Here is a 55,235-nt window from a genome sequence, read left to right on the forward strand (position 1 = left end):
CCCGCAGCGGTTGGCGCGTCAACGAACAGTCAGTCGGCGTGAGACCCCATCGCGCCGTTCCGAGGACGGACACCCCCCGACGCGGCCCCGACCCACCACCCGGCGTCACGCGCAGGCGCGAGGGCCAAGCGCCGGCACATCACCCGCACACCACCCGAACAGACCCACCCCCAGGCAAAGAAATGGCCCCACCCGAGCCCGGGCGGGGCCACCTCACACCGGTGTCGGTGTCGGCGTCAGCGCCGGGCCACACCCTCGGCCCGAGCAGCCGCCGCGACCGCGGCCGTGACAGCCGGAGCGACCCGCTCGTCGAACGGCGACGGGATGACGTAGTCGGCGGCGAGATCGTCCCCGACCACGGCGGCCAGCGCCTCCGCGGCGGCCAGCTTCATCCCCTCCGTGATCCGCGAGGCCCGCACCTGCAGCGCCCCGGCGAAGATCCCCGGGAAGGCCAGCACGTTGTTGATCTGGTTCGGGAAGTCGGACCGCCCGGTCGCCACGACCGCCGCGTACTTGTGCGCGACCTCCGGGTGCACCTCGGGGTTCGGGTTCGCCATGGCGAAGACGAACGCGCCCTTGGCCATCGTCGCCACCGCGGACTCTGCGACCGTGCCGCCGGAGACGCCGATGAACACATCGGCCCCTTCCAGCGCCGCTTCCAGCGACCCGGTGATCCCGGCCTTGTTCGTGAACCCGGCCAGCTCCCGCTTGACCGCCGTGAGGTCGTCCCGGTCCGCCGACACGACACCCTTGCGGTCGGCCACCGCGACATCGCCGATCCCGGCCTCGACCAGCATCTTGGCGATGGCGACACCCGCCGCGCCGGCGCCGGAGATGACGGCCCGCAGCTCTCCCAGCGCCCGCCCGCTCAGCCGCGCGGCGTTCCGCAGGGCGGCCAGCGTCACGACCGCCGTACCGTGCTGGTCGTCGTGGAAGACCGGGATGTCCAGCCGCTCCTGGAGCTTGCGCTCGACCTCGAAGCACCGGGGTGCCGAGATGTCCTCCAGGTTGACGCCGCCGAACGACGGCGCGAGCCGCACCACGGTCTCGACGATCTCGTCGACGTCCGTGCAGTTCAGGGCGATCGGAACCGCGTCCACGCCGCCGAACTGCTTGAACAGAATCGCCTTGCCCTCCATCACCGGGAGGGAGGCCTCGGGCCCGATGTCGCCGAGGCCCAGCACGGCCGTACCGTCGGTCACGACGGCCACGACCGACGACTTCCACGTGTAGTCGTGCACGAGCTCCGGCTGCTCCGCGATCGCGCTGCACACCTTCGCGACGCCGGGCGTGTACGCCAGGGACAGGTCGTCCTTGTCGCGGACCGGCACGGTGGCCTGCACAGCCATCTTGCCGCCGCGGTGCAGCGCGAACGCCGGGTCGAAGGAGTCGAGGGGCTCCGCACTGCCCTCGTGATCCGTATCGCCGGTCTTGCTCTCGCTGCGAGGATTGACGATCTCCGCTGCCACTTCGTTTTACCCCTTAAATCTTCATTGTTTTGAGGGTGGCCACTCCTGGTGAGGGGTGGGCGGGCACCGCGCAGGCCCATGTCGTGCTTGTACGTGTATACGTACGGGCGCGTACGCGACGGGCGCGCCGCACACGCGCCCTGAGCCCCGGATGAGGGGTGTAAAGACCCTTCTTACCGGACGGATGGCGTCGACGACGAGTCCATAACGCGAAGGTCACATGACGGCGCCCTGACGCTTCGTCCAAAATCGGGACAAGACCTGGACAACGTAGCCACACCCACTCAACCATCCGTGAAGCCCTCGGCCCCCGTATTGAAATCTCGGGATTTACCGAAGATCTTCCCGCCGGAACGGTTCATTCCTGCAGAAGGTCCGGCCGTGATGTACCGGAGTGGTGCGGTTCGGGGGTCGCCCGTTATCCGATTTTGACATGGCTGGCCCCCAGAATCGCGCAGTCCGAATGGCAAGATGCCGTAATCACACGAGGTCGCGACACTCGAAGAGGTGTGCTCTCGTCGACCCACGGCACTGCCGAAACCTTCGGCATGCCACGGCCGCGCCGACCCCATCGGCGACGGCCCGCCCCATCGGCAACTCCACCCATCCGCCGGAGGAACCCACCATGACCGCAAGCTCCACCCGTCGTACCACCGCCGCGCACTCCCGGCTAGCAGCGGTCGGTGCGATCGCGGTCGCAGGCGCGCTGATGCTCACCGGATGCGGTGACCAGACCAAGGACACCGGCTCGAGCGACACCTCGGCCTCGGCCCCGCTCGCCGACAAGCTGCCGCAGGCCATCCGCGACAAGGGCGTCATCAAGGTCGGCTCCGACATCGCCTACGCCCCGGTCGAGTTCAAGGACAGCTCCGGCAAGGTCGTCGGCATCGACCCCGACCTCGCCGCCGCCATGGGCAAGCAGCTCGGGGTCGACTTCCAGTTCGAGAACGGCACCTTCGACACGCTGATCACGGGTCTGCGTTCCAAGCGGTACGACATCGCCATGTCCGCGATGACCGACACCAAGGACCGCCAGGAGGGCATCGACTCCGACACCGGAAAGAAGGTCGGTGAGGGCGTCGACTTCGTCGACTACTTCACGGCCGGTGTCTCGATCTACACCAAGAAGGGCGACGACCAGGGCATCAAGACCTGGTCCGACCTGTGCGGCAAGAAGATCGTGCTGCAGCGCGGCACCGTCTCCGAGGACCTCGCCAAGGCCGAGTCGAAGAAGTGCCCGGCCGGCAAGAAGATCGCCATCGAGGCCTTCGACAACGACCAGCAGGCCCAGACCCGTCTGCGCGCGGGCGGCGCCGACGCCGGCTCGTCCGACTTCCCGGTCGCCGCGTACGCGGTGAAGACCTCCGGCGGCGGCAAGGACTTCCAGCTGGTCGGCGAGCAGGTCGAGGCCGCCCCGTACGGCATCGCGGTCGCCAAGAACCAGACCCAGCTGCGTGACGCCCTCAAGGACGCGCTGGACGCCGTCATCAAGAGCGGTGAGTACGAGAAGATCATGAAGAAGTGGGGCGTCACGGACGGGTCCATCGACGCGGCCACCATCAACGGCGGCAAGTGACCGCAGCGCAGCGGCACTGAAAGGCAACACCCGTGACTGTTGACATCGACAAGACGCCGGCCGACACGCCCCCGGCCGGACCGGAGGCCATCAAGGCCATCCCGGTCCGGCACTACGGGCGGTACGTCTCCGCCGTCGTCGCCATCGCCCTGCTGGGCGGGGTCGTCTACGCGTTCTCCCAGGGCAAGATCAACTGGGGTGCGATCCCGGACTACTTCTTCGACGACCGCATCCTGGACGGCGTCGGCAAGACCCTCCTGCTGACGATCCTGTCCATGGCGATCGGCGTCATCGGCGGCGTCCTGCTCGCCGTGATGCGCCTGTCGAAGAACCCTGTGACCTCGTCGATCGCGTGGTTCTACATCTGGTTCTTCCGCGGCACGCCGGTCCTGGTCCAGCTGATCGTCTGGTTCAACCTCGGCCTGGTCTTCGAGTACATCAACCTCGGGCCGTTCTACAAGGACGAGTGGTCGGACTTCATGACCCCGTTCCTGACGGCGCTGCTGGGCCTCGGCCTGAACGAGGCCGCGTACATGGCGGAGATCTGCCGTGCCGGTCTGCTCTCCGTCGACGAGGGCCAGACCGAGGCGTCGCACGCCCTGGGCATGAGCCACGCCAAGACGCTGCGCCGGATCGTCATCCCGCAGGCGATGCGCGTGATCGTGCCGCCGACGGGCAACGAGGTCATCAACATGCTGAAGACGACCTCGCTGGTCTCGGTCGTCCAGTATCCCGAGCTGCTGCGCGCGGCCCAGGACATCGGCCAGACGTCCGGCGCCCCGGCCGAGATGCTGTTCCTGGCGGCCGCCTGGTACCTGCTGCTGACCTCGATCTTCAGCGTGGGCCAGTACTACCTGGAGCGGTACTACGCGCGTGGTTCGAGCCGGTCCCTGCCGGCCACTCCGTTCCAGAAGATCAAGGCGAATCTGCTGTCCCTGTCCAACCGCTCGGCGTCGACGGGAGGCACCGCATGACCGTCATGGTCAAGGCCGAGGGCGTTCACAAGTCCTTCGGCCCCGTAGAAGTCCTCACGGGCATCGACCTGGAGGTGAAGCAGGGTGAGGTGTTCTGCCTCATCGGCCCCTCCGGCTCCGGCAAGTCGACCTTCCTGAGGTGCATCAACCACCTGGAGAAGATCAACGCGGGCCGTCTGTACGTCGACGGCGAGCTGGTCGGCTACCGGCAGAAGGGCGACAAGCTCTACGAGCTGAAGGACAGCGAGGTCGCGGTCAAGCGCCGGGACATCGGCATGGTCTTCCAGCGCTTCAACCTGTTCCCGCACATGACGGCCGTGGAGAACGTCATGGAGGCGCCCATCCAGGTCAAGGGCGTGGGCAAGGGCAAGGCCCGGGAGCGCGCCCTGGAACTGCTGGACCGGGTGGGCCTGGCCGACAAGGCGGGCAACTACCCCTCCCAGCTCTCCGGCGGCCAGCAGCAGCGCGTCGCCATCGCCCGGGCCCTGGCCATGGACCCGAAGCTGATGCTGTTCGACGAGCCGACCTCGGCACTCGACCCGGAGCTGGTCGGTGACGTCCTGGACGTCATGCGCGACCTCGCCGAGTCCGGCATGACGATGATCGTCGTCACCCACGAGATGGGCTTCGCCCGCGAGGTGGGCGACAGCCTGGTCTTCATGGACGGCGGCGTGGTGGTCGAATCCGGTCACCCGCGCGAGGTGCTGACGAACCCGCAGCACGAGCGGACGAAGTCGTTCCTGTCCAAGGTGCTCTGACGGTACGCACGGCGAGGGGGCGGTACGGGATCTCCGTGCCGCCCCCTTCGCGTGCCCTACCTCAGAGCCAGCAGGAGGGTGTCGGACGGCGAGCACCACACCGGCCTGGCCTCAGCGAAGCCCTTCTCGCGCAGGACGCGCGCGTGCCAGGCCGCGGACGGCATGTCGCCGTCGGCGTGTTCGCCGTAGATCTCGTAGCGCCGGGCGGTGGGCCCGGCGAGGGCCGGGTCCTGCGCCGCGAGCTGCCACCACTCGGCCCAGTCGGGGGTGCCGTCCCGCTTGGCCTGATCCATGCGGGCGTGCCGCTGGGCGCGCTCCGCCGCGTTGATCCGGGGCGTGGTCTCGTCGATCATGTGGTCCGCGTTCATGAAGACACCGCCGGCGCGGACGAGTCCCGCGACCTGGCCGTAGAGGTCCGCGAGGGGTTCCTTGTGCAGCCAGTGCAGGGCCGTCGCGGTGAGGACGGCGTCGTAGGAGTCGTACGGCAGCTTCGACGGCCAGTCCGGGTCCTTGAGGTCGGCGGTGACCAGACCGACCCGCTCGTCACCGGCGAAGGTGCCCTCGGCGATGGCGAGGAGGGCCGGGTCGAGGTCGACGCCGGTGCTGGTGGCGTCCGGGAACCGGGCGAGCAGCCGGGCGGTGATGCTGCCCGTGCCGCAGGCGAGGTCGAGGACGCGGGGGGCGGTGCCCACGAGGGCCTCCACCATGTCGAGCATGATCCGGAACCGCTCCTCGCGGTCGGGCATGTACCACTCCTGCTGGCGGTCCCAGCTCTCCTGCCAGGCCTGCCAGTCGGTGGTGGCCGTGGTGGTGTCCGCGTCCGTCATCGAGCCCCTCCCTCGTAATACCCTGGAAGCACCATCAGCTGTTACCAGTGCGCGCTCACGACCATAAAGCCCCTCCGTAAGGACTACAAGTGGAACTGGCCTATTACTCGGACTATGCCGTGCGCCTCGTCAACACCGAGGAGCCGGCCCGGGGCAAGGACGCGCTGACGTCGGTCGAGGCCGTCCGTGATCTGTTCGGACCCAGCCAGTCGGCGGCCCGTCGCGCCACCGACGCGGACGTGACCCGCTTCCGCTCGGTCCGGGCCCGGCTGCGCGCGGTCTTCGAGGCGGCCGACACCGGTGACGAGAGGCTCGCCGTCGACCTGCTGAACTCGCTGCTGCTGGAGTTCCCGGTGAGCCCGCAGATCTCCGGGCACGACTTCCGCGACGACGACGGCCGCCCCCTGTGGCACATGCACCTGGCGGACCACCCGTCGAACGCGACCGCGGGCTACGCGGCGATCGCGGCGATGGGCCTGGCGTTCCACCTGACCGAGTACGGCGTGGACCGCCTCGGCCTGTGCGAGGCCGCGCCCTGCCGCAACGCCTACCTCGACACCTCCACCAACCGCTCGCGGCGCTACTGCTCCGACCGCTGCGCCACCCGCGCCAACGTGGCGGCCTACCGCGCCCGCAAGCGCCTGGAGGCCACCCGGCCCGAGGTGCCCGAGAGCACGGGCCTGGCCGCCGACAGCGCCCAGCCGAGCAGCGCCCAGGGGGAGCGCCGGTCCGGCCTGCGCGGCCGGTAGCGGAACCGGACCCGCCCCAGCACGAGGTCGTCGGGCACGACGCCGTAGTCGGTGCTGTCGCCGCCGGCGTACGCGTTGTCCCCGAGCACCCACCAGCCGCTGTCGCGCCGCTCGGCGATCCGCTTGACGACCAGCAGGTCCTGCTGGAAGGGGTGCCGCAGCACGACGACGTCGCCGGGCCTGACCCGGGCCCCGTAGTGCACCAGGAGCCGGTCCCCGTGGTACAGCGTGGGCACCATGGACGGCCCGGTGACCTCGGCCACCCCGAAGGGAGGGGCCGGCCTCCCCCGCTCGGACTCCTGCGACAGCTCCGGCATCACCCGGCACCTCCCCGGTTCTTCCTCCACCAGTCTCAGTCTCACCCCGGACTTTTGTCCTAAGCCCATGGGGGCACCCGCGAAAAGCCGTCCCTCACGGAGTAATGTCCCCTGTGAGAAGACGATCACGAGGAAGGAATGCTCCATGCTTTCCCGCCTGTTTGCCCCCAAGGTCAAGGTCAGTGCGCACTGCGACCTTCCCTGCGGTGTGTACGACCCTGCCCAGGCCCGCATCGAGGCGGAGTCGGTCAAGGCTGTCCAGGAGAAGATGGCCGGCAACGACGACCCGCACTTCCAGGCGCGTGCCACCGTCATCAAGGAGCAGCGCGCCGAGCTCGCCAAGCACCACGTGTCGGTGCTCTGGAGCGACTACTTCAAGCCCCCGCACTTCGAGAAGTACCCGGAGCTGCACCAGCTGGTCAACGACACCCTGAAGGCCCTCTCCGCCGCCAAGGGTTCGACCGACCCGGCCACCGGCCAGAAGGCGCTGGACTACATCGCCCAGATCGACAAGATCTTCTGGGAGACCAAGAAGGCTTGATCCTTCTCCTGGTCACCCGGCTCGCCACGCGGGCCGGGTGACAGGGGGCGGTGGGCCCCGTACCCGGTCACCGGGTACGGGGCCCACTGTCGTCCGCGGGGCGGAACTCTCGCGGCGGCCAGGCGGAAATCCGCACCGCCGCACCCCTTCCCGCTACCGGAGAGCAGGCCCGAGCGGACTGTCCGGTCTGCTCTCGCCGGTCAGGCCGCCGCCCCGACCTCGGTGGGCTGCTCACCGTCGAGGGCGGCTTCGCAGGTGTCGTTGACGTTGCGCGCGTGCACCGGGTCACGGCGTGAGACGAGGACGATGCCGGCGGCGAGGGCCGCGCCGGCCAGGGCGACGGCGGCCGTGCCGAGGTCGCCGCCGTGGTGCACGACCGCGGCGGCCAGTGCGCCGACCAGCGCGGCGGCGGGCAGCGTGACCGCCCAGGCGACCACCATCCGTCCCGCGACACCCCAGCGGACCTCCGCGAGCCTGCGGCCGAGGCCCGCCCCGAGGATGCCGCCCGCGGCCACCTGCGTGGTGGACAGGGCGAAACCGAGGTGCGCGGACGCCAGGATGACGGTCGTGGAAGCGGTCTCGGCGGCGAAGCCCTGCGGCGACCGGATCTCCGTCAGGCCCTTGCCCATGGTGCGGATGATCCGCCAGCCGCCGAGGTACGTGCCGAGGCCGATGGCCAGGCCCGCGGAGGCGACCACCCACAGGGGCGGTCCGGCGTGGTGGCCGAGCGCACCGGCCGAGATCAGGGTGAGGGTGATGACACCCATGGTCTTCTGCGCGTCGTTCGTGCCGTGCGCGAGGGAGACCAGCGAGGCGGAGGCGATCTGGCCGGCGCGGAATCCCCGGGCCACGCGGTCCCCGTCGGCCCGGCGGGTGAGCCGGTAGGCGAGGTGGGTGGCGAGCAGCGCGGCGACACCGGCCACGACGGGCGAGGCGACCGCCGGCACCAAGACCTTCTCGACGACCTTGGCGAAGTCGACGCCGTGGCTGCCCGCACCGGCCCACACGGCCCCGATCAGCCCGCCGAACAGGGCGTGCGAGGAGCTGGAGGGCAGACCGACCAGCCAGGTCAGCAGGTTCCACAGGATCGCGCCGACCAGCCCCGCGAAGATCATGGCCGGGGTGACGAGGGCGTCGTGCACGATGCCGTCCGAGACGGTCCTGGCGACCTCCGTGGACAGGAACGCGCCGGCGACGTTGAGGACACCGCTGATCAGGACCGCCGTCCGGGGTGCGAGCGCGCCGGTGGCGATGGACGTGGCCATCGCGTTCGCCGTGTCGTGGAAACCGTTGGTGAAGTCGAAGGCCAGTGCCGTGAGGATGACGGCCGCCACGAGGAACGTGATGTGGTCCATTCCTGCATGCAAACAGCGCGGGCCGGCCGATCGGCACCGGTGCGGCGCGGGCCGGTCGAGGTTCACGCAGGTGGCGGGGGCGCGTGCCTCTACGATCGCGCCCATGAGGATCAGCTGGACGTACGCCTTCATCGACCGCCCGCGTGCGGCCTTCGGCGCCGCCTGCGACTTCTGGACGGCGGTCACCGGCACGCACCTGTCCGAACCGCGCGGGGAGCACGACGAGTTCGTCACGCTGCTCCCCGAAGGCGCCGACGCGTGCGTGAAGGCGCAGGCGGTCGGCCCGGGGCCCGGAGGCGCGCACCTCGACTTCTGCGTGGACGACGTACCGGAGTTCGCCGCCGCGGCGGTGCGGCTCGGGGCGCGTACGGTGACCGACCTGGGGTCGCTCGCCGTCCTGCGCTCACCCGGCGGTCAGTTGTTCTGCGCGGACCCCTGGCGCGGCCAGTCGGCGCGGCCCGGGGTGGTGCGGGGCAGCCGTCTCGACCAGGTGTGCATGGACGTCCCGCCCTCGGCCTACGACGCCGAGGTCGCCTTCTGGAGCGCGCTGCTCGACGGCTGGGAGTCGCGCCCGGGCGCGCTGCCGGAGTTCCACGTGGTCGAGCCGCCGCCCGGCCTCCCGGTCCGTCTGCTGCTGCAACGCCTCGGGCAGGAGGGCACGACCTCGGCCCACCTCGACCTCGCCTGCTCCGACATCCCGGCGACGCGGGCGCACCACGAGCGACTCGGAGCCGGTTTCGTGGCCGAGTTCTCCGGCTGGACGGTGATGCGCGACCCGTCGGGCGGCACGTACTGCCTGACGAGCCGGGATCCGGTGACGGGGGGACGGCGGCAGGACTGAAGTGCCCGTACCGTCCGACCAGCGCGCCGAGGACCCGCGGCGCGTCGCCGCGCGGCGGGTCCTCGTTCTCGGGCCTGTTCCTCACGGCCGTGTCCGTCGGTGCCGGCCCGTCGTCCGTCGGTGCCGGCCCGTCCGTCAGAGGTCGCCGGAGCCGTCCATGATCGGGCGGATCACGACCGGGTGGTGGGGGGCACCGGCGGGCTGGGGGCAGCGGGAGACACGGTCGGCGATCTCCGTGACCCGCTCCAGGCTCTCGCACTCCAGGACCCAGTAGCCGGCCGGCAGCTCCTCGGTCTCGCCGTACGGCCCGTCGGTGATCACGGCCTTGCCATCGTCGCCGAGGGTGACATGCCGGGTCTGGGCCGGCTCGGCCAGGCCCTGCGCGTCGACGAGCTCACCGCTCTCGGAGAGGTCGTCGTTGATGGCGCCCATGTAGGCGAACATGGTCTGCACGTCCTCCTCGCTCCAGGCCGGGGAGTCCGCCGACGCCTTGCCCCGCATGGCCTCGTAGTCCGCCTGCGTGCCCTGCACCATGACCAGGTACTTCATCAGTCCGCTCCTTGGCTCGCACCGCCCCGCCGGGCGGCTCTTCACAGGGGACGTCGGAGCCGGGTGGCGTATCGGGACACGGGTTCAGGAATTCTTCGCGGCGGTTCCCCCGGGGCCCGGAGCGGGCCCTGACCGGGCCCCGCCGACCGGGCCGGAGCCCGCTTCGGGCCGGGCCGTCGTCGTGGGTGGGGTCTTCTCCTCGGCGGCCGGGTGGGCCTCACCGGGGCGCGTGCCCTCGACGGGGTGCCCGCTGTCCACGGCATCCGCGCTGTAGGCCCCGCACTCCGGATTGCGGCACGGGCCCGCCACCCATCGGGGGACCCAGGCGCCCAGCGTCTTGTGACGCCGGACCACCGTCTCCACTGGCTGTCCGCAGCTGGGACAGACGTGTTCGTCGCTGCCCATGTCCTCAGAGTAGGTCGGTCGTGGGTTCAGCGCTTCCTGCTGTACGTGCGCACCAGGGCGCCGTTGCCGAACGTGCGCACCGACCCCAGGTTCTTTTGTAGTGGTCGCAGAATGGCGATGCATCACCGAAAGTGAGAGAACGGACTCCGTATGCAGCCCTGGGCACCGCCGTTCGCCCGTGGCAGGCGGGCGGCACGCGCGCCGGTAGGTCTAGGAAGGTCGGCCGTGCGCCCTGGGCTCGCGCCACATGGGCCACATCGCCGGGCCGTCCGGCAGGTCGAGGGCCGGGCCGGCGTCCGCGAAGCCCAGGCGCTCGTACAGCGCGCGGCTGCGGGCGCTGCTGGCCTCCAGATAGGCGGGCAGACCCTCACGGTCGCAACGGTCGAGGACGGCCTCGATGAGCGCGGTGCCCAGACCCTCACCCTGGCGGCGGGGCGAGACACCGATCATCCACAGGTACTCGTGAGCCCGGCCGGTGGGATGAATGGCTGCCGTCAGCCGGCCGATCGCCTCGATGCGCTCGTTGCCGGGGTCGACGGCCTCCCGCACCTGGGCCGGCCCTTCGTCGTCGGAGACGTCGTCGTGATCCCGTCCGGCTTCACCTTGGCCGGCGTGCCCGTCGTCCGCGGGTATGGAGAGCCACAAGGCGCAGGCCGAGCCGTCCTCGGTGACATCTATGCGGCCGGCCGCGAGCACGATGTCGGTGAAGGCGGCCATGAGTCCGGGGTGCTTGGCACGGCGCTCCTCCGTCCCGGGGAAGACCCAACCGCTCACGGGATCGTCCTGGAACGCCTCGTCCAGGAGCCGGACGATCAGCTCCCTGTCCCCTGCGTCCGCCGTCCGGATGGCCACACCCATGCCCCGCCCCTTCGCTCGTCCCGACGGGCGTCGATCGTAGGGGGACCGGCTCCGGCAGAACGCCGCGCACAGGATCTTGGCGGGATCAGGCTGAACATGCGCTCAATTCCGACCGATACGGGAGCGGTGCACGCGCCGCGCGGGAGCAGATGCAGGGGTGGGTCCGGACGCCGCTCATACGGGAGTTGACCCGGGAGCTGTCCGGAGGTTGACCGATAGTTGCCCCGGGGGCCGTCCGGGCATTGCCCTGGGGGCCATCCGGAGGCCGTCCGGGAATTACCCCGGGGCCATCCGGAGGCTGTCCAGGAATTGCCCGGGGGCCATCCGGAGGCCGTCCCGGAGTTGATCCGGGGGCCATCCGGAGGCCGTCCCGGAGTTGACCCGGGGGCCATCCGGAGGCCGCCGTCCCGGAGTTGGTCCGGGGTCCTTCCAGGAAAAGAAGCGGGCCCCGCACACCGTGGGGCAGTGCGGGGCCCGCCGACCGGAGGCCGGTGGCTGTGCGGGGTCAGGAGCCGCACGGCCACCGGCGCTCCGGAGTTTTACCCTTCGGTGGCCCGAAGGGGCATCGCATCGCCCACGTGGTCGGTGTGGTCGTTTGTGGCGGTTCGTGGCGAGGACGGGGCCCTGCACCGATGTGAGCCCCCGGCTGCCGCTGGCCGCCGCCCCCACGCCGCGCCGGGATGCGGGCGCCGGCCTCCGCAGGCTCTCAACCGGCTTGCCGCGTCACGAACTCGGCGAGCGCCAGCAGACCTCCCGCCGCCTCCGGATCCGGCACCGCTCGGGCCAGGTGCTGCATCGCCCGGGCCATCCGGTCGGCCGCCTGGCCCTGGGCCCAGTCGCGCCCGCCCGCGCGCTCCACCGCCACGGCGATGCGCTCCAGGTCCTCCATCCCGCCTGATCGTGCGTAGAGTTCGGCGAGTTCGCCCGCGGCCGGATGGCCGGAGGCGAGGGCCGCGGCCACCGGCAGGGACTTCTTGCGGGCGGCCAGGTCGGCACCTACGGGTTTGCCGGTGCGACGCGGATCGCCCCAGATGCCGATGACGTCGTCGATGAGCTGGAAGGCGAGCCCGGCCTCCCGTCCGAACGCGTTCAGCGCCGCCACTTCCGCCTCCGAGGCTCCCCCGTACAGTCCGCCGATCGCGCAGGCACTTCCGATCAGGGCACCCGTCTTGGCCTGCGCCATGGCGAGCACCTCGTCGAGCGTGACCTCCGCGGGGGCGCACCGCTCCAGGGACGTGTCCGCGTGCTGCCCCGCGCACAGTTCGACCACGCAGTCCGCGAGCCGGACGGCGGCGGCCGGTGCGGCCGGGTGCGGATCCTGCGCGAGCAGCCGCATGGCCAGCGCCTGCAGGGCGTCCCCGGCGAGGATGGCGTCGGCGTCACCGAACACCGTCCACGCGGTAGGGCGATGACGACGGGTGGTGTCCCGGTCCATCAGGTCGTCGTGCAGCAGGGTGAAGTTGTGGACCAGCTCCACCGCCGCAGCTGCCCGAGCCGCCCCCGCCCGCGCCTCGGACCCGCCACACGCCGCCGCGGCGGCGAGGACCAGCGCGGGCCGGATCGCCTTGCCGGAACCCCCCTCCGCCGCCGTGCCGTCGGTTTCTTCCCAGCCGAAGTGGTGGAGCGCGATCCGGCGCATCGGCCCGGGCATTGAGCCGAGCGCGGCCCGCAGCACCGGATCGACCACGGCCCGGGCCCGCTCCAGCAGCATGCCCGCCTCGTGCCCCTCGGCCGTCGCCGGCCGGCCGTCCCGCTGTGCCCCGATGGTCCCCCGCCCCTCCGGTGTCCCGGCCGTCCGCCGGTGCTCGGCGTGGCGCTGCCCGCCCGGGGCGGGCAGCGTCGTCTCCGTCCTGGACTCCGTGAGGGACTCACCCATGGCACCGCCTCGGAGAATGAGCGGAGGGTGGCGCTTCCGCTGTCGCTGGGCGCGTACCCCGAGGATGTACCCGCCCTGGCGGGCGGGGACACAGCGAGCATGCCGCAGGCGTCACCGCCAGCGGCCGATCTCGACGTTCTCCAGGACGCCGAGCGCGTCCGGTACCAGGACCGCGGCCGAGTAGTAGGCCGTGACCAGGTACTTGATGATGGCCTGTTCGTTGATTCCCATGAAGCGCACCGAGAGGCTCGGCTCGATCTCGTCCGGGATGCCGGAGGCGCGCAGGCCGATGACGCCCTGGTCGGCCTCGCCGGTACGCAAGGCGATGATGGACGTCGTACGGGCGTCCGAGACCGGGATCTTGTTGCACGGGAAGATCGGCACACCGCGCCAGGTCGGGATGCGGTTGCCGGCCATGTCGATGGTCTCGGGCACCAGCCCGCGCTTGTTGAGTTCGCGGCCGAACGCGGCGATGGCACGCGGGTGGGCGAGGAGCAGCTTGGTGCCGCGGCGCCTGCTGAGCAGCTCGTCCATGTCGTCCGGGCTGGGCACGCCGTCGTGCGGCTGGATCCGCTGGTCGTATTCGCAGTTGTGCAGGAGCCCGAAGTCGCGGTTGTTGATGAGCTCGTGCTCCTGGCGCTCCTTGAGCGCCTCGACCGTCAGCCGGATCTGCTGCTCGGTCTGGTTCATGGGCTGGTTGTAGAGGTCGGCCACGCGGGTGTGGATGCGCAGCACGGTCTGGGCGACGCTCAGTTCGTACTCACGGGGCCGGGCCTCGTAGTCGACGAAGGTGTGCGGGATGTCCGGCTCGCCGGAGTGGCCGGAGGAGAGGTCGATCTCCTTCTCGCCGTACTTGTTGGAGCGCTGGGAGGGGATCGAGCGGCGCTGCTGGAGGTGTTCGCGCAGGGTGTCCGAGCGCTCCGCGATCTGCTGGAACTCCTGGCGGGGCAGCACCAGCACGGTGCACGCGGTGAGGGTGCGCGCCGTGAACTCCCAGATGGCGTCCTCGTCGAGCAGCGCCTCGTCGCCGAAGTAGGCGCCGTCGGCGAGGATTCCGAGGGACTCGTCGTCGCCGTAGGGTCCCGTGCCGACCTTCTCCACCCTGCCGTGCGCCAGCAGGTACACCTCGTCGGACGGGCTGCCGAAGGAGGCGATCACCTCGCCCGCCGGGATCTCCCTCTGCTCGCAGCGGCGGGAGAGCTCGAAGAGCACCTCCTCGTCCTCGTACGACCGCAGCGCCGGCAGCTCCCCCAGCTCGGCGGGGATGACCTCGACACGGTCGCCGGTCTTCACGAACGTCACCCGGCCGTCGCCCACGGCGAACGTCAGCCGTCGGTTCACCCGGTACGTGCCGCCTTGGATGTCGACCCAGGGCAGCATCCGCAGCAGCCAGCGCGAGCTGATCTCCTGCATCTGCGGCACGGACTTGGTCGTGGTGGCCAGGTTCCGCGCGGCCGCCGTGCCGAGACTCTGCTGCGGCTTGGTCTGCTCCGTGCGGACCTCTTCGCCTACCGACATAGAGAACTGCCCTCCCGGTTGTGACCGACGCCCATATGCCTCGGGCATCGATGTGCACCGGCAAGCCTTCCGCACCCGCCGTCATGGTGCTATTACCCGAAAGAGGGGGAATGGATCTTCGCACTGCTGGGCAAAGGGGGCCGTCGCGGCGTTCGAAAAACGCCTGGGCCGGGGGCGGAGAGCGGGGGCGGGGCGGGGAGCGGCGGGACTGGGGGCGGCTGCCGGGACGCGGAGCGGGGAGGCCTGGACGCGGCAACGGTGTCGGCAACGGTGTCGGTGTCCGTGTCAGCAACGGTGTCGGTGGCGGTGTCGGCAACGGTGTCGGTGGCGGTGTCGGCAACGGTGTCGGTGGTGTCCGTGTCGGCAACCGTGTCGGTGGCGGCTCGGAGTGGTGCGGTGGCGTCAGCCCGGGGCGTCCTCCTCCCCCACGTCCGGGTGACAATGGCCCGGTGACCGGCCCCGACACCCCAGGACTCGCCGCGCTGCGGCCCCGGCTGCCGTCACCGGTGCAGGAGGTCGTGGACGACCGGTTCGAGCGCAGGGGCGTGCGGCTGCTGCTGAAGCGGGACGATCTGATCCACCCGGAGCTGATCGGCAACAAGTGGCGCAAGCTCGCGCCGAACCTGGCGGCGGCCGCCGGCCGGCCCGTCGTCACGTTCGGCGGCGCCTGGTCCAACCACCTGCGTGCCACGGCCGCGGCCGGCCGGCTGCTCGGCATCCCCACGGTCGGTGTCGTACGTGGTGACGAGCTGGCCGGGCGGCCCCTCAACGCCTCACTGACCCGTTGCGCGGCCGACGGCATGCGGCTGCACTTCGTCGACCGGTCGACCTACCGCCGCAAGGCCTCGCCACGTGACCTGGCCGCCATCCTGCGCGCGGCGGGCGCCGAGGACGCTTACGTCGTCCCCGAGGGCGGCAGTAATGCCGAGGCCGTACGCGGCTGCCGGGCACTCGGCGCGGAACTGCGCGGCCGGGCCGAGGTCGTCGCCGTGGCCTGCGGCACCGGCGGCACGCTCGCGGGGATGGCCGCCGGTCTCGGCACCGGGTCGCGCGCCCTGGGTGTGCCGGTGCTCAAGGGCGGCTTCCTGGCCGGCGAGACGGAGGCCTTGCAGCGTGCGGCGTTCGGCGGCCGTTGCGGCAACTGGAGCCTGGACGAGCGTTTCCATGGCGGTGGCTACGCGCGCGTGCCCGCCGAGCTCGACGCCTTCGCTGCGGACTTCGAACAGCGGCACGGCCTGCCGGTGGAGCGTCTGTACGTCGCCAAGCTGCTGTACGGACTCGTCACGCTGGCCGGCGAGGGGGCGTTCCCACGCGGGACGGCGGTCGCGGCCGTGGTCACCGGCCGCCCTTTCCCCTGAGGAGTCCCGGCGTGTTCCCTAGCGCCGCCGCTCCCTCAGCGGGGCACCGCCGACCCGCCCCGGGCCCCGCTGATCCCTCCGCAGGGCACCGCTGTCCCCGCCCCGGACCCCGCTGCTTCCTCCGCAGGGCGCCGCCGTGCCCGCCCCGGTGCGCCGCCGCTCCCTCCGCAGGGCACCTCCGCGCCCGCGCGCTGCGCCGCTGTTGCCTCCGCGAGCGCCGCTGTGCCCTCCGTGAGGCGCCGCCCGGCCGTCACGCCGCCTCCCGGAACGCCGCGGCCTCCTCCAGGTCCAGCCTGCGCAGTAGGGTCCGCAGCATCTCGTCGTCGATGTAGCGGCCGTCCCGGAGTCTGACGAACACCTCGCGCTCGGCGCTGATCATCTCCCTCGACAGTCGCCGGTAGGTGTCGTCGACGGACTCCCCCGTGATCGGGTTGGCCTGGCCGAGCCGCTCCCACACCGCGTTGCGGCGGCGCTCCAGCACGGTGCGCAGCCGGTCGGCGAGCGGGGCGGGCAGCGCGTTGCGCTCGTCGGTGAGGAGCTCGTCCAGGCGCCGCTCGGCGGCCCGTGAGGCCTGCGCCTGGGCGTTGGCCTCGGCGAGCGTCTCGGTCTGCGCGTCCCGCTCGGGGAACTTCAGCACCCGGATGAGCGGCGGCAGGGTCAGGCCTTGCACGACCAGGGTCCCGATGACCGTCGTGAAGGTCAGGAAGAGGATGAGGTTGCGCTGCGGGAAGGGCTCGTCGCCGTCGTGCGTGGTGAGCGGGATGGAGAAGGCGATGGCCAGCGAGACCACACCCCGCATCCCGGCCCACGCGATGACGAAGGGCCCCTTCCACGTGGGATCCTCCTCCCGTTCCCGCACCCGGGACGACAGCATCCGGGGCAGGAAGGTGGCGGGGTACACCCAGACGAACCGGGAAGCGACGACGACCAGGAACACGGCGAGCGCGTACCAGGCGGCGTCGACGCCCTCGTACTCCCCGAGCCCCCGCAGCACCACGGGCAGCTGCAGGCCGATCAGCGCGAACACCGCCGACTCCAGGACGAAGGCGACCATCTTCCAGACCGCCTCCTCCTGCAGACGGGTCGCGAAATCGACCTCCCACGCGCGGTGCCCCAGGTAGAGCGCGACGACCACGACCGCGAGGACACCGGAAGCGTGCAGTTGCTCGGCGACGGCGTACGCGACGAAGGGGATCAGCAGGGACAGCGTGTTCTGCAGCAGCGCCTCCTTCACGTGCGTGCGCAGCCAGTGGATCGGCGCCATCAGCACCAGGCCCACCACGACGCCGCCGACGGCCGCGAGCAGGAACTCGCCGATGCCTTCGGCCCAGGTCACGCCCTCGCCGACGGCGGCGGCCAGGGCCACCCGGTAGGCGGTGATGGCGGTGGCGTCGTTGAGCAGGGACTCGCCCTGGAGGATCGTGGTGATCCGCGACGGCAGCCCCACCCGGCGGGCGACGGCCGTCGCCGCGACCGCGTCCGGGGGTGCCACCACCGCGCCGAAGACCAGGGCCGCGGTCAGCGGCATCCCCGGCACGATCACGTACAGGGCCCAGCCGACGACGAAGGTCGCGAAGAGCACGTACCCGACGGACAGCATCGCGACCGGCCGCAGCTGCGCCCGCAGGTCGAGGTAGGAGCTGTCGGTCGCGGCCGTGTAGAGCAGCGGCGGCAGGATCAGCGGCAGGACGACGTGCGGGTCGAGCGTGTACTCGGGCACCCCCGGCACGTAGCTGACCGCCAGCGCCACGCCCACCAGCAGCAGCGGCGCCGGCACCGGGGTGCGCCGTGCGGCCGCAGCGACAGCGGCGCTGCCCGCCACGAGCAGCAGCAGTGGCATCACGTCCATCATTCTCGCCCACCCTCATTTTCCGACGCGGTCTTCCGCCCGACCGTCGTAACCTGGCAATCATGAAACAGTGCACGCACGCCGAGGCGCTGCCGCACCCCGAACCCGGCCCGCTGAGCGAGACGTGTCCGGAGTGTCTGGCCGAGGGCATGGATCCGGTGCAGCTGCGGCTGTGTCTCAGCTGCGGTCACGTCGGTTGCTGCGACTCCTCGCCGGGACGGCACGCGTCGGAGCACCACAAGGAGTCCGGTCATCCCGTGATGCGGACACACGAGCCCGGGGAGACCTGGCGTTGGTGCTTCGTCGACCATGTCCTGGTGTGACGCGACAGGACCCCGGCGGCGGACGGTTCGACCGTCTGACGTCTGGGTACGTCAACCCGGCGCGCGCTCTTCCCATTTGGGCCCGCCCAACCCCTAGACACGGAGCGTATCCACAGGTTTACTGTGAGTGACGACAAGGGGTTGGGGTCCCGGGGACAGGACCGCCGAGAGCGCGGTAGCGTCACCGCTGAACCACGTATCGCGTTATCCCGGGGGACGACCCTCGGCCCTGAAACGCTTGTACCACCATGGAGGTGAGGGTGTCCCAGATCGCAGGCGAGCCCGCGACCCAGGACTTCGTGGAAGTCCGGCTGCCGGCCGCGGGGGCCTACCTGTCGGTGCTGCGTACGGCCACGGCCGGTCTCGCGGCCCGTTTGGACTTCACCCTCGACGAGATCGAGGACCTGCGCATCGCAGTGGACGAGGCCTGCGCGATCCTGCTCCAGCAGGCCGTGCCCGGCTCCGTGCTCAGCTGTGTCTTCCGCCTCGTCGACGACTCACTCGAGGTCACCGTCTCGGCGCCGACCACGGACGGTCATGCCCCCTCGCGGGACACCTTCGCCTGGACCGTCCTGTCCGCTCTCGCGGGCAAGGTCTCGTCCGCCGTGGACAAGGACAGAACCGTTTCGATCAGCCTCTACAAACAGCGCGGCGCGGGACCCGGGCCGGCGTGAGGAGCGAGGACGGGCCGGTGCGGGACGAAGAGCGCGGCACACGAGAGCTGCCGGCCGAGGGCACGGGCACGAGCGGCCCGAAGGGTGCCCGGCGCATGGCGGACGGCATCGACGGCATCCCCGAGCAGGCCCGCCCGCATCCCGAGGACGACTCCGCGGGGGTCGTCCTCCCGGGTGGCGGGCGGTCCGACCGGGACGGTGCCGTGCGGAGCGCGCCTCCGGGCGGGGGGATCGGAGCATCCCCGGCCCAGGGGGGTTCCCCCACTCGCGAGAAGTCGAGAGTGGCGGAGGAGGCGAGGGCTCGGGGAAGGGCGACGGGCGGGACGATGAGCGAGCACGAGCGAGACTCCGAGGATCAGGCGCCGCGTGCACCCCACGCACCGAGTGCGCAGCACGGCTCTCCTGACCGCAGCGGGGCGCGCGAGATGTTCCTCAAGCTGCGCACGCTGAGCAGCGGCAGCCCCGAGTACGCGGAGCTGCGCAACCAGCTGGTCCGGATGCATCTGCCGCTCGTGGAGCATCTCGCCCGCCGCTTTCGTAACCGGGGCGAGCCGCTGGACGACCTCACCCAGGTCGCCACGATCGGGCTGATCAAGTCGGTCGACCGTTTCGACCCCGATCGCGGTGTGGAGTTCTCGACGTACGCGACCCCGACGGTCGTCGGCGAGATCAAGCGGCACTTCCGCGACAAGGGCTGGGCGGTGCGCGTCCCGCGCCGGCTGCAGGAGCTGCGCCTGGCGCTGACCACGGCCACGGCCGAGCTCTCGCAGCTGCACGGCCGCTCCCCCACGGTCCACGAGCTCGCCGAGAAGCTGGCGATCTCGGAGGAGGAGGTCCTGGAGGGCCTGGAGTCCGCCAACGCGTACTCCACGCTGTCCCTGGACGTTCCCGACACCGACGACGAGTCCCCGGCGGTCGCGGACACCCTCGGTGCCGAGGACGAGGCGCTGGAAGGCGTGGAGTACCGGGAGTCCCTCAAGCCGCTGCTGGAGGATCTCCCGCCGCGCGAGAAGCGGATCCTGCTGCTGCGGTTCTTCGGCAACATGACGCAGTCGCAGATCGCCCAGGAGGTCGGCATCTCCCAGATGCACGTCTCCCGGCTGCTGGCGCGCACGCTGGCGCAGCTGCGGGAGAAGCTCCTCGTCGAGGAGTGACGGCTACTTCTGGAGGTCGCCGGAGTTGCCGGGCCCGCGGATCCCGAGGGCCCGGGTCGTCTCGGGGTTCACGAGCAGCACGAGCGAAGCGACGGCCACGACCGCGAGGGCGATCCCGCCCGGAATGGCCATGCTGTCGGCCTGTAGCAGGTTGTAGGCCACCGGCAGCGCCATGAGCTGGGTGATCACGGCGGGACCGCGGCTCCAGCTGCGCCGGGCGAGCAGCCCGCGGGCCGCGAACAGCGGCAGCAGCGCCAGTACGACCAGCGTGATGCCCCCGGTCACGGCCTGCTGCCGGTCGTCGGGGTGCCCCGTGAGGCCGAGGACGAGGATCCAGACGCCGCCGACGACCAGCGCGAGACCCTCCAGCGCGGCCAGCAGCGCGGCATACGTCAGACGCCGGGGGCGCGGGCCGGTGGATTCCTCGGTGGTGGGGGTCTGCTCACTGCTCACCCCTGAAGGGTAGCCCTGGTCGTACGCGCCTCTCGTGCCCAGGTTCACCTCCACTTCCTTACCTGATCCCCACCTCGGTATGGGCCCGGTACCCCCCAGTAGGTACGCTGCCAGTCATGCGTGCACTCCTCGTGGTCAATCCGGCGGCAACCACCACCAGTGCGCGCACACGCGACGTACTGATCCACGCGCTCGCCAGTGAGATGAAGCTCGAGGCGGTCACGACCGAGTACCGGGGTCACGCGCGCGACCTCGGCCGGCACGCGGCGGACAGTGACGACATCGACCTGGTGGTGGCCCTCGGCGGCGACGGCACGGTCAACGAAGTGGTCAACGGCCTGCTGCACGCCGGCCCCGCTCCGGGGCACCTGCCCGGCCTCGCGGTGGTCCCGGGCGGCTCCACCAATGTCTTCGCCCGCGCCCTGGGACTGCCCAACGACGCCGTGGAGGCCACCGGCGCTCTGCTGGACGCCCTGCGCGACGGCAGCGAGCGGACCGTCGGCCTGGGCCTGACCTCGGGCACGCCGGGCACCGAGGACGAGTCGGTTCCGTCCCGCTGGTTCACCTTCAACGCGGGCCTCGGCTTCGACGCCGGTGTGGTGGGTCGCGTGGAGCAGCATCGCGAGCGCGGCCGGAAATCCACACACGCTCTCTACGTGCGCCAGGTGGTGCGGCAGCTCCTGGGTGAGCCGAACCGCCGCAACGGGACGATCACCCTGGAGCGGGCCGGGGAGGAACCGGTCACCGATCTGGTGCTGTCCATAGTCTCGAACACCTCGCCTTGGACGTTTCTGGGGAATCGCCCGATCTACGCGGCACCTAAGGCCTCGTTCGATACCGGCCTCGACCTCTTCGGTCTCAGCCGCCTCTCCACCGCGGCGGTTGCCCGGTATGGCACCCAGTTGCTCACTTCGTCCCCCGAGCGTGGACCCCAGGGAAAGCACGCCACCTCTCTGCACGACTTGACAGAGTTCACCTTGCATTCGAAGGTCCCGCTCCCCCTCCAGATGGACGGTGACCACCTGGGGCTGCGGACCAGCGTGACGTTCACAGGCGTACGCCGTGCACTGCGTGTGATTGTGTGAGCAGAACTGGCTAAAGTCCTTTCACTCGAACGTTTAGGCCAGGATCCACCCCATGGAAGTACGGCTGTGACCTAGTCGACACCGAAGAATCAAAAAAAACTTTCCAGAAGGGGTTGTATCCGCCGCTGAGGTTTGCGAGTCTCTACGTGGCGATCGGGACGGCCCGCAAGACCGGCCTCCACTGATCACCGGAACCCCTCTCCAACACACGGGACCTTCGTCAGGTGACCCTGACGGTCGGCCCTTCACTTGTTGAGGGATTCGTGAAAGCGTTCACATTCACAAGCACCTGCACGTAATACCAAGGAGAGGTAGCAGCCATGGACTGGCGTCACAACGCCGTTTGCCGCGAGGAAGACCCCGAGCTCTTCTTCCCCATCGGCAACACCGGTCCTGCGCTGCTGCAGATCGAGGAAGCCAAGGCCGTCTGCCGTCGCTGCCCGGTGATCGAGCAGTGTCTGCAGTGGGCGCTCGAGTCCGGCCAGGACTCCGGCGTCTGGGGTGGTCTCAGCGAGGACGAGCGCCGTGCCATGAAGCGCCGCGCCGCCCGCAACCGGGCTCGTCAGGCCTCCGCCTGACACCCACCCCTGCTGACAGCCTGAGCTTGGCGGCGCGTGCAGCGAGTACGCATCTCCCGCCCCCGAGCCGCAGCGCGCAGTTCCCCCGATGCGCTTAGACAAGCAGCAACGAGCTTTAGCCCCGGGCCACTTGGTGGCCCGGGGCTCATTGCTGTGCGAGGCCGGACCCCACGGAGGCTCCCGATCACGCTGAGGCACCGGTGCACACCGGGGCTCCAGGACACACCGAGGCTCCGGGACACGCCGGGGCCCGGGGCGCGTTACTTCTGGGACCGCACCGGGATGTCGAGGATCACTCGGGTGCCACGCTCAGGGGCCGGGACCATGTCGAACGTGCCGCCCAACTCGCCCTCCACCAGCGTCCGCACGATCTGGAGCCCGAGATTGCCGGCGGTGTGCGGGTCGAAGCCGTCGGGCAGGCCGACCCCGTCGTCCTGGACCGTGACCAGCAATCGGGCCTCCTTGGTCGTGCCGCCGCGCACCGCCGACACCTCGACCGTGCCGGTGTCGCCCTCGCGGAACCCGTGCTCCAACGCGTTCTGCAGGACTTCGGTCAGCACCATCGACAGCGGTGTGGCGACCTCGGCGTCGAGGATGCCGAAACGGCCGGTGCGCCGGCCCGCCACCTTGCCCGGGGAGATCTCCGCGACCATCGCCAGGACGCGGTCGGCGATGTCGTCGAACTCCACGCGCTCGTCCAGGTTCTGGGAGAGCGTCTCGTGCACGATCGCAATCGACCCGACGCGCCGCACCGCCTCTTCGAGAGCCTCACGCCCGCGGTCGGACTCGATGCGCCGGGCCTGGAGGCGCAGCAGCGCGGCCACCGTCTGGAGGTTGTTCTTGACGCGGTGGTGGATCTCCCGGATCGTCGCGTCCTTGGTGATCAACTCGCGTTCACGCCGACGCAGTTCGGTGACGTCCCGCAGCAGGACGAGGGAACCGATGCGGGTGCCCTTCGGCTTGAGCGGGATCGCGCGGAACTGGATGACCCCGTCACTGGCCTCGATCTCGAACTCGCGCGGTGCCCAGCCGCTGGCGACCTTGGCGAGCGCCTCGTCCACCGGGCCCCGGGTCGGGGCGAGTTCGGCGGTGGTCCGGCCCAGGTGCTGGCCGACGAGGTCGGAGGCGAGGCCGAGCCGGTGGTAGGCGGACAGGGCGTTCGGCGAGGCGTACTGGACGATGGCGTCGGCGTCGAGCCGGATCAGCCCGTCGCCCACGCGGGGCGAGGCGTCCATGTCGAGCTGCTGGTTCGCGAACGGGAAGGACCCGGCCGCGATCATCTGCGCGAGGTCGGAGGCGCTCTGCAGGTAGGTGAGTTCGAGTCGGCTCGGGGTGCGCACGGTGAGGAGGTTGGTGTTGCGTGCGATGACGCCGAGGACGCGTCCCTCCCGCCGCACGGGGATCGACTCGACCCGCACGGGCACCTCCTCGCGCCACTCGGGGTCACCCTCGCGCACGATGCGCCCCTCGTCGAGGGCGGCGTCCAGCATCGGGCGGCGGCCGCGCGGGACGAGGTGGCCCACCATGTCGTCCTGGTACGAGGTCGGGCCGGTGTTGGGCCGCATCTGGGCGACCGAGACGTACCGGGTGCCGTCGCTGGTGGGGACCCACAGGACCAGGTCGGCGAAGGAGAGGTCGGAGAGCAGCTGCCACTCCGAGACCAGCAGGTGCAGCCACTCGAGATCGGTGTCGTCGAGGGCGGTGTGCTGGCGTACGAGTTCGTTCATGGAGGGCACGTGTGCGAGCGTACCCGGGGGTTCGTACAGCCCTGAAACACCCGCGGGCCGCGGCGCCTGAGAGGGACCCTCAACCCTCCCGGCACCGCAGCCCGGAGCAACATCGGCCGTGGGGTGTGCGGTCCCGGTCGGCCGAAGGATGAGGAGCCGGGGCAGTCAGGGCAGAGAGCCTCGGTTCCTCGGTCCGCCTTCCTGTGCGGGGAAGACGGAGGCTTGGTGCGCGTTGCACACGCGCTCTCGTTACGCATTGTGGACTAGACCACTTGTGGTGTCCATGCGTGGGAGGCTGTTCGTTGTTGTCATTTCCGCGACGCGCCGGGCGCACCGGCGTCCAGCAGGCAGCCTAACCCGTGTGGGTTCCTGTGCGGGGCCAGATGGCCAGGGCAATTTCCGCGACCGCCTCCAGTTCCTCCCTGCTCGCCCCGTCCCGTGCCTGTTGTGACATGCCCTGGATCATCGCGCCGGTGTGCCGGGCCAGGGCGGCGGCGTCGGTGGTGGGCGGCAGCACGCCGGCGGCGACATCGGCCCTGATGCGGCTTTCGAAGGCGGCGATGTTGGCGTTGCGGCGGTCCCGCAGCGACTGCTCCACCTCGGGATTCGAGCAGTTCGCGGCGGCGTGGACGACGAGACAGCCGTGCGGGTGGCCGGGTTCGGTGTAGGCGGTGGCGGCCTCGCGCAGGGTGCGCTCGACGGCGGCCCGGGCGGTGGGCTCCTCTTCGAGGGCGCGCTCGGTGAAGGATCCGTACCGCGTGCCGTACACGCGGACGACCTCGTCGAAGAGGGACCGCTTGTCGCCGAAGGCGGCGTAGAGGCTGGGGGTGCCGATGTCCATCACGCGGGTGAGGTCGGAGACGGACGTCGCCTCGTAACCGTGCTCCCAGAAGGCCAGGAGTGCCTTCTCCAGCGCGGTTTCGCGGTCGAAGGAGCGGGGGCGGCCGCGGGGCCTGGTCTTCGCCCCGCCGGTCCTGGACTTGCCGGCGCCGCTGGTCCTGGCTCCGCCGTCTCCGCCGGTCCCGGCCTTGCCGGCCCCGGCGGTCTTCCCGCTCGCGGCGTCGGGGTCCTCAGAACCCTGTGCGCTCGCGACGTCAGGCCCCTGGGCAGCCCCCACGCTCGCTGCGTCGGCCCTCTGCCGAGCCTTCGCGGTTCCGTCGTCGTTCACCATGGGGTGCATTTTATAGCGGGCACTAGAGAAATGGGGGCGGTCTGCTGTACGGTCATTTCTGTAGCGACCGCTAGATAAATGAGAAGGGGGGCGCCGTCATGGGCGTGCTCACCGGCAGGACGGCACTCGTCACGGGGGCGAGCAGGGGCATCGGGCGAGGAATCGCCGAGCGGCTTGGGCGCGACGGAGCTCGGGTCGCGGTGCACTACGGCAGGAACGAGACGGCGGCGAAGGAGACGGTCGCTGCGATCGAGAGGGCCGGGGGTTCGGCGTTCGCGCTGGGGGTGGAGCTGGGGACGTCCGGGGACGCCGAGGCGCTGTGGGAGGAGTTCGACCGGCACGCGGACGGGCTGGACATCCTGGTGAACAACGCGGCGATCGGCAACACGCGTCCGGTCGGGCAGCTGGAGGAGCGGGAGTTCGACGAGGTCTTCGCGGTGAACGTGAGGGCGCCGTTCTTCATCCTCAAGCACGGCATGACGCGCCTGCGGGACGGCGGCCGAGTCGTCAACATCTCGTCGGGCCTGGCCCGGACTGCGGTGATGCCGGACAACGTGGCGTACGCGATGACCAAGGGCGCGCTGGACGTCTTCTCACGTGATCTGTCCAAGGTGCTGGGACCTCGCGGCATCACGGTGAACTCGGTGGCCCCGGGCATCATCGAGACGGACAACACGGCACCGCTGCTGCACGGCAGTCCCGACGGCTGGGCGAAGGCAGCGGCACTGTCGGCGCTGGGCGGGGTGGGCCGACCCGCCGAGGTCGCGGACGTGGTGGCGTTCCTGGTGTCGGACGGCGGACGGTGGATAACCGGCAGCTGGGTGGACGTGACGGGGGGTTCACTCACCTGACCGCGAGGACGCGGGGCGTGTGCGAACTCCTGGCCCCACGAGGACACGGGGCGTGTACGAACGTCCGATCCCTGGCACGGAGGCGGGGCGCCTGCGAGCGTCCGGTCCCCGGCGAGGGCGCGGGGCTTGCGCAAGCGTCCGGCAACCCGCGAGGAGGCGGGGCGTGTATGAGCCCCCGGCCCCTAGTAGGACGCGGGGCGTCTGCGAGCGCCCGGTCCCCCGTGAAGAGGCGGGGCGTGTATGAGCCCCCGGCCCCTAGTAGGACGCGGGGCGTCTGCGAGCCCCAGCTCCACCCGGCCCCTCCCCCATCCTTCAGCGGGTCTCCGTCACCTTCGCCAGCGCCCGGGGCGCGTCCGGGTCCTGGCCGCGGGCGATGGTGACCTCATAGGCCAGGAGCTGGAGGGGGATGATCTCCAGCACGGGCTGGACCTCCTCCGCCACACCCTCCGTGGGCAGGACGAAGCCGGCCGACGCCTGCTCGACCTGGTGCCCGGGTCCGATGACGACCAGATCGGCGCCGCGGCCGCGCAGCCGGTCCAGGACGGGCTGGAGGGCTTCGCCGCCCTTGCCGTCGGTCACCACCGCGATGACCGGGGAGACGTTGTCGACCATGGCCAGCGGTCCGTGCAGCAGGTCCGCGCCGGAGTAGGAGAGGGCGGGGATGTAACTGGTCTCCATCAGCTTGAGGGCGGCCTCCTTGGCCGTGGGGTAGCCGTAGCCGCGGGAGGTGATCACCATGCGCTCGGCGAAGCGGTAGCGGGCGGCGAGCGTACGCACCTCTTCCTGCCGGGCGAGCAGTTGCTCGGCGAGGTCCGGCAGCACCCGCGCCGGCGCACCGTCTCCGCCCCGCATGCCCTCGACGAAGAGGTAGAGCGCGAGAAGGGAGGCCGTGTACGTCTTGGTCGCGGGGAGGGCCTCCTCCGGTCCGGCCATGATGTCGATGTGGTGCTCGGAGACACCGGCGAGCGGTGAGTCCGGGTTGTTGGTGACGGCCAGGGTGATCGCGCCGGCCTCCCGGGCGGCCCGGGTCGAGGCGACCAGGTCCGGGCTGCCGCCGGACTGGCTGACGGTGACGACCAGGACGTCGGTGAGGTCGGGGCGGGCACCGTAGGCCGTGGTGGTGGACATCGAGGTGAGTCCGCAGGGCAGGCCGAGCCGGATCTCCAGGAGGTACTTGGCGTACAGGGCGGCGTTGTCGGAGGTGCCCCGCGCGGTCAGCAGGACGAAGCGGGGTGTGCGGGCGGCGATCTTCCGTGCGACGTCCTGGATGGCGGGGGCGCCCTCGGACAGGAGCCGGCGCAGGACGGCGGGCTGTTCGGCCATCTCACGGGCCATGGTCCGGCCCGGGGACTCGCTGAGGGGACCTGGTGCGGCGGGGGCGGTCATGGCGTGGTTCCTTCCCGGGGGTGGGACGACTGCAGACCCCATTCCACTCCCCCGGGTTCGGCACCGCCCGCCCGGGAGGCCTCAAGTCCGCTTCGTCACCTTGTGCACAGGAGCACTGTTCACCCCCTGGTGGCCCGGCGGGCACGGCAGCGCCGCCCGTGCGGGAGTGGTGGCGTGCGCCCTGGGCCGGAAGGAACCCCTCTGTTAGATTGGTCTAAACCACATGGCCCCTCACAGGCCCAGTCCCAGTTGAGTGCTCCTCTCAGATCGGCAGGCCCAGCGTGGAAGTTGTCATCGTCCCGGACGGCAAGGCGGGCGGCGAGCTCATCGCCGAGGCCATGGCTCAGCTGCTCCGGCGCAAGCCCGCCGCCCTGCTCGGCGTGGCCACCGGCTCGACGCCGCTGCCCGTGTACGAGGCGCTGGCGGCGAAGGTCCGCTCCGGTGCGGTGGACGTCGGACGGGCGCGGATCGCGCAGCTCGACGAATACGTGGGCCTGCCCGCCGATCACCCGGAGTCGTACCGGTCGGTGCTGCGGCGTGAGGTGCTGGAGCCGCTCGGCATCGGCATGGACCAGTTCACGGGCCCGGACGGCACGGCGGCGGATGTGCAGGGGGCCTGCGAGGCCTATGACCAGGCGCTGTCGGACGCCGGCGGTGTGGACCTCCAGCTGCTCGGCATCGGGACCGACGGGCACATAGGGTTCAACGAGCCGTGCTCGTCGCTGGCGTCGCGGACGCGGATCAAGACGCTGACCGAGCAGACGCGGATCGACAACGCGCGCTTCTTCGACGGTGACATCGACCAGGTGCCGCACCACGTGATCACGCAGGGCATCGGCACGATCCTGGAGGCCCGGCACCTGGTGCTGCTCGCCACCGGCGAGAACAAGGCGGACGCGGTCGCCGCGTCGGTGGAAGGGCCGGTCGCCGCCGTGTGCCCCGCCTCCGCGCTCCAGCTCCACCCGCACGCGACCGTCGTCGTCGACGAGCCCGCCGCGTCGAAGCTGAAGCTGGCGGACTACTTCCGCCACACGTATGCCAACAAGCCGGAGTGGCAGGGGATCTAGGGTCCCCCTGGGGCACTCCTCTGCCAGTCGACGGCGACCGCCGGGGGTCCTCCGCCGTCCCCTGCTCCCGGGTCCTCCGCCGTCCCCTGCTCCCGGGGCCCCCGCCAGACTCAGAAGTCCAGGGCCCCGGCCCCGGCCGCGTCCTCGTCGGCCGGTTCGTCCTGGGCGCGCCAGCCTGCCACCCACAGGGGCATCAACCGGTGCACGACGAGGACGGCGATGAGCAAGGGGGCGGCGTAGGCCCTCGGGGCGTCACCGGCGATGCCGCCCGTGATCAGCAGCGCGACCGCCGCTGCGGCCAGGAGCAGGGTCGTCACGCGGTGGGCACCGGCCAGGACGCCGCTGCGTTCCGCCGACTGCCGCTCGTCCAAGGCGCGTTCGCGCAGTTCCAGCAGGCCCCGGGTGGCGCCGTTGATCAGGCCGGTCGCGATCATCCAGGGAAGGAACAGCACCGCTGTCGCGGCGACGGCCCACAGGGGCTCGCCCTCGGCGAGGCAGAAGTGGGTCATCAGGCCGCCGATGGCCACGCTGAGGACGACATGGGCGGCGACGGTCAGACGGCGGCGGGCCGCCGTGGCGTACCAGGCGGCCGCGCGGCGGTCGTTCATCAGCCGCAGCATGCTCCGGTCGTAGCGGGTGAGGGGCGTCGTCGTCATGTCCGGTTCCTCCCGTAGACCTCGTCGGTGAGCGGGCGGAACGGTTCGAGGGAGAACAGGGCCTCGACCGGCAGACCGAAGAACCTGGAGATCTTCAGTGCCAGGTCGAGGCTCGGGTTGTACTGGCCCCGCTCGATGTAGCCGATGGTCTGGTAGTGGGCTCCCACTGCCTCGGCCAGGCCCTGGCGCGACACCTTGCGTTCGGCGCGCACCACCGCCAACCTGTTGTGCACCTGCTCGCTCATGTATAAGAAGTACTACATTCATACGTAGGACAACAACATCGAGCGGAGGAGGGCCGCCCCCTCCCTACCGGCGAAGAGGAGGGCCGCCCCCTCCCTGCCGGCGAAAAGGTGCCGGGCGTGGCCGGGCGGCCTGGCCGGCCGAGGTGATCGCCAGGGGCCCGGGCGGGCCCTGGCTCTCTCAGACCCCCGTGACCCCGGCGATCACCTCGGCCGCCGCGCGGCCGCAGACGCGGGCCGCACCGTGGGTGGCGATGTGCAGGGCGCCTCGCGGGGCGGCCTGGGGGACGCCCATCTCGACCACCACGGTCTCGGGGCGGGCCGCGAGCAGGGTGTCGAGGGCCGAGGCCATCCAGGGGTGGCGGTGTTCGTCGCGGACGACGGCGACGATGCGGCGGGTACCGGCGGCCTGGAGCGCCTCCCGTCCGGCGTTCTCACCGGCCTCCCGCTGGGGGCCGTCCCCGGCGGAGAAGCTGCCCGTCACCGTGCCCGGCAGGAGGTGGACGAGTTCCGCGGCGACGCCCCAGGGAGTCTCGTCGCCGACGGCGATGTTGGCGACGGGGGTGAGGGCGGCGACGTAGGGCGGTTCGGTGAGGGGCTCGAAGGTGCCGGGACTGCCGAGGCCGGGCGCCGCGGTCACGGTGAGGGCGCGGCGGGCGGCGTGCAGGCCGATCCCGGTGCCCTGGGACGTCTCGGCCGGGTGGCTCGCCGTCCCGGTCCAGCGGGCCAGTGCGCGCACCCGGTCGGCGGCCTCGGCGAGGCGTTCCTCCGGGAGTTCGCCCGCGCGCACGGCGGAGACCAGGGCGTCGCGCAGGCGCAGCACGGTCGCGTCGTCGGCGAGGCCGCCGCCCACGCAGATCGCGTCGGCGCCCGCGGCGACGGCGAGGACGCTGCCGCGTTCGATGCCGTAGGTGCCGGCGATGGCCCGCATCTCCATGCCGTCGGTGACGATGAGGCCGTCGTAGCCGAGCTCGTCGCGGAGCAGGCCGGTGAGGATGCGGCGGGAGAGGGTGGCCGGGCGGTCCGGGTCCAGGGCGGGGACCAGGATGTGGGCGCTCATGACGGCCCGGGTGCCGGCGGCGATGGCGGCGCGGAACGGGATCAGCTCGCGTTCGGCCAGCACCTCGGCGGAGACGTCGATGCGCGGCAGGGCGTGGTGGGAGTCGACGGCCGTGTCGCCGTGACCGGGGAAGTGCTTGGTGCAGGCGGCGACACCGGCCGACTGCAGGCCGGTGACGTAGGCGGCGGTGTGCCGGGCGGCGAGATCGGTGTCGGCGCCGAAGGAGCGGACGCCGATGACCGGGTTGCGCGGGTCGGAGTTGACGTCGGCGGAGGGGGCCCAGTTGAGGTTGACGCCGCAGGCGGCGAGGCGCAGGCCCAGTTCGTGGGCGACCTGCCGGGTCAGTTCCACGTCGTCGACCGCGCCGAGCGCGTGGTTGCCCGGGAAGGAGGAGCCGCTGCGCACCTCCAGACGGGTCACGTCGCCGCCCTCCTCGTCGATCGCGACGAGGACGTCGTCGCGCTCGGCCCGCAGCTGGGCGGTGAGGGCGGCCAGTTGGTCCGGTGAGGCGATGTTGCGGCCGAAGAGGCCGACGGAGGCGAGGCCCTCACCGAGCCGGCGCAGCAGCCAGTCGGGGGCGGTGGTGCCGGTGAAGCCGGGCTGGAGGACGGTCAGGGCGTCGCGGGTGAGTGTGCCGGTGCCGCTGGCGAGTGTCGTCATCGGGTGAGGTCATCCCTTCACTGCGCCCGCGGTCAGGCCCGCGGCCATCTTGCGCTGGACGAGGAGGAAGAGGGCGACGATCGGCACGGCCATCATCGTGGCGCCGGCCATCATCGGGGCGTATTCGGTGCCGTGTTTGGTGGTGAAGTTGCCGAGCCAGACGGTCGCCGTCTGGTTCTTCTGGCTGAGCAGCATCAGGGCGTACAGGTACTCGTTCCAGGCCTGGATGAAACCGTAGACCGAGGTGGCGACCATGCCGGGGGCCAGGAGCGGGAAGACGACCCGCAGGAAGGCGCCGGTGCGGGAGCAGCCGTCGACCATGGCCGCCTCCTCCAGTTCCCTCGGGATGTTGACGATGAAGCCCCGCAGCGTCCACACCGTGAACGGGAGGACGAAGGTCAGGTAGGTGATGATGAGGCCGGTCAGCCGGTCGTACTGGCCCAGGTCGTTGAGCAGCAGGAACACCGGGATGATCATGGCCACCAGCGGGACCATCTGGACCGCGAGGATGCCCACGATCACGATCTTGCGGCCGCGGAAGGCGAAGCGGGAGATGGCGAGCGCGGCCAGCAGCCCGACGGCCATGCCGATGACCACCACGGCCAGCGACACCACGAGACTGCGGCCGACGGGCCCCCAGAAGTCGGCGATGTCCAGGGCCCGGCCGAAGTTGTCGAAGGTGAGGCCGGTCGGCAGCAGGCTCGGGTCCGGGTCGATGGCGTCCTTGGCGGGTTTGAACGCGGTGTTGAGCATCCAGTAGAGCGGGAAGCCGGCGACGACGAAGACGAGGAGGCCGAGGAGGTTCCAGCCGAGCCGCGGCGTGCGGCGGCCGCCCGACCTCCGGCGGCCGGCCGGCGTGCGGCCGCCGGTCTTGGTGAGCGTGCCGAGCGTGCTCATTCGACCTCTCCGATCTTCAGCATCTGCCGCATGTAGACGGCGACCACGCCGAGCAGCAGCAGGACGGTGACCAGCGCGATGGCGGAGCCCTGTCCGTAGTCGTTGACCACGAACGCCCGGTCGTAGGAGTAGGTATTGAGGACCTGGAACTCCGGTTCGGGGTGGCCGCCCCGCATGACGAACACCTGGGGGAAGACGCCCATGTCCCAGATGACCGACAGGGTCGTGAGCATCACGATGATCGGCTTGAGGACGGGCAGGGTGACGAACCGGAAGACGCCCCAGGAGCTCGCGCCGTCCAGGCGGGCGGCCTCCTCCAGTTCCTTCGGGACCTGGGTGAGACCGGCGCTGAGGGTGATGACCACGAACGGCACGGCTCCCCAGATCACCAGCAGCATGATCACGGCCAAGCCCTCGGGGCCACTGGCGAACCAGTTGTGGCCGACCATCTCGACGCCGGGCAGCTTGCTGAGCAACGCGTTGAAGACGCCGTAGTCGGAGTCGAAGAGCCACTTGAAGACCGTGGTCGCCACGATCACGGGCATGCCCCAGCTGGCCACCAGCACGATGTTGATCAGTACCTTCAGCCAGCCGGAGACCCGCTGGAGCAGCAGGGCGAGTGCCATGCCGATCACCATGGTGAAGACGACGGCGCCGGCCGCGAAGACGATCGTGCGCACGACGACGGCCCAGAACTCGCCGTCACCCAGCACCTGGGCGAAGTTGTCGAACCCGACCGTCTCGGCCGGCTGGAAGCCCCACAGCTGGGACTGGCCGAACTTCTGGAAGGACAGGGTGACCAGGCGGGCCAGCGGATAGCCCATGACCAGGGCGAGGATCAGCAGGCAGGGTGCGAGCAGCAGCCAGGGGGCCAGGGCCCCGCCCGACGTGCGCTGTCCGCGGGGCCGCCGGTCCTTCGGGGGCGGCGGCGGTGCCTGCCGCGGTGGCGGCACCTTGGCAGGGGTGGTGGTCTCTGCGGCACTCATCGCGCGCTCCTCGGCGGTCCCTCAGGTCGTACGGACGGCGGGGCTCCGCAGGCCGGGAGCCCCGCGCTCAGGTCACTTGGTGTTGATGACCTTGTCGATCGCGGCGTCCGCGTCCTTGGCGGCGGCCTCGACGGACTTCTTGCCGGTGCCGATGCTCTGCAGCATGGTCTGCAGGATCTGGGCCTTCTCGACCTGGCCCCAGCCGGGTGCCATCGGGACGAACCAGCTGGACTCGGCCGCGGTGGCGGGGACCGCCGTCTTCGGGTCGTTCTTGAGCGTCGCGAGGTCGGTCTTGTTGTTGGGCAGGTTGCCCTTGGCCATCAGGCCCTTCTGCCCGGAGGAGCCGGTGAACGCGTTGATCCACTCGGCGGCCAGGGCCTGCGCGTCGGACTTCACGGGCACGGCGAGGTCGCTGCCGCCCAGGAAGACGGGCATGTTCTTGCCGGACGGGCCGGGCATCACGAAGTTCTCGAGGTTGCCCTTGAGCTTGCCGGTCTTGTCGTTCTTCGGGTCCTCGGCGGTGGCGCCCTCCCAGGCGGCCGCGAAGATCATGGCGGACTTGCCCTGGCCGTAGACGATGTAGCGGTCGGACTCGTCCTTGGTCTTGTCGCCGTGCATGTAGGAGTCGACGACCTTCTTGAACTCCTTCAGGCCCTTGAGGGACTCGGGCGAGGAGAGGGACGCCTTCCACTGGCCGCCCGACTCGGTGGCGATGGCGCCGCCGGCGTCGTAGACGAAGGACATGGCCGCGTACCAGTCGCGGGTGGGCTGGTACCAGGCGTTGAACTTGTCGCCCTGCTTCTTCTGGATCTTGTCCAGGGCGGCGGTGAGGTCCTTGTACGTCTTCGGCGTCTCCTTCACCCCGGCGGACGCCGCGACGTCCTTGCGCCAGTTGGCGACGCGACCGCCGGCGTAGTACGGGACGCCGTAGGTCTTGCCCTGGTAGGTGACGGAGGCCTTGAGGCCGTCCAGCCAGGCGTCCGAGTTGTCGAACTCGGACGCGTCGAGGGGGGCGAAGGCGCCCTTGACCATGTAGCCGAGCATCTCGGTGTTGCCCATCTCGACCACGTCGGGGGCCTTGTCGGTGGCGAGGACGGCGTCGAGCTTGGCGTTCTTGTCGGGCCAGCCGTAGTACTCGTGGTTGATCTTGACGCCGGGGTGCGTCTTCTTCACGGCGGCGTCGGCGGCCTTCACCAGCCCGGGCCAGTTGTTCTGGGCGTCGACGGTGAGCCAGACGGTCAGCTCCTTGGCGTCCGCGCCCTTGTCCGAGCCCCCGTCGCCCTCGCCCCCGCATGCCGCGATGGAGACCATCATGCCCGCGATACCGATCGCGGCTGTCAGCTTGCGCTTCACGCCACCCTCCTCAGGGATCCCACAACCCCCCTGGCTCCCCGCAGTGAACGTGGGGCCGGGCCTGGACCAATGGTGTAGACCAGTACCGAGGAGCTTGGACCGGACCAGAGGGCCTGTCAAGGGGCCCGATAAAGCTCTGACCAGCCGTTATGCGACCTACATATGCAGGAACCTTTAAGTAAGAAGCCAGCGAAAACCCGAAGGGAACGAGGCATACTGCGGGTAGACCACAGGGAATGGTGGACTAGACCAAAAGAGGCGCCGACGGTATACAAGTGGGATCGTGTCGGCAGACCGGGCCGGGAAGGCGGAGCATGAGCACCGACGTCAGCAGTGCGGAGAACGAGAACGGGGTGCCCGTCCGTACCGCGCGCGTGCCCAAGTACTACCGGCTGAAGAAGCACCTGCTCGACATGACCGAGACCCAGGCGCCGGGCACGCCGGTCCCGCCCGAGCGCACGCTGGCGGCGGAGTTCGACACCTCCCGCACCACCGTGCGCCAGGCGCTGCAGGAGCTGGTCGTCGAGGGCCGGCTGGAGCGCATCCAGGGCAAGGGCACGTTCGTCGCCAAGCCGAAGGTCTCGCAGGCGCTGCAACTGACCTCGTACACCGAGGACATGCGCGCCCAGGGCCTCGAACCCACCTCGCAGCTGCTGGACATCGGCTACATCACCGCCGACGACCGGCTGGCCGGGCTGCTCGACATCACGCCCGGCGGACGCGTGCTGCGCATCGAGCGGCTGCGCATGGCCAACGGCGAGCCGATGGCCATCGAGACCACCCACCTCAGCGCGAAGCGCTTCCCCGCCCTGCGCCGGTCCCTGGTGAAGTACACGTCCCTCTACACGGCGCTGGCCGAGGTCTACGACGTCCATCTCGCGGAGGCCGAGGAGACCATCGAGACGTCCCTGGCCACCCCGCGCGAGGCCGGTCTGCTCGGCACGGACGTCGGGCTGCCGATGCTGATGCTCTCCCGGCACTCGCTGGACCGGGACGGCCAGCCGGTGGAGTGGGTGCGGTCGGTCTACCGGGGCGACCGGTACAAGTTCGTGGCGCGGCTGAAGCGGCCCGCCGAGTAGCCGGCCGGGCGGCGCTCCGTCCCTGCTGGCGCCGGGTTTCGGTTGGGTACCGCATTGCGGACGAGGGGTTCCGCTCCCGCCTCCCCCTGACCTAGATTGCCTGCGCATTGCACAGGTGATCACCAAGGGATGGAGCCGCCTGATGTCGCAAGCGCCTGAAGCAAGCAGAGGGCCGGTGGTGACGCCCGTGCGCGTCGTCATCGCCGTGTGCCTCGTCGCGCCGTTCGTGGCCATGCTGTGGGTCGGTTCGTACGCCAAGACCGACCCGGCCTTCATCGGTATCCCGTTCTTCTACTGGTACCAGATGGCGTGGGTGCTCATCTCCACCGCTCTGACGATGATCGCCTACAAGCTGTGGCAGCGTGACCAGCGCGCCCGCTCGGCCGCGAAGGGCGGTGCGTCGCAGTGAAGGACGGCGTGAACGGCGTCGCACTCGCCGTCTTCATCTTCTTCTTCGTGGCCGTGACGGCCATGGGCTTCCTGGCCGCGCGCTGGCGCAAGGCCGAGAACGAACACAGCCTGGACGAATGGGGCCTGGGCGGGCGCTCGTTCGGCACCTGGATCACCTGGTTCCTGCTCGGCGGCGACCTGTACACGGCGTACACCTTCGTCGCCGTGCCGGCGGCGATCTACGCGGCGGGCGCGGCCGGCTTCTTCGCCGTGCCGTACACGATCCTGGTGTACCCGCTGATCTTCACCTTCCTGCCGCGCCTGTGGTCGGTGTCCCACAAGCACGGGTACGTCACGACGTCCGACTTCGTGCGCGGCCGCTTCGGCTCGAAGGGCCTGTCGCTGGCGGTGGCCGTGACGGGCATCCTGGCGACGATGCCGTACATCGCGCTCCAACTGGTCGGCATCCAGGCCGTGCTGGACGTGATGGGTGTCGGCGGCGGCGAGAACACCAACTGGTTCGTCAAGGACCTGCCGCTGCTGATCGCGTTCGGCGTGCTCGCGGCGTACACGTACTCGTCGGGTCTGCGGGCCCCCGCGCTCATCGCGTTCGTGAAGGACACGCTGATCTACATCGTCATCGCGGTGGCGATCATCTACATCCCGATCAAACTGGGCGGCTTCGACGACATCTTCGCCAAGGCCGGCGACGCGTTCAGCCAGACCAATCCGGCGACCGGCGCGCCACGCGGGGCCCTGGCACCGGCCGAGCCGGGCCAGTGGACGTACGCCACGCTGGCGTTGGGCTCCGCCCTCGCCCTGTTCATGTACCCGCACTCGATCACGGCGACGTTGTCCTCGAAGAGCCGTGAGGTGATCCGCCGCAACACCACGATCCTGCCGCTGTACTCGCTGATGCTGGGTCTGCTGGCGCTGCTCGGCTTCATGGCGATCGCGGCCGGCATCAAGGTGCAGAACGGTCAGCTGGCGATCCCGCAGCTGTTCGAGACGATGTTCCCGGACTGGTTCGCGGGCGTGGCGTTCGCGGCGATCGGCATCGGCGCGCTGGTGCCGGCGGCCATCATGTCCATCGCGGCCGCGAACCTCTTCACCCGCAACATCTACAAGGACTTCATCAAGCCGGACGCCACCCCGGCGCAGGAGACCAAGGTCTCCAAGCTGGTCTCCCTGCTGGTGAAGGTCGGCGCCCTGGCGTTCGTCCTCACCATGGACAAGACGGTCGCCATCAACTTCCAGCTGCTGGGCGGCATCTGGATCCTGCAGACCTTCCCGGCGCTGGTCGGCGGCCTGTTCACCCGCTGGTTCCACCGCTGGGCCCTGCTCGCGGGCTGGGCGGTCGGCATGGTCTACGGCACGGTCGCGGCGTACGGCGTGGCCTCCCCGACGCAGAAGCACTTCGGCGGCTCCGCGAAGGAGATCCCGGGCATCGGGGAGATCGGTTACATCGGCCTCACGGCGTTCGTCCTGAACGTGGTGGTGACGGTGGTCCTGACCTTCGTCCTGAAGGCCCTGAAGGCTCCCGACGGCATCGACGAGACCAAGCCGGAGGACTACACGGCGGACGCGGGCGACCCGGGGGTCCAGGTGGAACTCCCGCCTGCGACGGCGGGGACGAGCCATTGAGCGCGGCCTGAGCGGGCCGCGCTCAGGGGCGCGGGGAACTGCGCGAACAACCACACCACACCCGCAGCGGGCCGCCGACCTGACACACATCGGCGGCCCGCTGTCGTGCACACTCGCGCCATGGACCTCCTGATCCGCCGTGCGCATCCCACCGAATACGACGAACTCGGCACCATCACCGCCCAGGCCTACCTTCAGGACGGCCTCCTCGACTTCGGCGAGGGCGACGCGTACCTGGGCGTACTGAGGGACGTCGCCGGACGAGCCGGCGCCGCGGACGTCCTGGCGGCTCTGAAGGACGGCCGCGTGCTCGGCGGCGTCACCTTCGTGCCGTCCGGCGGGCCCATGGCCGACATAGCCGGCCCCGGAGAGGCCGAGATCCGCATGCTCGCCGTCGCGCACGCGGCCCGCGGACAGGGAGTCGGCGAGGCCCTCGTGCGCTCCTGCGTCGAGCGGGCACGGGCCACCCCGGGCTGCCGGAGCGTCGTGCTGTCGACCCAGCCCACCATGCACGCGGCCCACCGCATCTACGGACGGCTGGGCTTCACGCGTACCCCCGATCGTGACTGGAACCCCCTCCCGGAGCTGACGGACATCACTCTTCTCACCTATGAGTTGACGCTCTGAAACCAGCACGACACAACATCTGGGGGTGCCGTTCGAACCCGGCACAAGATGTATGCTCGTGCTCGCTGTCGCCGCAGGGGAATCCGGTGCGAATCCGGAACTGTCCCGCAACGGTGTACTTGTGCATGTCTGTTCCCGGAACCGCCCGTTCCTGGGGCCGTCGTGCACAGGGGTCAGTCCGAGGACCTGCCGACAGCGCACCCGGCCACCCGGCCGGTGTGCCCTGACGTCCGGGCCTCGTGGAGTGGGCCGGTGGACGCGACGCCGCAGTGCGCTCGCGTGCTGCCCCCTGCCCTCGACGAGGCCCCCGTGCCGAGCGAGGGAGAGCCCCACGTGACCATCGCGCCAGCCGAACCGGTCTCAGCCGAAGAGGAGCACGACGCTCCCGGTGCCGCGCTGCTGCGGACCCTGAGCGAGCTGACCGCCGACCTCCCCGACGCCGACCCCGGCCGGGTCGCCGCCGCCGCGCTGCGCGGCCGGTCCGCCGCCGCGGACGAGGCGGAGTTGCGGGAACTGGCGACGGAGGCAGCGGCCGGTCTGATCTCCGAGGACCCCGCCTACTCCCGGCTGGCCGCCCGGCTGCTGACCATCGGCATCCGCGAGGAGGCCGCCTCGCAGGGCGTCACGTCCTTCACCGAGTCCGTCGCGGTCGGCCACCGCGAGGGGCTCATCGCCGACCGCACCGCCGAGTTCGTGCGCGTCCACGCCGCCCGCCTCGACGCGCTGATCGACCGTGCGGCCGACGACCGCTTCGGCTACTTCGGCCTGCGCACCCTGCACAGCCGCTATCTGCTGCGCCACCCGCACACCCGCAAGGTCGTCGAGACGCCCCAGCACTTCATGCTGCGGGTGGCGTGCGGTCTCGCCGAGGACGACACCGTACGCGCGGTGGACGAGGTCGCGGCTCTCTACGGGCTCATGAGCCGCCTCGACTACCTCCCCTCCTCCCCCACGCTCTTCAACTCCGGCACCCGGCACCCCCAGATGTCGTCCTGCTACCTCCTGGACTCCCCGCAGGACGAGCTGGACTCCATCTACGACCGGTATCACCAGGTGGCGCGGCTGTCGAAGCACGCCGGCGGCATCGGCATCGCCTACTCCCGGATCCGCGCCCGCGGTTCACTGATCCGCGGCACCAACGGGCACTCCAACGGCATCGTCCCGTTCCTCAAGACCCTGGACGCCTCGGTCGCCGCCGTGAACCAGGGCGGCCGGCGCAAGGGTGCCGCCGCGGTCTACCTGGAGACCTGGCACGCCGACATCGAGGAGTTCCTGGAGCTGCGCGACAACACCGGCGAGGACGCCCGCCGTACGCACAACCTGAACCTCGCGCACTGGGTGCCGGACGAGTTCATGCGGCGCGTGAACGCGGACGCGCCGTGGTCGTTGTTCTCCCCCTCCGACGTGCCGGAGCTGGTCGACCTGTGGGGCGAGGAGTTCGACGCCGCGTACCGGGCGGCCGAGGCGAAGGGCCTCGCGAAGAAGACCCTGCCCGCGCGTGAGCTGTACGGCCGCATGATGCGCACCCTCGCGCAGACCGGCAACGGCTGGATGACCTTCAAGGACGCCGCCAACCGCACCGCCAACCAGACGGCCGAGCCCGGACACGTCGTGCACTCCTCCAACCTCTGCACGGAGATCCTGGAGGTCACCGACGACGGCGAGACGGCGGTCTGCAACCTGGGCTCGGTGAACCTCGGCGCGTTCGTGACCGGCGGGGACATCGACTGGGAGCGCCTGGACGAGACCGTCCGCACGGCCGTGACGTTCCTCGACCGGGTCGTGGACATCAACTTCTACCCGACCGAGCAGGCGGGCCGCTCCAACGCCCGCTGGCGTCCGGTCGGCCTCGGCGCGATGGGCCTCCAGGACGTCTTCTTCAAGCTGCGCCTGCCCTTCGACTCGCCCGAGGCCAAGGCCCTGTCCACCCGTATCGCCGAGCGGATCATGCTCGCCGCGTACGAGGCCTCCGCCGACCTCGCCGAGCGCAACGGCCCGCTGCCGGCCTGGGAGAAGACCCGCACGGCCCGGGGCGTGCTGCACCCGGACCACTACGACGCGGAGCTGACCTGGCCGGAGCGCTGGGCGGCGCTGCGCGAGCGCGTCGCCACGACCGGCATGCGCAACTCGCTGCTGCTGGCCATCGCGCCCACGGCCACCATCGCCTCCATCGCGGGCGTGTACGAGTGCATCGAGCCGCAGGTGTCCAACCTGTTCAAGCGCGAGACGCTGTCGGGCGAGTTCCTCCAGGTCAACTCCTACCTGGTGGACGAGCTGAAGCGGCTCGGCGTGTGGGACGCCCGCACCCGGGAGGCCCTGCGCGAGGCCAGCGGCTCGGTGCAGGGCTTCGCCTGGATCCCCGAGGACGTGCGCGCCCTCTACCGCACGGCGTGGGAGATCCCGCAGCGCGGCCTGATCGACATGGCGGCGGCCAGGACGCCGTTCCTGGACCAGTCCCAGTCCCTGAACCTGTTCCTGGAGACACCGACCATCGGCAAGCTCTCCTCGATGTACGCCTACGCCTGGAAGTCCGGGCTGAAGACGACGTACTACCTGCGCTCGCGCCCGGCGACCCGCATCGCCCGAGCCGCCCGGGCCACCGTGCCCGTGCAGGCCACCCCCGACCCGGAAGCGGTCGCCTGCTCCCTGGAAAACCCCGAGTCCTGCGAGGCCTGCCAGTAATGACCACCCAGAACCTTCTCGACCCCGGCTTCGAACTCACCCTGCGCCCCATGCGCTACCCCGACTTCTACGAGCGCTACCGGGACGCCATCAAGAACACCTGGACCGTGGAGGAGGTCGACCTCCACTCGGACGTCGCCGACCTCGCCAAGCTCTCCCCCGCGGAGCAGCACCTCATCGGCCGGCTGGTCGCCTTCTTCGCGACGGGCGACTCGATCGTCGCGAACAACCTGGTGCTGACGCTGTACAAGCACATCAACTCCCCCGAGGCGCGGCTGTACCTGAGCCGTCAGCTCTTCGAGGAGGCGGTGCACGTGCAGTTCTATCTGACGCTGCTCGACACCTATCTCCCCGACCCGGAGGACCGGGCGGCGGCCTTCGCGGCCGTGGAGAACATCCCGTCCATCCGCGAGAAGGCCGGGTTCTGCTTCAAGTGGATCAACGAGGTCGAGAAGCTGGAGCGCCTGGAGTCCCAGGCGGACCGCCGCCGCTTCCTGCTCAACCTGATCTGCTTCGCCGCGTGCATCGAGGGCCTGTTCTTCTACGGGGCCTTCGCGTACGTCTACTGGTTCCGCAGCCGGGGCCTGCTGCACGGCCTGGCCACCGGCACCAACTGGGTGTTCCGCGACGAGACGATGCACATGTCCTTCGCCTTCGACGTGGTCGACACCGTCCGCAAGGAGGAGCCGGAGCTCTTCGACGACCGGCTCCAGCAGGAGGTGACGGACATGCTCCGGGAGGCCGTCGAGGCCGAGCTGCAGTTCGCGCGCGACCTGTGCGGTGACGGCCTGCCGGGTATGAACACCGAGTCGATGCGGCAGTACCTGGAGTGCGTGGCGGATCAGCGGCTGACCCGCCTCGGCTTCGCTCCGGTGTACGGCTCCGAGAACCCCTTCTCCTTCATGGAGCTCCAGGGGGTTCAGGAGCTGACCAACTTCTTCGAGCGGCGTCCCTCGGCGTACCAGGTGGCGGTGGAGGGCACCGTCGACCTGGACGAGGACTTCTGAGCCGGCACCTCCTCGCGGGCCTCCTGAGCCTCCCGGATCTGACGGTCGATGCGCCTCTCGCGCACCAGGCCGATCACGGACGGGAGGATCAGGAGGACCAGGATCCCGAAGGTGGCGGTCAGTCCGATCAGTGCTTCTACCTGGTTGCTGTTCATGGACACCACTGTCGCGCTGATGACTCCTTACCGTCAGTGGCAGGACTGCCGTAGACCCTCGAATTACTGCCAACGGCGAGGCACACTGGACGCATGCTGCAGAACGTGGCCGTCGCCCTGCTCGACGGCGTGAATCCCTTCGAACTGGGTGTGGTGTGCGAGGTTTTCGGCACCGACCGCAGCGACGAGGGCCTGCCGGTGTACGACTTCGCCGTCGCCTCGGCCGAGGGCCCGGTGCTGCGGATGAACTCGGGTTTCTCGCTCCACGCCGAGCACGGCCTGGAGCGGCTGGAGTCGGCCGATCTGATCGCCGTGCCGGCCGGGCACAGCTACGCCTCCCGGGACTTCCCGCCGGAGCTGCTGGACGCCCTGCGGCGCGCGGTCGACCGTGGCGCCCGGGTGCTCAGCGTCTGCTCCGGCGTCTTCGTGCTGGCCGCGGCCGGGCTGCTGGACGGCCGCCGCTGTGCCACGCACTGGAAGCACGCCGCGGACCTCGCCCGTCTGTACCCGCGCGTGGTCGTCGAGCCGGACGTGCTCTACGTCGACGAGGACCCCGTGATCACCTCCGCCGGCACGGCCGCCGGCATCGACGCCTGCCTGCACCTGGTGCGCAAGGAGCAGGGCACCGAGGTCGCCAACAAGATCGCCCGGCGGATGGTGGTGCCCCCGCACCGGGACGGCGGCCAGGCCCAGTACATCGAGCGCCCGCTGCCGCTCCCGGAGGCCGACACGATCGGTGAGGTGCTGGCGTGGATGGAACGGCACCTGGACGAGGAGGTCACGGTCGAGCAGCTGGCCGCCCGCGCCCTCATGTCCCCGCGGACCTTCGCCCGCCGCTTCCAGCAGGAGACGGGTACGACTCCCTACCGCTGGGTGCTGCGCCAGCGCGTGCTGCTGGCCCAGCGGCTGCTGGAGGCGACGGACGAGACCATGGACGCGATCGCCGGCCGGACGGGGTTCGGCAACGCGGCCACGCTGCGCCACCACTTCGTCCGGGCGATCGGGACCACCCCGAACGCCTACCGGCGGACGTTCAGGGGCCCGGAAGCGGCCTGAGGGGCATGCCGGTCACCGCGCCACCGGCCGCACCCGCAGGTCGTGCGGCCGGAGCGTGATCCCCACCCGCGTGGCGTCCTTCGACCCCGCGACCTGCTCGAAGCGGTACGCGGTGGCCAGGGCCGCCGTGATCAGCGTCAGCATGGCCATCGAGAAGTGGTCGCTGGGACACTTGCGGTTGCCCACGCTGAAGGGGCTCATGGCGTGCTTCGGGACGTTCTTGACCCGCTCCGGAAGCCAGCGGTCCGGGTCGAACTCCAGGTTCCGCTCGTACGACCTCGGGTCGCGCTGGATCGCGTAAGGGCTGTAGATGATGTCCGCCCCGGACGGAATGCGGTATCCACCGAGTTCCGTGTCCCGTACCGCCCGGCGCGTCAGAATCCAGACGGCTGGGCTCAAACGCATGGACTCGACGACGACATTGTTGGTGTGCCTGAGTCCTCGGACGTCTGCGAATGCCACCGGCTTCCCACCGGTGACCGCCTGCACTTCGTCGCGCACCCGGTCGGCGTGTTCGGGGTGCTCCGCGAGCATATGCAGCAGCCACATGATCGTGGAGGCGATGGTTTCGCTGCCGGGGGTGAGGATCGCGACGACCTGATCGTGGATCTCCTGTTCCCCGATCGGTTCGCCATTGTCGTCCTTCGCCTCGAGCAATGCCGTCAGCAAATCGTCCGGCTTTTGACCGGATGCCCGGCGCTCGGCGACGATCTCGTCGACCAGGAGATGCAAATCGGCCAAGGCCCGGTTGAATTTCCGGTTGGCCGGGACCGGCAGGTTGTAGAGCGGTCCGAGCGGGACCACCATCCGCCGGTACATTCCCCGGAAGACGGTGGTGAGGGCGAGGGACAGCCGTTCCGCACGCTCGTCCATGAAGTCGCCGCGCAGCAGGCAGCGGGCCGCGACGCGCACGGCCACCCGGAAGGACTCCGACGTGCAGTCGATCGTCTCGCCGGGCTTCCAGCGCTCTACGAGCGCGTGGGCCTCCTCCTCCATGATCGGGCCGTAGGCGGGGATGGCGTCGAGCCGGAAGGCGGGCTGGATGGTGCGCCGCTGGCGCCGGTGCAGCGGACCGTTCGCCGTGGCCACGCCCTCCTTGCCGAGCAGGCCCTCCAGGGACTCCCACAGCGGCCCGGCGATGATGAAGTCGTTGCTCAGCGCCACGGCGCCGGTCAGGGCGGGGGTGGTGACCGCGTACACCGTCTTCGGGCCGAGCGCCAGCCGCACGACGTCGCCGTGCTCGCGCAGCCGGGACATGAACGCCAGCGGGTCGCGTGCCAGCTTCCAGCCGTGCCCGAGGACCGGGACGGCACCGCCCGCCCGGGGCGGTTCCCGCAGCTCCACGGCCGGCGGGGTTTCGGGCTTCACAGACTCGACGGTCATTTCTCACCTGCCGCTTCGTTGTTGACGTACGGGGGCGTGGACCGGTCGTCCCAGCTGTCGACCATGTACCGGCCGGACTCGTGATGGAACCAGTAGACGGAACTGAACCAGTTCCGCATATTGCCCAGGCAGCTCCGCACGGCGGCGCTCAGTTCCTTTCCCCTTACGGTGCCGTCGGCGAGGCCGTCGGCGAATCGTATGGCCTCCTGTTCGACGTCGAGGAAATCGGTGATGGTTTTCTCGACACGGCGCCGGACTTCCACGACAGCCTGTTCCAGGGTCAGCCCCTCGTGGGTGATGAGACTGATTCCGAGATTGTGCACCTCGTCGCCCGCTATCTCCTTGGGGAGCGAGCACAGATCGTTGTACCAGGCGGCGAACTCCTGACTGAGCAGGGCGGCCCGCCGAAATGCGCTGTGTTTCCGCACGGCGTCGGGGAGTTCACAGCCGGCGGCCGGTTCCAGCAGGTCCGTCCATATCCAGTGCGCGAACGTGAGCCGCCGCAGCCGAAGATATTCGTCGACCGTCGGGACGATTCCCTGGGTGCGATTGTGGAACTCCCGGTCGTACGCGTCGATCACCGCGTGGAAGTGCCGGGCGAACCGGAGGTTCCACGTCTGGGACAGGAACGCGTACAACCGCTGCACACTGTCCGCGAACCCGGCGACCAGTGGGTCCTCGTGGTGCAGGTGCTCCCCGGGGGAGTCGAGGGCCGAATGCAGCCGGTCCCGCAGCAGCCGCCAGGCCGCGGGGCGGCCGTGCACGATGTCGCGGTCGTGACGGTCGTCCCAGACGAAGAACCAGGCGCTGTAATCGGCGATCGCCTGCATGACCTCGTCCGGGGCGCCGATGTAGTACCCGGCCATGAGGTCGGTGTAGCAAAGGCCGTCGGCATATTCCTCCACCTTGTCCGCCGGCATGAGCCGCTTTTCGAGCAGCCAGGCCCGGGTCTTCTCCTGGCACTTCGGCCAATACGGGTGGAGCCGACGGGGAAACGCCGCCTCGATCACCGGGAGAGAGAGCGACGGTGGAACTGCGATCGTGACCGGTGTCCATGTGGTGCCGTGTGACAAAGCATGCACGAACTAACCCCTCTCAGCCGCCAGTTGGCGCGGGCGCCCCTCCCTTCGTGCCGGGCGTGCGCCGTTGCATACCCCGCTCATCCCATTCAGCACTACAACTGACCGTTCTGGGAACGCATTTGCTTCATTCACCACCCCACACTGCCGGGAATCTCCCGTTGTGTGACTTCCTGTGGATCACCAGGAGAGCAGAAGCGATCGAACATGCGACGGACAGACGAACGACACAGACGAACGACACAGACGAACCGCACAGACGAACCGCACAGACGAACGGCGCCTGTCCTGGGTGGGACACCCGAACAGACGCCGTGCGCGTGGTGAGGCGGAGGAAGGTCAGTCGTTGGCCACGACCGGGTAGCGGGGCTCGTTCTCGGCCATCTGCCGCAGCGCGTCCTTGCGCTCGCGCTTGGAGAGCCGGTCGATGTACAGGTAGCCGTACAGGTGGTCCGTCTCGTGCTGCAAACACCGAGCGAAGTACCCGGTGCCGCGCACCTTGATCGGGTTGCCCTTCTCGTCCTGCCCGGTCACCTCGGCGTAGTCGGGCCGGGCGAGCGGCGCGTACGCGGTGGGCACCGACAGGCAGCCCTCGTTGCTGTCGTCCAGGCGGCGCTTCTCGGCGGGCAGTTCGACGAGCTTGGGGTTGCAGACGACGCCGGTGTGCCGGACGCCCTCGTCGTCCGGGCAGTCGTAGACGAAGACCTTCGCGTCGACGCCGATCTGGTTGGCGGCGAGGCCCACGCCCTCGGCGGTGCGCTGGCTGGCGAACATGTCCGCGACGAGCTGCTGGAACTCCTCGCCGAAGTCGGTGACGTCCTTGCACTCCTTGTGCAGCACCGGGTTCCCGACGACGGTGATCGGCCGCGAGGTGCCGCGCTCCCGCCAGGCCGCCTCGCGCTCCTCGCAGTCCTCCGTGTCGATCACGTACCCCTCGTCATCGACGGGGAGCACGCCCGCACGCTGCTGATCGGTGTCCTGCTGAGCCATGACGTCGTGTACGCCTTCCTGAAACTGACCGGGCTGAGATCCTGATACAGATTACGCCGGACTCGGACGCCCCTTCTTCTCTTGGGGGCGCGGGGAACTGCGCGATCAACCCCCACGGCGCCGCACCCGTCGGACGACCTAGCAGACCTCTTCCAAATCCCGCCAGTCACGAGAATCCGGGCTGTCGGCGACCCACCCGTCCAAAAGCCCCCGGACCAGCGCAGCCGGCGCAGCCAACCCGCACTCCCGCTCGGGAACCCACAGCTGCCCGTCCGTCCGGTGCCCCAGCGGCCCGGGATGCCCCGGCTCACTGTGATCGTGCGGGTCGAGATGCTCCCCGTCGCCCTCGTCCGACGGCATCCGCGACTCCGAGCACATCCGGCACAGCAACCGCACCGAGGAGGACCAGTCCTCCGCCGCGAACCCGGCGTCCGCCGCCAGCTGCTCCAGCGCGTCCCGGTCCGACTCGGTCGCCGCCTCCAGCAGCACCACCCAGGTCGGCACCGGCGAGGGCGCCCACAGCTCGATCTCGTCGAACACCGGGTAGGTGTGCCCGGCGGCCGTGGTCCGCTCCCCGTGCGGCACACCGTCGTGCAGGACGACCTCGCCCCAGCGCCGCCCCGACGACGGCAGCGGAATGGACAGCACCTCGATCCGCGCGGGATCCAGCCGCCGCCCCCACACGACCTCGGCCTCCCCCTCCGGGGACAGCCGTACGGCCGCACTGCCGAGGTCCATGCCGAGGGGCTCACCGGAGTCGTTGGCCGCTCCCGGCACCCGCAGCCCGTAGGCCTGCCAGGCGCGCCGGGCCAGCGGCCAGTCCTGGAGCGCGGTGGCGGCGATGCCGACGTTCCACCAGTCGGGCGCGCCGGTGTCCCGGTCGAGCAGCGCCACGGCCCGCAGGCCCGCCGCCCGCGCCTGCTCCCAGTCGTGCCGGAACTTGTGCAGCAGCGCGAGATTGAACCAGGACTCGGAAAGCCAGGGCTCCAGATCGGCGGCACGTGTCAACAGTGCGCCTGCGTCCTCGTACCGGCCGTCGCCGATGAGGGTGAACGCCCGGTCCGTGGCCTGCCGCCAGGAGGCGGAGGGCCGGTGCCGTCCCTTGCCGAAGATCCTCACGATTCCCGCCTGCCAGTTCCGTGCGGTGGGCTGGCCGTAGCTGTGTTTCGAGCCCCCGGACACCTTCTCCTTCGCATCCAACCACGTACGGCCTCGGGGGCGCTCATTACCCATGGGTTACCCAGCCACGGGCAGCGTCAGACTGCTCCTTGCCAGTACCCGGGCCAGTGATTCCACCACCTCCGGGGCGTACGTCCCGGCGGTGGCGAGCCGGAGTTCCTCCAGCGCCGTCAGCGGCCCGCCGGGCCCTCCTTCCCTGGACTTCTCCTCGTACGCGTTCACGGCCCGGACGATTCGCGCGGCGAGCGGCTGCTCGGGGTAGGGGTCGGCCTGCCGCTCCACGACCACGGCCACCGCCTCGTCGACGCCCGTCTGCCGTACGACGGCCCCGCCGAGCAGGGCGATCCGTCGCTGCTCCGCTGCCGGCAGGGCCGCGGTGGCGCCCGCGGGCACCGGGTCGACGAGGCTGAGCTGCCCGATGTCGTGCATCAGCGCGGCGTACTCCAGCACGGCCAGTTCGGGCCCGGTCAGCCCCAGGTCCCGCCCTACCGCCGTGCTGAGCGCGGCGACCCGCCGGGCGTGGCCGTTGGGGGTGTAGCCGGCGACCTCGGTGGCGCGGGCGAGGGAGGCGATGGTCTGCCGGTAGGTGGACCGGACGGCGGCGTACCGGCGGAACGACATCTGGGCGAGCAGCAGCGGAACGGAGAAGACGGGCAGCGCCCACAGGCCCACGACGGCGACCGCGAGGGCCATCACGGCCCCGGTGGCGATGACGGCGGACCCGATGCCGCACACGGCCCGGAGTTCGTCGCGCAGCACCGGCCCGAAGGGCCAGCCGGTGCGGGTGTGGGCGAGGGCGGCGGCGAGCACCGCGTCACACAGCGCGGTCAGCGACAGCAGCGCGAGCAGCAGCAGGGCGTAGGCGGGTCCGCCCCAGTCGTCGAACATGCCCCGGTTGTAGGGGGGCTGGAAGCAGACGGCGACGCATCCGACGGTGAGCACGCGGCGGGCCAGGTGGTCGAGCGTGGGCCCCTGTCCGCGTGCGATGTGCGGGACGCTGCCGAGCAGCGAGGCGGCCAGCACCACGGAGACGGCCTGGGCGGGCCCGTGGTGGGTGGCGTGCCCGCCGGCCTCTCCGAGCAGGGCGTACGACAGGGCCGCCGCGGCCCCGAGCGGTGCCGGTTCCCTGATCCGGGCGCCGTTGCGCCGGGTGAGTTCGCCGACGGCGACGAGGACGCCGAAGGCGAGGGCGACCCGGCGTTCCTCGAGGCCGCGGTCGAGGGTGGCGGCCAGGGATCCGGCGGCGAAGAGGGCGGCGCAGGCGTGGACGAGGGTGAGCAGCGAGGGGCGGCCCGCGCTCATCGGTGTGCTCCCGGGCGGCCGGCGAGGGGCGCGCCGGGCGGCGGCACGCGCGTCGGGCGGGTCTCCTCGTCGTCGGCGGTCACCGCGGGGTGCCATCCCGTCCGCCCGACGGCCTCGACGAGCGCGGCGACCATCACCGGGTCGAAGTGGCTGCCCGCGCACCGCTCCAATTCGGCCAGGGCGACGGCGACGGGCCGGGCTCTGCTGTAGCTGCGGGTGGAGGTCATGGCGTCGAAGGCGTCCGCGACCGCCACGACCCGTGCGGACTCGGGGATCTGACGGCCCACCAGGCCGTAGGGGTAGCCGCTGCCGTCCAGCCGCTCGTGGTGGTGCAGCACGGCGGCCCGGGCCTCGCCGAGGAAGCCGATGCCGCGCACCATCTCGTGCCCGTACTCCGGGTGCAGCTCGATCACCCGCCGCTCCTCGGGCGTCAGCGGCCCGTCCTTGCGGAGCAGCCGGGTGGGCACGCCCAGCTTGCCGACGTCGTGCAGAATCCCGGCGAAGCGGAGCACCTCGACGCGCTCGTCGGCCATGCCCAGCTCGCGGGCGATCATCATCGAGGCCTGTCCGACGCGCTCGCTGTGGCCTCGGGTGTATCCGTCCTTGATGTCGACGGCCTGCACCAGGGCCCGGATGGTCGCCTGGTGGGCGGCGCGCTCCCGGTGGTACTGGGCGAACGCCCACCACGAGACGCACATGGGCAGCAGCACGAGCAATGCGGCGACGGGCCCGTAGGGACTGCGCCACAGGACGGCCATCATCAGTCCGGCGAGACCGTGCACGGCGATCGGCGCGAGCGAGCGCTCCACCAGTCCCCGCCAGGCCCGGCGTACCGGCACCCGTTCCGCCACGGCCAGGATCCCGCCGTCGAGCAGCGCGAGCACCAGGCAGAACGCCAGCACCGCCGCTCCGGCGGGCCCGAGCGCGTAGGGAACGTCGCCCGCGGCGACCGCGTCCCGCCCGCCGAGCAGCCGGTGCACCTCGGCCGCGGCCCACACCGCGAGGACGAGCTGCGCGGTCCGCCAGAGGCGCCGCAGCGCCACGGGCCGTCGGGCGACGTGCGAGAGCAGCGCGCCGGGCACGGCCACCAGCGCGGCGGCGTGCGCCGGCAGGAGGAAGGCACCGGCGAGCAGGACGGGGTAGAAGGTCCCGGCCGGGTGGGAGATGCCGGTGAACCGGGACCGGGCGACGCGCTCGCATCCCGCGTACAGCACGGCGAGCAGCGCGACCGCCCACCAGGGGGCGCGGGGGCCCGGCTGCGGCAGCAGACAGAGCAGTGCGGCCGTGGCGGCACAGGCGATGAAGACACGTGCCCGTGCCGGTACCGCTTCCATGAGCCCCTCCCCCGGCCATGTCCGTCAGGCCCGGAGCCTAGGGCGGCGGCAGGGGGTTCCGTGGGTCGATGACCCACGGATTAGCACGTTCGAGTGACGTGTGCGAGGGCGACTACCCGTGCGGAGGTGGGGTAGTTGAAAGGTGCAGGAGTGTCAGGACTCCCGCGGCGTGGCGGGCGAGGCCGTGACGTCCTGCTCGGGGACGGCCTGGCCGGAGCGGATCAGCTCGATCCGGCCCATGACCTTGTCCCGCAGGTCGCCCGGCACGTCGTCGTGCCCGCAGCAGCGCTTGACGAGCTTCTTCACGGCCTGCTCCAGGCCGTACTTCTCGAGGCAGGGCGAGCACTCCTCGAAGTGGTGCTCGAACTTCACGCAGTCCGAGTCGGGCATCTCACGGTCGAGGAACTCGTAGAGATGATCGAGGATTTCGCTGCAATCCGTCTCGTGCGGCTCTCCGCAGCTCATGACCCCGAGCCTTTCGCTTCGTTCGACTCTCCGGCACCGGCCGGCACCATCCCGCGGTCACGGGCGTAGTCCTCCAGCATGCCGCGCAGCTGACGACGGCCCCGGTGCAGCCGGGACATCACCGTACCGATGGGTGTCCCCATGATGTCGGCGATCTCCTTGTAGGCAAACCCCTCGACGTCCGCGAGATAGACCGCGATGCGGAACTCCTCGGGGATCGCCTGGAGCGCGGCCTTCACGTCCGAGTCGGGCAGGTGGTCGAGCGCCTGCGACTCCGCTGAGCGCAGGCCCGTCGACATGTGCGACTCGGCGCGGGCGAGCTGCCAGTCCTCGATCTCCTCGGCCGCGGAGCGCTGGGGTTCGCGCTGCTTCTTGCGGTAGGAGTTGATGAAGGTGTTGGTGAGGATCCGGTACAGCCAGGCCTTGAGGTTGGTGCCCTCGCGGAACTGGTGGAAGGACGCGTACGCCTTGGCGTACGTCTCCTGCACCAGGTCCTCGGCGTCGGCCGGGTTGCGCGTCATGCGCAGTGCGGCCGAGTACATCTGGTCGAGGAACTCGAGCGCGTCCCGCTCGAAGCGCGCGCTGCGCTCCGCGGCCGTCTCCGCGCCCGTGCCGCCCTGGCCCTCGGGCTGCTCCGCCTGGCCGTTGTCGGTCCCTGCGTCGGTCCCAGTGACCGGACCCACCTCCTCGAGTGTTCTCGTGAGACCGAGACCGGTCTCACCCGAATCGGAGGATAGACGACGATCCGGTCCGCCCGCCGCCCGAATAGGGGCGGTCCTGGCCGCGTGCAGCACCGTCCAGTCCAGGTCGGCGCGGCTGCGGCGGGTCGGGCAGATGGTCGAACCCATGCGGCGGACTCCCTCTCCTACGACGTCGGTGCTGGTCTCCAGCACGTACGTCCCGCACAACAGTGACCGCCGCCCCGGCATTCCCGAAGCTTTACCCGAGTGACCCGGCCCACCCTACGACCGCGTCCGTGATGACCGCCACGGCCTCGTCCTGCGAGATCTCCGCACGTTTCGGCACGGCGAAGCCATGATCTGCGTACGGGACCTCCACGAGCCGGTACTCCCCGGCGGGGAACTCCCCGGGCTTCCCGAACGGGTCGTTGCCGCCCTGCACGACCAGGGTGGGCACCCCGGCGCCCAGCAGTTCGTCGGCGCGGGACTTCTCCGGCTTGCCCGGCGGGTGCAGCGGGAAGCTGAGCGCGAGCACGGCGTGCGCCCCCAGCTCGGTCGCGGTACGGCAGGCCACCCGGGCCCCGGCGCTGCGCCCGCCGGAGATCACCGGCAGCCCGGACTTCGCCAGCGCGGGCCAGACGCCGCGCCAGCCGGTGTCCAGCGTCTTCGGCGCGGGCGCGAGCTTCTTCCCGGCCACCCGCCAGGGCTGCTCCACCCGGGCGACGGTCACGCCGTGGGCGGGCAGCGCCTCGGCCAGGGCCTGCAGATCACGGGCCTCGATGCCGCCCCCGGCGCCATGGCTGACGGCGAGCACCAGCCGGGCCTTCTTGGCCGCGTGCCAGGTGATCCGGGCGGTCCCGGCGCCGGTCTCGACGGTCTCGGTGGTCGTGGCTGCCGTCTTCGTCACATGCGTCACGTCAGAAGAGTGTGCCCTCTTCGGGCCCCTCCAGCTCCTTCAGCAGCTCCGGCCCGTTGTTGCGCACGTTGCTTACGGCGGTGGCGACCGGGTAGGCCCGCATCAGCCCCTCGGGCGGCGGGGCGAGCAGCTCGCGCAGCTCGTCGGTGTCCGTGCGGGACGGGTCGAGCCAGGCGTCCCAGCGGTCGGGCGTCAGCATCAGCGGCATCCGGGGGTGGATCTCGGCGAGTGCCCGCGGCCCGTCGGCCGGGGACACCGCGAGCGGGCCTGTCTCCGCCTCCGTGGTGATGACCGAGCACGTCACCCACCAGGCCTGCGGATGGTCGTCGGGCAGGGTCTTGTCGCGCCAGAACTCGTACAGCCCGGCCATGGCGAAGACCGACCCGTCGGCCGGTGTCACGAAGTACGGCTGCTTGCGGGGCCGCTTCTTCTTGCCCTCGACCTCCAGCTCGCGCTCCTGGGTGCCGGTGACCCACTCGTAGTAGCCGTCGGCGGGCAGGATGCAGCGGCGGGAGGAGAAGGCGCGACGGTAGGACGGCTTCTCGTGGACGGTCTCCGCGCGGGCGTTGATCATCCGGGCGCCGCCCTCGGGGGTCTTCGACCAGGACGGGACCAGTCCCCACTTCAGGGTGCGCAGCTGCCGAACCGGGCGCGGGTCGCCGGCGTCTTTCAGGGGGCGGTCCAGGACGGCGTAGACCTCTTTGGTGGGCGCCACGTTGTAGTCGGGCGCGAGGGTCTCCTCGGGCTCCCACTTCTCGATCTCAAAGATTCCTGCGAGATCCTCTGGCCTACGACTCGCTGAATACCGTCCGCACATACGTGCCACACTGCCAGGCCCACCCGTCGCCCGACCACCACCCCCCGACGACGGCGCTACGCGCCGACCCCCATCGACTCGCCCAAAGGGAGCCGACGCCACCCATGGACAGCACCGCAACCGCCTCGCTCGCCTCCCTCTGGGACGAGGTCTCCGATACTCAGCCCGACCCCGATCTGTGGGTGGTGATCGCGACCCTGGGCGCCGCGCTCGCCGTGGTGCTCCCGCACGGCCTGTGGCGCATCTCCCGCAACGCCATCACCATCGCCCACGAGGGCGGTCACGGGCTCGTGGCCCTGCTCACGGGCCGCACCCTGACGGGCATACGCCTGCACTCGGACACCAGCGGCCTGACCGTCAGCCGCGGCAAGCCGCACGGCATCGGCATGATCCTCACTGCGGCCGCCGGGTACACCGCCCCGCCCCTGCTGGGTCTCGGCGGCGCGGCCCTGCTCGGCGCCGGCCGCATCACGCTGCTGCTGTGGCTGGCGACGGCCCTGCTGCTCGCCATGCTCGTGATGATCCGCAACGCCTACGGCGCCCTGACCATGCTCGTCACCGGCGGCCTGTTCGTGCTGGTGTCCTGGATGGCGGGTCCCCAGGTCCAGGCGGCCTTCGCGTACGTGGTGGTGTGGTTCCTGCTCATCGGCGGAGTGCGCCCGGCCTTCGAACTCCAGGCGAAGCGGGCCCGGGGCGGGGCCGGGGACTCGGACGCGGACCAGCTGTCGCGGCTGACGCACGTGCCGGCGGGGCTGTGGTTCTTCCTCTTCCACGCGGTGTCGCTGTGCTCGCTGATCGGCGGAGGGCGCTGGCTGCTCGGGCTGTGACCTGCCCGGAAGGGCGCGGAGCCGTGCCGGTCTGCGGCTCCGCCGTGGGGCGGGACCAGCCACGACGCAGCCGCACTCGAACCACTGCCTGCTTATAAAGTGGGGCCATGGCCCCGAACACCGCAGACACCGCCCTCTGGCCCGCCCCGCACGCGAGCGGAGCCGTCGACGCGACGGTCCACGTGCCCGGGTCCAAGTCGGTCACCAACCGTGCCCTGGTCCTCGCCTCCCTCGCCTCGGAACCGGGCTGGCTGCGCCGCCCCCTGCGCTCCCGCGACACCCTGCTGATGGCCGGCGCGCTGCGGGCGATGGGCATCGAGATCGAGGAGGGTGTGGGCCCCGACGGCACGGGCGAGGCCTGGCGGGTGCTCCCCACCGGGCTGCGCGGCCCGGCCACCGTCGACGTCGGCAACGCCGGCACGGTGATGCGGTTCCTGCCGCCGGTCGCCACCCTCGCCGACGGTCCCGTCCGCTTCGACGGCGACCCGCGTTCCTACGAGCGTCCCCTCGGCGGCGTCATCGACGCGCTGCGTCAGCTCGGCGCCCGGATCGACGACGACGGCCGCGGCGCCCTGCCGATGACCGTGCACGGCAGTGGTGCCCTGGACGGCGGCACGGTCACCGTCGACGCCTCCTCCTCGTCGCAGTTCGTCAGCGCCCTGCTGCTGTCCGGCCCGCGCTTCAACCAGGGCGTCGAGGTCCGCCACACCGGCGCGACGCTGCCCTCCATGCCGCACATCCGCATGACCGTCGACATGCTGCGCGCGGTCGGCGCCCAGGTGGACACGCCCGAGTCGGGCGGCGAGCCGAACGTCTGGCGGGTCTCGCCGGGCGCCCTGCTCGGCCGGGACCTGGTCGTCGAACCGGACCTGTCGAACGCCCAGCCGTTCCTGGCGGCCGCGCTGGTGACCGGCGGCAAGATCGTCGTCCCCGACTGGCCGGCCCGCACCACGCAGCCCGGTGACCGGCTGCGCGAGATCTTCACCGAGATGGGCGGCTCCTGCGAACTGACCGAGTACGGCCTGGTGTTCACCGGTTCCGGCTCGATCCACGGCATCGATGTCGACCTGGGCGAGGTCGGCGAGCTGACCCCGGGCATCGCGGCCGTCGCGGCCCTCGCGGACTCCCCGTCGACTCTGCGCGGCGTGGCCCATCTGCGGCTGCACGAGACGGACCGGCTGGCCGCGCTGACCAAGGAGATCAACGAACTCGGCGGCGACGTCACCGAGACCGCCGACGGCCTGCACATCCGCCCGCGCCGGCTGCACGGCGGGGTGTTCCACACCTACGACGACCACCGCATGGCCACGGCCGGCGCGATCATCGGGCTGGCGGTGGACGGCGTGCAGATCGAGAACGTGGCGACGACGGCCAAGACCCTGCCCGACTTCCCCGACCTGTGGACCGGGATGCTCGGGGCGTAGGACGCAGGGATCACGTCATGCGCCGCTACGGCAAGCACACCGACGAGGACGACATC

54 protein-coding genes, 1 pseudogene and 1 riboswitch (1 of these 56 running past the window's edge) are annotated in these 55,235 nt (G+C 70.7%); of the genes and pseudogenes, 24 read left to right on the forward strand and 31 right to left on the reverse strand.

Annotated elements, in window-relative coordinates:
• Positions 1 to 236: 236 nt before the first annotated feature.
• Complete coding sequence (locus ACFV20_RS25785; RefSeq protein WP_385660116.1) at positions 237 to 1,469, reverse strand: NADP-dependent malic enzyme; 1,233 nt, start codon at positions 1,467 to 1,469, stop codon at positions 237 to 239.
• Positions 1,470 to 2,094: 625 nt separating this feature from the next.
• Between ACFV20_RS25785 and ACFV20_RS25790 the strand changes: the two genes are divergently transcribed.
• The 3 genes from ACFV20_RS25790 to ACFV20_RS25800 are packed head-to-tail and all read left to right on the forward strand — an operon-like array spanning position 2,095 to position 4,777.
• Positions 2,095 to 3,045, forward strand: a complete 951-nt coding sequence (locus ACFV20_RS25790) for an ABC transporter substrate-binding protein (RefSeq protein ID WP_385660118.1) — start codon at positions 2,095 to 2,097, stop codon at positions 3,043 to 3,045.
• A 32-nt stretch (positions 3,046 to 3,077) separates the two neighbouring features.
• Entirely contained in the window at positions 3,078 to 4,019 is a 942-nt protein-coding gene (locus ACFV20_RS25795) for an amino acid ABC transporter permease (RefSeq protein WP_385660120.1), read from the forward strand.
• Entirely contained in the window at positions 4,016 to 4,777 is a 762-nt protein-coding gene (locus tag ACFV20_RS25800; RefSeq protein ID WP_385660121.1) for an amino acid ABC transporter ATP-binding protein, read from the forward strand. The genes ACFV20_RS25795 and ACFV20_RS25800 overlap by 4 nt, the downstream gene beginning before the upstream one ends.
• Positions 4,778 to 4,833: 56 nt before the next feature.
• On the opposite strand, the gene ACFV20_RS25805 is transcribed toward ACFV20_RS25800, so the two are convergent.
• The gene (locus tag ACFV20_RS25805; protein ID WP_385660123.1) at positions 4,834 to 5,604 is read right to left on the reverse strand and encodes a class I SAM-dependent methyltransferase; all 771 of its coding nucleotides are present in this window, start codon (positions 5,602 to 5,604) and stop codon (positions 4,834 to 4,836) included.
• Between the two features lie 89 nt (positions 5,605 to 5,693).
• Here ACFV20_RS25805 and ACFV20_RS25810 point away from each other — a divergent pair, with 89 nt between their 5' ends.
• Complete coding sequence (locus ACFV20_RS25810; protein ID WP_385660125.1) at positions 5,694 to 6,353, forward strand: CGNR zinc finger domain-containing protein; 660 nt, start codon at positions 5,694 to 5,696, stop codon at positions 6,351 to 6,353.
• A 65-nt stretch (positions 6,354 to 6,418) separates the two neighbouring features.
• Here the strand turns inward: ACFV20_RS25810 and sodX are convergent.
• Positions 6,419 to 6,904 (reverse strand): annotated as a pseudogene (gene sodX / locus ACFV20_RS25815) (nickel-type superoxide dismutase maturation protease); the annotation flags it as partial.
• Here sodX and sodN point away from each other — a divergent pair.
• The gene (gene sodN, locus ACFV20_RS25820; RefSeq protein WP_003992892.1) at positions 6,816 to 7,211 is read left to right on the forward strand and encodes a superoxide dismutase, Ni; all 396 of its coding nucleotides are present in this window, start codon (positions 6,816 to 6,818) and stop codon (positions 7,209 to 7,211) included. The pseudogene sodX and the gene sodN sit on opposite strands and share 89 nt — an antisense overlap.
• 200 nt (positions 7,212 to 7,411) lie before the next feature.
• Here sodN and ACFV20_RS25825 read toward each other — a convergent pair whose 3' ends face one another.
• Positions 7,412 to 8,566, reverse strand: coding sequence for an anion permease (locus ACFV20_RS25825; protein ID WP_385660127.1), 1,155 nt, complete (start codon positions 8,564 to 8,566; stop codon positions 7,412 to 7,414).
• Positions 8,567 to 8,669: 103 nt separating this feature from the next.
• Between ACFV20_RS25825 and ACFV20_RS25830 the strand changes: the two genes are divergently transcribed.
• Positions 8,670 to 9,407 carry a VOC family protein gene (locus ACFV20_RS25830; RefSeq protein WP_385660129.1) on the forward strand — a complete coding sequence of 246 codons (738 nt, stop codon included), beginning with the start codon at positions 8,670 to 8,672 and terminating at the stop codon, positions 9,405 to 9,407.
• A 135-nt stretch (positions 9,408 to 9,542) separates the two neighbouring features.
• On the opposite strand, the gene ACFV20_RS25835 is transcribed toward ACFV20_RS25830, so the two are convergent.
• The 5 genes from ACFV20_RS25835 to ACFV20_RS25855 form a co-directional block, all read right to left on the reverse strand.
• Positions 9,543 to 9,956 carry a YciI family protein gene (locus ACFV20_RS25835; RefSeq protein WP_385660131.1) on the reverse strand — a complete coding sequence of 138 codons (414 nt, stop codon included), beginning with the start codon at positions 9,954 to 9,956 and terminating at the stop codon, positions 9,543 to 9,545.
• Between the two features lie 84 nt (positions 9,957 to 10,040).
• The gene (locus tag ACFV20_RS25840) at positions 10,041 to 10,361 is read right to left on the reverse strand and encodes a hypothetical protein (protein ID WP_385660133.1); all 321 of its coding nucleotides are present in this window, start codon (positions 10,359 to 10,361) and stop codon (positions 10,041 to 10,043) included.
• Positions 10,362 to 10,571: 210 nt separating this feature from the next.
• Complete coding sequence (locus tag ACFV20_RS25845; RefSeq protein WP_385660135.1) at positions 10,572 to 11,219, reverse strand: GNAT family N-acetyltransferase; 648 nt, start codon at positions 11,217 to 11,219, stop codon at positions 10,572 to 10,574.
• Positions 11,220 to 11,925: 706 nt separating this feature from the next.
• On the reverse strand, positions 11,926 to 13,095 hold the full coding sequence (locus ACFV20_RS25850; RefSeq protein WP_385660137.1) for a family 2 encapsulin nanocompartment cargo protein polyprenyl transferase: 1,170 nt from the start codon (positions 13,093 to 13,095) through the stop codon (positions 11,926 to 11,928).
• Between the two features lie 111 nt (positions 13,096 to 13,206).
• Positions 13,207 to 14,613, reverse strand: a complete 1,407-nt coding sequence (locus ACFV20_RS25855) for a family 2B encapsulin nanocompartment shell protein (protein WP_385660139.1) — start codon at positions 14,611 to 14,613, stop codon at positions 13,207 to 13,209.
• Positions 14,614 to 15,062: 449 nt separating this feature from the next.
• Between ACFV20_RS25855 and ACFV20_RS25860 the strand changes: the two genes are divergently transcribed.
• The gene (locus tag ACFV20_RS25860; protein WP_385660141.1) at positions 15,063 to 15,971 is read left to right on the forward strand and encodes a 1-aminocyclopropane-1-carboxylate deaminase/D-cysteine desulfhydrase; all 909 of its coding nucleotides are present in this window, start codon (positions 15,063 to 15,065) and stop codon (positions 15,969 to 15,971) included.
• 250 nt (positions 15,972 to 16,221) lie between these two features.
• Here the strand turns inward: ACFV20_RS25860 and ACFV20_RS25865 are convergent, their stop codons facing one another.
• Positions 16,222 to 17,820 carry a Na+/H+ antiporter gene (locus tag ACFV20_RS25865; RefSeq protein WP_385660304.1) on the reverse strand — a complete coding sequence of 533 codons (1,599 nt, stop codon included), beginning with the start codon at positions 17,818 to 17,820 and terminating at the stop codon, positions 16,222 to 16,224.
• Positions 17,821 to 17,882: 62 nt separating this feature from the next.
• Between ACFV20_RS25865 and ACFV20_RS25870 the strand changes: the two genes are divergently transcribed.
• The 3 genes from ACFV20_RS25870 to ACFV20_RS25880 all read left to right on the forward strand — a co-directional run bounded on the left by ACFV20_RS25870 (position 17,883) and on the right by ACFV20_RS25880 (position 19,971).
• Positions 17,883 to 18,143: a UBP-type zinc finger domain-containing protein gene (locus ACFV20_RS25870; RefSeq protein ID WP_234849473.1), complete on the forward strand. Its 261-nt coding sequence runs from the start codon at positions 17,883 to 17,885 to the stop codon at positions 18,141 to 18,143.
• A 260-nt stretch (positions 18,144 to 18,403) separates the two neighbouring features.
• Complete coding sequence (locus ACFV20_RS25875) at positions 18,404 to 18,817, forward strand: anti-sigma regulatory factor (protein WP_361198141.1); 414 nt, start codon at positions 18,404 to 18,406, stop codon at positions 18,815 to 18,817.
• Between the two features lie 17 nt (positions 18,818 to 18,834).
• The gene (locus ACFV20_RS25880; protein ID WP_385660144.1) at positions 18,835 to 19,971 is read left to right on the forward strand and encodes an RNA polymerase sigma factor SigF; all 1,137 of its coding nucleotides are present in this window, start codon (positions 18,835 to 18,837) and stop codon (positions 19,969 to 19,971) included.
• Between the two features lie 3 nt (positions 19,972 to 19,974).
• Here ACFV20_RS25880 and ACFV20_RS25885 read toward each other — a convergent pair whose 3' ends face one another.
• Positions 19,975 to 20,424 carry a hypothetical protein gene (locus ACFV20_RS25885; RefSeq protein ID WP_385660146.1) on the reverse strand — a complete coding sequence of 150 codons (450 nt, stop codon included), beginning with the start codon at positions 20,422 to 20,424 and terminating at the stop codon, positions 19,975 to 19,977.
• A gap of 116 nt (positions 20,425 to 20,540) precedes the next feature.
• Between ACFV20_RS25885 and ACFV20_RS25890 the strand changes: the two genes are divergently transcribed.
• Entirely contained in the window at positions 20,541 to 21,509 is a 969-nt protein-coding gene (locus tag ACFV20_RS25890; RefSeq protein WP_385660148.1) for a diacylglycerol/lipid kinase family protein, read from the forward strand.
• A gap of 320 nt (positions 21,510 to 21,829) precedes the next feature.
• The gene (locus ACFV20_RS25895; protein WP_003992873.1) at positions 21,830 to 22,087 is read left to right on the forward strand and encodes a WhiB family transcriptional regulator; all 258 of its coding nucleotides are present in this window, start codon (positions 21,830 to 21,832) and stop codon (positions 22,085 to 22,087) included.
• A gap of 260 nt (positions 22,088 to 22,347) precedes the next feature.
• On the opposite strand, the gene ACFV20_RS25900 is transcribed toward ACFV20_RS25895, so the two are convergent.
• Both ACFV20_RS25900 and ACFV20_RS25905 read right to left on the reverse strand, forming a co-directional pair.
• A complete protein-coding gene (locus ACFV20_RS25900; protein WP_234849478.1) occupies positions 22,348 to 23,814 on the reverse strand; it encodes a sensor histidine kinase in 1,467 nt (488 codons plus the stop codon).
• A gap of 352 nt (positions 23,815 to 24,166) precedes the next feature.
• On the reverse strand, positions 24,167 to 24,727 hold the full coding sequence (locus tag ACFV20_RS25905; RefSeq protein WP_385660306.1) for a TetR/AcrR family transcriptional regulator: 561 nt from the start codon (positions 24,725 to 24,727) through the stop codon (positions 24,167 to 24,169).
• A 356-nt stretch (positions 24,728 to 25,083) separates the two neighbouring features.
• Here ACFV20_RS25905 and ACFV20_RS25910 point away from each other — a divergent pair, with 356 nt between their 5' ends.
• Positions 25,084 to 25,836, forward strand: coding sequence for an SDR family NAD(P)-dependent oxidoreductase (locus ACFV20_RS25910; RefSeq protein WP_385660150.1), 753 nt, complete (start codon positions 25,084 to 25,086; stop codon positions 25,834 to 25,836).
• 312 nt (positions 25,837 to 26,148) lie between these two features.
• Here the strand turns inward: ACFV20_RS25910 and ACFV20_RS25915 are convergent, their stop codons facing one another.
• On the reverse strand, positions 26,149 to 27,222 hold the full coding sequence (locus tag ACFV20_RS25915) for an SIS domain-containing protein (protein ID WP_385660152.1): 1,074 nt from the start codon (positions 27,220 to 27,222) through the stop codon (positions 26,149 to 26,151).
• Between the two features lie 281 nt (positions 27,223 to 27,503).
• On the opposite strand from ACFV20_RS25915, the gene nagB reads away from it, so the two are divergent.
• Positions 27,504 to 28,289, forward strand: coding sequence for a glucosamine-6-phosphate deaminase (gene nagB, locus ACFV20_RS25920; RefSeq protein ID WP_385660154.1), 786 nt, complete (start codon positions 27,504 to 27,506; stop codon positions 28,287 to 28,289).
• Positions 28,290 to 28,399: 110 nt separating this feature from the next.
• Here nagB and ACFV20_RS25925 read toward each other — a convergent pair whose 3' ends face one another.
• From ACFV20_RS25925 to ACFV20_RS25950, 6 genes are all read right to left on the reverse strand, one after another.
• Complete coding sequence (locus tag ACFV20_RS25925; RefSeq protein WP_385660156.1) at positions 28,400 to 28,945, reverse strand: hypothetical protein; 546 nt, start codon at positions 28,943 to 28,945, stop codon at positions 28,400 to 28,402.
• Entirely contained in the window at positions 28,942 to 29,190 is a 249-nt protein-coding gene (locus tag ACFV20_RS25930) for a helix-turn-helix transcriptional regulator (RefSeq protein WP_385660158.1), read from the reverse strand. The genes ACFV20_RS25925 and ACFV20_RS25930 overlap by 4 nt, the downstream gene beginning before the upstream one ends.
• A 178-nt stretch (positions 29,191 to 29,368) precedes the next feature.
• Complete coding sequence (locus ACFV20_RS25935) at positions 29,369 to 30,907, reverse strand: glycoside hydrolase family 3 protein (protein ID WP_385660160.1); 1,539 nt, start codon at positions 30,905 to 30,907, stop codon at positions 29,369 to 29,371.
• A 9-nt stretch (positions 30,908 to 30,916) separates the two neighbouring features.
• Entirely contained in the window at positions 30,917 to 31,804 is an 888-nt protein-coding gene (locus ACFV20_RS25940) for a carbohydrate ABC transporter permease (RefSeq protein WP_385660165.1), read from the reverse strand.
• Positions 31,801 to 32,790, reverse strand: coding sequence for a carbohydrate ABC transporter permease (locus ACFV20_RS25945; protein WP_385660167.1), 990 nt, complete (start codon positions 32,788 to 32,790; stop codon positions 31,801 to 31,803). The genes ACFV20_RS25940 and ACFV20_RS25945 overlap by 4 nt, the downstream gene beginning before the upstream one ends.
• 72 nt (positions 32,791 to 32,862) lie before the next feature.
• Positions 32,863 to 34,143 (reverse strand): extracellular solute-binding protein, encoded by a 1,281-nt coding sequence (locus ACFV20_RS25950; RefSeq protein WP_385660169.1) that lies wholly within the window; start codon positions 34,141 to 34,143, stop codon positions 32,863 to 32,865.
• Between the two features lie 314 nt (positions 34,144 to 34,457).
• Between ACFV20_RS25950 and ACFV20_RS25955 the strand changes: the two genes are divergently transcribed.
• The 6 genes from ACFV20_RS25955 (at position 34,458) to ACFV20_RS25980 (ending at position 41,572) form a co-directional block, all read left to right on the forward strand.
• Positions 34,458 to 35,222 carry a GntR family transcriptional regulator gene (locus ACFV20_RS25955; RefSeq protein ID WP_385660171.1) on the forward strand — a complete coding sequence of 255 codons (765 nt, stop codon included), beginning with the start codon at positions 34,458 to 34,460 and terminating at the stop codon, positions 35,220 to 35,222.
• Between the two features lie 142 nt (positions 35,223 to 35,364).
• The gene (locus tag ACFV20_RS25960; protein WP_351636429.1) at positions 35,365 to 35,631 is read left to right on the forward strand and encodes a DUF3311 domain-containing protein; all 267 of its coding nucleotides are present in this window, start codon (positions 35,365 to 35,367) and stop codon (positions 35,629 to 35,631) included.
• The gene (gene mctP / locus ACFV20_RS25965) at positions 35,628 to 37,256 is read left to right on the forward strand and encodes a monocarboxylate uptake permease MctP (protein ID WP_385660174.1); all 1,629 of its coding nucleotides are present in this window, start codon (positions 35,628 to 35,630) and stop codon (positions 37,254 to 37,256) included. Before ACFV20_RS25960 ends, mctP begins: the two co-directional genes overlap by 4 nt.
• Positions 37,257 to 37,376: 120 nt before the next feature.
• Complete coding sequence (locus ACFV20_RS25970) at positions 37,377 to 37,883, forward strand: GNAT family N-acetyltransferase (protein ID WP_385660176.1); 507 nt, start codon at positions 37,377 to 37,379, stop codon at positions 37,881 to 37,883.
• A gap of 35 nt (positions 37,884 to 37,918) precedes the next feature.
• A riboswitch (cobalamin riboswitch) is annotated at positions 37,919 to 38,092 on the forward strand.
• Positions 38,093 to 38,216: 124 nt separating this feature from the next.
• The gene (locus ACFV20_RS25975; RefSeq protein ID WP_385660178.1) at positions 38,217 to 40,565 is read left to right on the forward strand and encodes a ribonucleoside-diphosphate reductase subunit alpha; all 2,349 of its coding nucleotides are present in this window, start codon (positions 38,217 to 38,219) and stop codon (positions 40,563 to 40,565) included.
• Entirely contained in the window at positions 40,565 to 41,572 is a 1,008-nt protein-coding gene (locus ACFV20_RS25980; RefSeq protein ID WP_385660180.1) for a ribonucleotide-diphosphate reductase subunit beta, read from the forward strand. The genes ACFV20_RS25975 and ACFV20_RS25980 overlap by 1 nt, the downstream gene beginning before the upstream one ends.
• On the opposite strand, the gene ACFV20_RS25985 is transcribed toward ACFV20_RS25980, so the two are convergent.
• The gene (locus ACFV20_RS25985) at positions 41,485 to 41,727 is read right to left on the reverse strand and encodes a hypothetical protein (RefSeq protein WP_199825691.1); all 243 of its coding nucleotides are present in this window, start codon (positions 41,725 to 41,727) and stop codon (positions 41,485 to 41,487) included. The genes ACFV20_RS25980 and ACFV20_RS25985 overlap by 88 nt on opposite strands.
• 93 nt (positions 41,728 to 41,820) lie before the next feature.
• On the opposite strand from ACFV20_RS25985, the gene ACFV20_RS25990 reads away from it, so the two are divergent.
• Entirely contained in the window at positions 41,821 to 42,783 is a 963-nt protein-coding gene (locus tag ACFV20_RS25990) for a GlxA family transcriptional regulator (protein ID WP_385660183.1), read from the forward strand.
• 12 nt (positions 42,784 to 42,795) lie between these two features.
• Here the strand turns inward: ACFV20_RS25990 and ACFV20_RS25995 are convergent, their stop codons facing one another.
• The 10 genes from ACFV20_RS25995 to ACFV20_RS26040 all read right to left on the reverse strand — a co-directional run bounded on the left by ACFV20_RS25995 (position 42,796) and on the right by ACFV20_RS26040 (position 52,928).
• The gene (locus ACFV20_RS25995; protein WP_385660185.1) at positions 42,796 to 44,166 is read right to left on the reverse strand and encodes a cytochrome P450; all 1,371 of its coding nucleotides are present in this window, start codon (positions 44,164 to 44,166) and stop codon (positions 42,796 to 42,798) included.
• Positions 44,163 to 45,248: an epi-isozizaene synthase gene (cyc1, locus tag ACFV20_RS26000; RefSeq protein WP_385660187.1), complete on the reverse strand. Its 1,086-nt coding sequence runs from the start codon at positions 45,246 to 45,248 to the stop codon at positions 44,163 to 44,165. Before cyc1 ends, ACFV20_RS25995 begins: the two co-directional genes overlap by 4 nt.
• A gap of 336 nt (positions 45,249 to 45,584) precedes the next feature.
• Entirely contained in the window at positions 45,585 to 46,235 is a 651-nt protein-coding gene (gene def / locus ACFV20_RS26005) for a peptide deformylase (protein WP_234849272.1), read from the reverse strand.
• Between the two features lie 138 nt (positions 46,236 to 46,373).
• A complete protein-coding gene (locus tag ACFV20_RS26010; RefSeq protein ID WP_344459154.1) occupies positions 46,374 to 47,354 on the reverse strand; it encodes a hypothetical protein in 981 nt (326 codons plus the stop codon).
• A gap of 117 nt (positions 47,355 to 47,471) precedes the next feature.
• Entirely contained in the window at positions 47,472 to 48,716 is a 1,245-nt protein-coding gene (locus ACFV20_RS26015; RefSeq protein WP_385660190.1) for an HD domain-containing protein, read from the reverse strand.
• Positions 48,713 to 50,050, reverse strand: coding sequence for an HD-GYP domain-containing protein (locus ACFV20_RS26020; RefSeq protein WP_385660192.1), 1,338 nt, complete (start codon positions 50,048 to 50,050; stop codon positions 48,713 to 48,715). The genes ACFV20_RS26015 and ACFV20_RS26020 overlap by 4 nt, the downstream gene beginning before the upstream one ends.
• A gap of 153 nt (positions 50,051 to 50,203) precedes the next feature.
• Complete coding sequence (gene rsrA, locus ACFV20_RS26025; protein ID WP_234849268.1) at positions 50,204 to 50,515, reverse strand: mycothiol system anti-sigma-R factor; 312 nt, start codon at positions 50,513 to 50,515, stop codon at positions 50,204 to 50,206.
• A complete protein-coding gene (sigR, locus tag ACFV20_RS26030) occupies positions 50,512 to 51,198 on the reverse strand; it encodes an RNA polymerase sigma factor SigR (RefSeq protein ID WP_221755890.1) in 687 nt (228 codons plus the stop codon). Before sigR ends, rsrA begins: the two co-directional genes overlap by 4 nt.
• A 256-nt stretch (positions 51,199 to 51,454) precedes the next feature.
• Positions 51,455 to 52,111 carry an alpha/beta family hydrolase gene (locus tag ACFV20_RS26035; RefSeq protein ID WP_385660195.1) on the reverse strand — a complete coding sequence of 219 codons (657 nt, stop codon included), beginning with the start codon at positions 52,109 to 52,111 and terminating at the stop codon, positions 51,455 to 51,457.
• A gap of 1 nt (position 52,112) precedes the next feature.
• Positions 52,113 to 52,928, reverse strand: coding sequence for an SOS response-associated peptidase (locus ACFV20_RS26040; RefSeq protein WP_385660197.1), 816 nt, complete (start codon positions 52,926 to 52,928; stop codon positions 52,113 to 52,115).
• Positions 52,929 to 53,032: 104 nt separating this feature from the next.
• On the opposite strand from ACFV20_RS26040, the gene ACFV20_RS26045 reads away from it, so the two are divergent.
• From ACFV20_RS26045 to rsgA, 3 genes are all read left to right on the forward strand, one after another.
• A complete protein-coding gene (locus ACFV20_RS26045) occupies positions 53,033 to 53,755 on the forward strand; it encodes a M50 family metallopeptidase (protein WP_385660199.1) in 723 nt (240 codons plus the stop codon).
• A gap of 107 nt (positions 53,756 to 53,862) precedes the next feature.
• Positions 53,863 to 55,179, forward strand: coding sequence for a 3-phosphoshikimate 1-carboxyvinyltransferase (gene aroA / locus ACFV20_RS26050; protein ID WP_385660201.1), 1,317 nt, complete (start codon positions 53,863 to 53,865; stop codon positions 55,177 to 55,179).
• Positions 55,180 to 55,196: 17 nt separating this feature from the next.
• Positions 55,197 to 55,235, forward strand: the beginning of a protein-coding gene (gene rsgA / locus ACFV20_RS26055; RefSeq protein ID WP_385660203.1) for a ribosome small subunit-dependent GTPase A. Its footprint extends 972 nt past the window's final position; the window shows 39 of its 1,011 coding nt (coding positions 1-39); its start codon is at positions 55,197 to 55,199; the stop codon falls past the right edge of the window.

The sequence above is a fragment of the Streptomyces sp. NPDC059696 genome, assembly GCF_042733745.1.
Lineage (GTDB): Bacteria > Actinomycetota > Actinomycetes > Streptomycetales > Streptomycetaceae > Streptomyces.

What these genes read in the sequence shown, in the direction of transcription:
- ACFV20_RS25945 (WP_385660167.1), bottom strand. Translation starts at nt 32,790, where the DNA reads ATGAGTGCCGCAGAGACCACCACCCCTGCCAAGGTGCCGCCACCGCGG.
- ACFV20_RS25995 (WP_385660185.1), bottom strand. Translation starts at nt 44,166, where the DNA reads ATGACCGTCGAGTCTGTGAAGCCCGAAACCCCGCCGGCCGTGGAGCTG.
- ACFV20_RS25840 (WP_385660133.1), bottom strand. Translation starts at nt 10,361, where the DNA reads ATGGGCAGCGACGAACACGTCTGTCCCAGCTGCGGACAGCCAGTGGAG.
- ACFV20_RS25865 (WP_385660304.1), bottom strand. Translation starts at nt 17,820, where the DNA reads ATGGACGTGATGCCACTGCTGCTGCTCGTGGCGGGCAGCGCCGCTGTC.
- ACFV20_RS25990 (WP_385660183.1), top strand. Translation starts at nt 41,821, where the DNA reads ATGCTGCAGAACGTGGCCGTCGCCCTGCTCGACGGCGTGAATCCCTTC.
- ACFV20_RS26045 (WP_385660199.1), top strand. Translation starts at nt 53,033, where the DNA reads ATGGACAGCACCGCAACCGCCTCGCTCGCCTCCCTCTGGGACGAGGTC.
- ACFV20_RS26015 (WP_385660190.1), bottom strand. Translation starts at nt 48,716, where the DNA reads ATGAGCGCGGGCCGCCCCTCGCTGCTCACCCTCGTCCACGCCTGCGCC.
- ACFV20_RS25790 (WP_385660118.1), top strand. Translation starts at nt 2,095, where the DNA reads ATGACCGCAAGCTCCACCCGTCGTACCACCGCCGCGCACTCCCGGCTA.
- ACFV20_RS25930 (WP_385660158.1), bottom strand. Translation starts at nt 29,190, where the DNA reads ATGAGCGAGCAGGTGCACAACAGGTTGGCGGTGGTGCGCGCCGAACGC.
- ACFV20_RS25960 (WP_351636429.1), top strand. Translation starts at nt 35,365, where the DNA reads ATGTCGCAAGCGCCTGAAGCAAGCAGAGGGCCGGTGGTGACGCCCGTG.
- ACFV20_RS25855 (WP_385660139.1), bottom strand. Translation starts at nt 14,613, where the DNA reads ATGTCGGTAGGCGAAGAGGTCCGCACGGAGCAGACCAAGCCGCAGCAG.
- rsrA (WP_234849268.1), bottom strand. Translation starts at nt 50,515, where the DNA reads ATGAGCTGCGGAGAGCCGCACGAGACGGATTGCAGCGAAATCCTCGAT.
- ACFV20_RS25985 (WP_199825691.1), bottom strand. Translation starts at nt 41,727, where the DNA reads ATGAACAGCAACCAGGTAGAAGCACTGATCGGACTGACCGCCACCTTC.
- ACFV20_RS25825 (WP_385660127.1), bottom strand. Translation starts at nt 8,566, where the DNA reads ATGGACCACATCACGTTCCTCGTGGCGGCCGTCATCCTCACGGCACTG.
- sodN (WP_003992892.1), top strand. Translation starts at nt 6,816, where the DNA reads ATGCTTTCCCGCCTGTTTGCCCCCAAGGTCAAGGTCAGTGCGCACTGC.
- ACFV20_RS25955 (WP_385660171.1), top strand. Translation starts at nt 34,458, where the DNA reads ATGAGCACCGACGTCAGCAGTGCGGAGAACGAGAACGGGGTGCCCGTC.
- ACFV20_RS25935 (WP_385660160.1), bottom strand. Translation starts at nt 30,907, where the DNA reads ATGACGACACTCGCCAGCGGCACCGGCACACTCACCCGCGACGCCCTG.
- ACFV20_RS26040 (WP_385660197.1), bottom strand. Translation starts at nt 52,928, where the DNA reads ATGTGCGGACGGTATTCAGCGAGTCGTAGGCCAGAGGATCTCGCAGGA.
- ACFV20_RS25925 (WP_385660156.1), bottom strand. Translation starts at nt 28,945, where the DNA reads ATGACGACGACGCCCCTCACCCGCTACGACCGGAGCATGCTGCGGCTG.
- ACFV20_RS25850 (WP_385660137.1), bottom strand. Translation starts at nt 13,095, where the DNA reads ATGGGTGAGTCCCTCACGGAGTCCAGGACGGAGACGACGCTGCCCGCC.
- ACFV20_RS25845 (WP_385660135.1), bottom strand. Translation starts at nt 11,219, where the DNA reads ATGGGTGTGGCCATCCGGACGGCGGACGCAGGGGACAGGGAGCTGATC.
- ACFV20_RS25835 (WP_385660131.1), bottom strand. Translation starts at nt 9,956, where the DNA reads ATGAAGTACCTGGTCATGGTGCAGGGCACGCAGGCGGACTACGAGGCC.
- ACFV20_RS25895 (WP_003992873.1), top strand. Translation starts at nt 21,830, where the DNA reads ATGGACTGGCGTCACAACGCCGTTTGCCGCGAGGAAGACCCCGAGCTC.
- ACFV20_RS25870 (WP_234849473.1), top strand. Translation starts at nt 17,883, where the DNA reads ATGAAACAGTGCACGCACGCCGAGGCGCTGCCGCACCCCGAACCCGGC.
- ACFV20_RS25970 (WP_385660176.1), top strand. Translation starts at nt 37,377, where the DNA reads ATGGACCTCCTGATCCGCCGTGCGCATCCCACCGAATACGACGAACTC.
- ACFV20_RS25980 (WP_385660180.1), top strand. Translation starts at nt 40,565, where the DNA reads ATGACCACCCAGAACCTTCTCGACCCCGGCTTCGAACTCACCCTGCGC.
- ACFV20_RS26020 (WP_385660192.1), bottom strand. Translation starts at nt 50,050, where the DNA reads ATGGAAGCGGTACCGGCACGGGCACGTGTCTTCATCGCCTGTGCCGCC.
- ACFV20_RS25915 (WP_385660152.1), bottom strand. Translation starts at nt 27,222, where the DNA reads ATGACCGCCCCCGCCGCACCAGGTCCCCTCAGCGAGTCCCCGGGCCGG.
- def (WP_234849272.1), bottom strand. Translation starts at nt 46,235, where the DNA reads ATGGCTCAGCAGGACACCGATCAGCAGCGTGCGGGCGTGCTCCCCGTC.
- aroA (WP_385660201.1), top strand. Translation starts at nt 53,863, where the DNA reads ATGGCCCCGAACACCGCAGACACCGCCCTCTGGCCCGCCCCGCACGCG.
- ACFV20_RS25800 (WP_385660121.1), top strand. Translation starts at nt 4,016, where the DNA reads ATGACCGTCATGGTCAAGGCCGAGGGCGTTCACAAGTCCTTCGGCCCC.
- ACFV20_RS25900 (WP_234849478.1), bottom strand. Translation starts at nt 23,814, where the DNA reads ATGAACGAACTCGTACGCCAGCACACCGCCCTCGACGACACCGATCTC.
- ACFV20_RS25940 (WP_385660165.1), bottom strand. Translation starts at nt 31,804, where the DNA reads ATGAGCACGCTCGGCACGCTCACCAAGACCGGCGGCCGCACGCCGGCC.
- ACFV20_RS25805 (WP_385660123.1), bottom strand. Translation starts at nt 5,604, where the DNA reads ATGACGGACGCGGACACCACCACGGCCACCACCGACTGGCAGGCCTGG.
- ACFV20_RS25910 (WP_385660150.1), top strand. Translation starts at nt 25,084, where the DNA reads ATGGGCGTGCTCACCGGCAGGACGGCACTCGTCACGGGGGCGAGCAGG.
- ACFV20_RS25890 (WP_385660148.1), top strand. Translation starts at nt 20,541, where the DNA reads ATGCGTGCACTCCTCGTGGTCAATCCGGCGGCAACCACCACCAGTGCG.
- ACFV20_RS25830 (WP_385660129.1), top strand. Translation starts at nt 8,670, where the DNA reads ATGAGGATCAGCTGGACGTACGCCTTCATCGACCGCCCGCGTGCGGCC.